Source organism: Aliivibrio fischeri (assembly GCF_009727955.1).
GTDB classification, from domain to species: Bacteria; Pseudomonadota; Gammaproteobacteria; order Enterobacterales; family Vibrionaceae; genus Aliivibrio; species Aliivibrio fischeri_A.
On sequence record NZ_WOBR01000010.1, the window covers coordinates 403700 to 461370 of the forward strand.

Sequence of the window (57671 nt, forward strand, 5' to 3'; positions counted from 1 at the left end):
GATTGCGCATAATTTTCTGAATAAAAATCTATAACTAAACCTAATTTTTTGGCCTTATAGCAAGCGATATCGACTCGCTTTAGCATTTCATCTACGCAATCAATATCGTCTGAATAAATCACATTACCTATAATTGGCTGGAGAATAAAATTCTTTCCTTTCATTTTAATAGGTTGAATTAATAATTCATACACTTCTAAAGCAATGCTATTGATCTTATCTTTATTCGTTAAATTACCAATGATTAATATTTCATTATTATCATGGAAAATTGATACATTCCGATCATTACGATGTTTCTTAATTAGCAAGGAAGCATAGGACAATATGCTATTAAACGTTTTACCAGAAGAATATTCAATCAATGTTCTATGATTCTGAATCTTAATTTTAGTTAAGTTAAATGGAATACGACTTTCAATTCTACCTTCAATGGCAGTTCTATAAATTTTTGATTTATTTGTAGCGTTATTACGTTGTTCTTGATTACTAATATTTTGTTTTATTTTATTTGTCACTAATATGAAGACAAATGCTAATTGTGTTAAAAATGTAACACTAATTAGCATTGATAAATCTATATTATTTTTTATCCCTTTTTCTAAAAGATAATTCTCAATATAAATAAAACCTATAAAATAAATAAGAAGCAATATAGATGTTAAGATCTTCTTTGAAAGAACATTATTTTTTATAATATCATAAACACCTTTAGATAATAAAACTAAAGAAACAACATTAGCAAACAATAATAATTTCAAAATAACGTCATTATCCATATAAATACAACCTCAACATATCTATGACATTAAAAAAGAATAGTACTAGCCTAAAGCTATTTCTAAATCCAATTTATTTTTCTTAAAAATAGTATTCAATTTAATGAGTGTCTCAGATTGTATTTGTCTTACTCTTTCCTTTGATAGCTCTAAATCTTTACCTAAATCTTCTAAGGTCTTAACTTTGCATCCAAATAGCCCATATCGATTAATAATGATTTCTTTCTCTCTATAGTTAAGTGAATTAATCCAAGAAGATAGATTCTTCTCTAAATTATCTTGAGATAAAGAATTATCGGGTTCCAGAGCTCTATCCTTCGAAGAAAGTTCAAGAAACTTAGGCGGAGTCTCATCGCTACTTGCCGAATGACAAGTAAGCTGACTAGGTATTAAGCTTATGATTTTACTTACTTTAATTTGTTCTTCTTCACAATAAGAGGAAATATCTTTAATTGAAGGTTCACGTTTTAAAGATTTAGATAATTCACGGGCAGCTCTAAGATAAGTATTTAACTCTTTTGTTATATGCACAGGAAGGCGAACGGTTCTAGAATGATTAAAAAGCGCGCTCTCAATAGATTCTCTGATCCACCACACTGCATAAGTTGAAAAACGATAACCTAATTCTGGATTAAATTTTTCTATCGCCTTAATAAGACCTAAATTGCCTTCTTCAATAATATCCAAAATCGCTAAATCTGTTTGATTTCTCGTTCTATATTTATTAGCAACTTTAACAACAAGCCTCAAATTAGATTCGATTAATTTATTTCTTGCTGACATATCCCCTTTTTTATAAAGTCTGCTATAAATCAGTTCCTCCTTTGCTGTAAGTAATTGATAACGATTTATTTCTTTCAAATATATTGAATATGAATCTTTTAATTCCTGCTCTGAACAGGCTTTTATATCTAATTTTGCATAAGCCATAACATGTCCTTGTACCTAGCTGTTTTATATTTATTGTTATCAACTGTTTTTTCAGTTGTAAATAAACTATGGTACAAACACTAACAAGCAGCAATACCGTAAACTATTTTTTATCGAAAAAAAGATAAATTTGTTGTGATGATCACAACTAATTAACACAAAATCTCAATATTAAGACGACAATATATTGACACCTTAATTATTTACAATATAGACAATAGAAATATCATCACAAATCGAAACGACAAAGTCACAATTACATTCAAATATCATTTAGAGTAATAACTTAAACCTTTCCCTAACCAACTTTAAAATAAATTAATAATTGATATTAAGAACAATAACCTGCACATAAAAACAAACAATAATTATCTGTTTTTCTATTTTTTATCCTATGCTTTAATCATAAGTCTTCATTTAGGCTCTTAGAACAAGGATTGTTTATGGCGCTACTGAATCATTTTTCTATTAAATCAAGGGTTTTAATCATTACTTTTACTCCCTTACTTCTTCTATGCTTATTTTCAAGTAAAGAAATCTATCATCAAATAAAAAACATCCACAACCTAAACTCTATCCAGAATAATTTAGAGTTAAATAAGCTATTATTTTCCTACACGAATTCAATGCATTTTGAACGAGAAAACTTATTGTTTAGTGGAAACAGTTCGGCAATAAAAACAAATACCGACGTTTACATAAATACCATGTTGCTCAAAACAACGAATGCAGATTCTGCAGAATTACATAATGCTATCAACAATTTAGACCGTATTTCCAGTGAAAATAACTCACTAAATGACATCATCAATCGTTCTGAATTACAAATGAGCAACCTTAGTAAGGTGTATAATATTTTAACTAAAAAAAGCACAATAACTCAGTTCGATAACATTAAGGAAAAACTAGCTTTATTACACAGAGTAGAACTAATCAACTATTGGGCCTTAAATGAAAATTGGTATACTCAATTAAGTTTCCAATCACCATCTCAACAGATTAAAAAGCAAATAGATCGCTTTTATTATCAACAACTTTTATATTCACAAGAACTAAATCAAGTTAAAAACTTCAATTTAGATCTTCAAGAATTGAAAAAAGCATTTAGTACAAAAGAAGCATCTCAAATCAACATCGATAACTATTTATCTCTTACTAAAACGGCCGTTAATACTACCTTATCTGAATTAAATCAAGAGGTTAAAAACGAATTACAACGTCATCAGATAATAGTTGCTAGCCATATCATTTTACTCATCTCTGTATTTTCGTTCATTTCTATTATTGGCGTATCTCTATCATCACGAATTCGCTCCTATTTAAAATCAATATATTCGTCAATGAGTAAGATAGAAAGAAGTCATGATTACAGTATAAAACTGCCTACAGATGGGAAAGATGAACTCTCCTTTTTTTCAAGAAAGATTAATAAATTAATTACTAAACGTAGCGAAAATGAAGAATCTCTCATTTTCGCTAAAGAAGAGGCTGAGAACTCAAACCAGGCCAAGACAACATTTCTTGCAAATATGTCACATGAAATAAGGACTCCTCTCAACGGAATCATAGGAATGTCGAGTGTTCTAGCTGAAACCAAACTCAGTCCTATTCAACTGGATTACCTCAATACAATAGAAACGTCATCACAAACTTTGTTAATTTTAATTAACGATATTTTAGATTTATCCAAAATTGAAGCTGGAAATTTTGCAATTTATACTCAACCAACCAATATACGTGAAATTATATTTGATACCCTTTCAATTGATATCGCAAAAGCAACGGAAAAAAATCTAGATTTACATATTTATATTTCTCCAAATGTACCAAATTATCTCACTCTTGATGAACATAGAATAAAACAAGTTTTAATGAACTTAACATCTAATGCGATGAAGTTTACACCAAAAGGGTTTATTTCTATTTCTATCGATTTTTCATTTTTAATGGGGAATAAGGGATGCTTAACCATCTCAGTCAAAGATTCAGGTATTGGTATCAATACAAATATTAAAGAAAATATACTTAATCCATTTACGCAAGGCGACAGCTCCATTACTCGACGATTTGGAGGTACAGGACTGGGGTTAACAATTACCAATCAACTTATAGACCTAATGGGAGGAACTCTCGATATTGAATCAGAGCCTGAAAAAGGAAGCTGTTTTTCTTTTCGCCTAAAAACCGATATTGTTAATAAAAAAATCCAAGCACCAGAAAAGCTTAAACAGCTAACGTTCATATTAATTGATGATAATTCAGGATTATCTAAGCAATTAATTCAAGAACTACATCGCTATCATATTAAAAACATAATTATAAAAAAAGCAACTGACAAAATTACTATTTTTGATAGTAGTAAAGCGATTATCTTATACTGTGTAACTAGCTGCCTAGAAGAAAACTGCCGAGATAAATTAATCAAAATTCATAACCAGCATTTAAATACGCCTTTAGTTCTTGCTCAAAAACACAAACGTCGAATCAGTGCACTGGATTCAATTATTGATGGATTAGTTACTTTCCCAATTTTAGGGCATCGTTTTATTAAAACTTTGGAAAATTCATTAAGTATCCATTTAGAAAACTTAGAATCTATCAACAATATACTCTATTCCAGTTCTTTAAGTTCGACAGAATCAAAGGGAGTAAAAAAATTAAACAAGGAACATATACTCATTGTTGAAGATAATCTTGTTAATCAAAAAGTGGCTTCTTTGTTTCTTGGTAATTCAGGATACACTTTTGATATAGCAAATAACGGACAAGAAGCTGTTGAAAAATTCACGGACAGCAAGGCATACAACATCATTCTTATGGATTGTATGATGCCTATAAAAGATGGATTTACAGCAACAAAAGAAATCCGAAAAGTAGAAAAAGCACAAAAAAGAAGGAAAATTCCTATCATCGCTTTAACTGCCAGTATCCTAGATCAAGATATATCCAAATGCTATGAATCAGGGATGGATGACTTTATTGCAAAACCTTTCAAAAAAGAGATTTTATTAGAAAAAATTATGACAATAAAATAAGGATAATGCATGACTTCGGCTTTTAACCCAACATCGGGAACTCTCAATCTGTCAAACTTCGATATACTGATCGTCGATGATTGTCAGATATCGTCCATGTATTTATTTCAATTAATCAAACAACTTGGTTTTACACAAATAGATAAAGCTTACTCATATCAAGATGCCATAAAATGCTGTGCAAAAAAAAGATACGCATTACTCTTCATCGATTTTCATCTTGAACAAGCAATTAATGGTTCAGAATTACACGATTTACTCAAAGAAAAAGGGTTTGTATCTCCCTATGCAAGAGTCATTACTGTATCTGGAGATAACACAACACAAACAGTTATTGGGACACTTTCAAAAGGACGAGGAGATTATTTATGTAAACCAATAAATAAAGCTACACTACAAAAAAAAGTACAAAATGCCTTTTCTGAATATCAACTTTTTAAAAAGCTATATAAACTTTTAGAACAACATAAACATGAAGAGCTATTGTCCACAGCAGTGTCAATCGCTGCTCATAAAAATATAGTTGAACTCGACCTGTTTCTTATTGATTTTCTCTATGAACACGATAAAAACCTTCTGTTAAAGCTGACATATGAAACAACGTTTAGTAATAGAAAAAACTACATTCTGGCGCGTTTAAAAGTACAAAACGAAAAAAAATTAATGCAGCCACTTAGCTTAATAGAGGCAACAACACAACTTTGCGAAAAGCATCCATTATTCGTTCAAGCGTTTGATTTTTTGAGTTTATTACAAACAAATATTCAACATTATGAAGAATCATTAAACTCAGCTTTAAATGCATTAGCTTTAACAACAAGATCTCCACACCGTTCACTATCCGTATTAAAGTTATCTTTAATATGTAATGACAAAAGTGAATTTCTAAAAGCAAGCCACCTACTTGCAAGTCATTTACCTATTGCTTCTCCGAGTTGGTGTTCTTATCTATCTGAATGTTTGAGTTATTTTAATAGTTACATTCAACAAACCACATCAGAAATAGATAAAAAACAATTAATTTTAGAGCAAAAAAACTTCGTACGTCGTTGTGAGTACCGTCTAACTGACAAACAAAAAGTGCAGCTAAATATTTTATACAATTACTCAATAAGTAAACGTTTAATTGAAGAGGGGCATATAGCAAAAGCGAAAAGATTAACCTTAAGAGCCACCACCTCATTTTATGATAACCTGCACCAACTCAATACTATTGTATTGATCGAATTAGTATATTTACTTTCTTTTTTTGGTGAGCTTTGGCTTATGACTAAGGTCAATGCTGTATTGAAAACAAAAACAAATTTAGATAATTATTGCCGCGATTGTCTTAATACATTAAAGAATGATGCTGAGTTAATTCAATCTATAGCTCACTTATCCGTTACAGTAGAAAAACTTTCAGGCCTTGAAATTGAACAACCAACATTTGATCAACTGTCGAGTGAATTGCAACGTCATCCCTACTCTTCTGAATTGTGTATTAGTTTTTTAGAAAAAATTATTAAATTAAGCCAAGATCTTCCTAATAATTTAAACAAAACAATAGATTTAATTAACGAAATGCCACTTTCATTAGAGCTAAATCTACGTCGAGATACGATATTAAAACAATTACATGCTCATATAGATATTAATAATGAATTACCATCGCAAGCATTTAACTCTTCTTTACCCCAGAAGATCCCTCTATTATTGCAGATAGAAAACTCAAATAATTAATATAAAGAAGCCACGTAGTACTACGTGGCTTTTGAATTGCTCACATCAATAATTTTTCTTTTATAATCAAAAGTATAAATTTCATACTTTTCACTAAAGTGTAGTGTTCAACTAATATTGGCTAAATGATTCTCCATTTGTTCTTTTATGTTATTTAATCCTTCGACAATTGTGTTTATTGTATCTTTATTTGGCCTACTTTCTGTTTTCGCTGCTGCTTCAACCTCTTGTATCGCCGATAAAATATCCATCTCACATAAATTCCCTAAAGCACCTGAAAGCGAATGTGCAGTATGAAATAATCCTGATAAGTCATTTGCTTTATATTGTTCGAGTATGGTGTCTCCCATTGCGGCATTATCGACAAGATATAATTCAAACACTTGTTGAGTTATTTCTTTATCGCCATCGAACATTTCTTCTAACATTTCTATATTAATCACTGTCACTAACCTATTAATTCAACACATATAATTATTATAGGACCGACCATCTATGCCCCAAATAGACTGCTATAAAAACCACAAAAACAAATAGTTACATAGTTTATGAGGGTGACATTACGCCACCCTTTTAACACTTTAATTAAATTGACGTATCAATATCATTGCTGTGCTCGGTTCCAGTTTGAGAATCTGAATCGAAGCTTCCAGAGTCGTCCGTGAAGTCAACACCTTGGTCTTGACCACCCGCACTTGTCCAGTCGCTGCCACCTGATTCCATACCTGCCATATCAGGTTGCTGCTCTTGGGTAGAACCTTGCATAGTGTATTGATCATCGACCTCAACTTCAATAGAACCACTAGCACCCTCTATTGAGCTACCCAACTCGTCGTAACCTTGGAATTGGATTTCGCTAGTGCCTTCATAACCTTCAGGAAGCTCTACCGATACCGACTGCTCCAAGTTACCACTGATTGTGAAGCTACCATCACCGTTATCCAGCGCGTTACTCACAGTTGAACCTTCAGGTAAGCCAGACATTTCAGCGTAATCAACCGACTCATTACCACTCACCTCATCTGGAATCGAGATAGAAATAGTATCGCCCGGTGCCGCGGTTACATCTGCAGCACTGTCTTCAGTTTCACCTTCAGTATCTTGAGCTTGGTCATCAGCTTGTTGCGCGACTTCTACTTGCTGCTCTTCTGTTGCTTGAGCAACTTGTACTTGTGGTTCATCACTCTGTGCTGAGTCATCGGTCACTTGGATGCTCAAGCTATGGCTCGATACTTCACCACCATCGTTAACATCGACATTCATCGCTAAGTTGCCATCGAAGTCTTCATTTGGCCAGTATGTCCACTCACCTTCGCCAGACTCAGCGAAGAAGCCGGCATCGTTCGCGTCTGCAACATCAACAACTTGTGCGGTATCGCTAACACCTAACTCATCCACCAGCTGAGACTCTGTGATAGTTAGTGAGCCATCTTCAGCTAGGGCATAACCTTCACTTGCTGCTTCATCGCTAGCTTGGATATCCACATTGAAGAAGCTTTCGATGCGATTCTCGCCATCGGTTGCTATAAACCCAACTTGAACATCTCCGGTGTAATCTTCAGCAGGTGTGAATTGATAGTTACCTTGGTTATCGCTCTCAATTACGCCCTGACCTTCCATCAAGCTCACTGACTCAATGCTCAAGCTATCGCCTTCTGCATCGCTCAAGTTCGCTAACATGTCTTCGTCAGTGAACGACAAGGTTGCATCCGCTGCGATTTCCGTCGTTGTGATGCTGTTAACTTCTGGTGTTGCATTCTCTTGTGAATCGCCCTCTTTCACGACCACGCCCGTTTGCTCATCATGAAGCACACCATCTTTATCGACCACGTAAGCAATGTCTGCTTCGCCAGTAAAGCCCGGTGCTGGTGTGAACGTCCAAGTTCCATCGCCATTATCGACAATCTCACCTTGGCTGCGGTCGGCAAGATGAACCAGTTTCACTTCATCATCACTGTCAGCATCCACATTCTCAGCCAACCCTATTAGGTCGTCCGCCGTTAGGATGATTGAATCACCCGCTAGGGTTTCGAAATCACCTGAATCGATGCCATCTTCAAACGCTTCTGGCTCATCTCCGTAATCAACCGTTGTTGCGCTTACGGTTACGAAGAACTCACCATGGAAGTCTTCAGGCGGCGTCATTTGAATGTTTGAGATATCCCAGTCGAACAGGTCGATGTATTGACCCGGTTCAGTGATCATCACGGTATTCACACCATCAGTTACCTCGAATCCAACAGGGAAGCCTGTCATCACCAAGTTACTTAGTGTTTCTGAATCATCGACTAGACCAACGTTCAGTCCCAAGTGACCCGTTTCATCTTCACCGAACACTAATGGACCATCATGGTCGGTTGTAATAACCGCACCATCTGCGACAGGGCGTACAAACACAGGAACATCAAGAACCGTTTCAAACTCACCGTCACTCACGATCACTTGTAGGTCAGAAACACCGGCGAAGTCGCCTGTTGGTGTAAATGTCCAAGTACCATCACCATTGTCTGTGACTTCTCCGCCATCTTCACCGTCTGCAGTGATAATGCGAGAAACAACAAGGTCAGCAGTATCAATGTCACCGAACAAGTTCATCAAGTCGCCAGCATCGAAGGTGAACGCACCATCTTCGTTTGTGGTCATCATTGCGTTACCGACATTAAACGGTGCGTCGTTAACAGGAATAACATTCACATTCAGCGAACCATCAACCACTTCTTCTCCATCAGTTGCTTGATAACCTAGTTCTACCAAGCCATTAAAGTCTTGAGTAGTCACTAAGTGATACATGCCGTCTGGCTGCTGAGTTAAGGTTGCATTGGCTGGGGCACGAACCGTGATGCTCTCAATACTGATCTCGTCACCATCTAGATCCGTCACTTGATCCGCGATATAAGCTGGGTCAATCACCATGACCACATCTTCTTCACCTTGCATCTCAATGGTTGGTGCCTCAGGCGCATCATTCACTGGCGTAACATCGATGTTGCCGTCGACTGAAATGGTGTCTTGGCCATCGCTAACGTTAAACGTCATTGGCACATCGCCATTAAAATTTTCGTTAGGTGTAAATGACCAAGTACCATCTTCGTTGTCTAGCAACTCTCCCAAGCTTGGGTCGATTTGTAGACCAGAAGCTGACAGCTCATCTGCAGTGTTATCGATATCGGTAGCTTGAGCTAACAGCATGTCTTGTGTGATAAGAATGGTGCTATCTTCAGCTGTGGTTAAGTTCACATCCTCTGATTCAGGTCCATCATTCACAGCCAGAACTTCGATACCTGCCGTAGTTGTTGCAGTAGCACCGTCATCATCGGTCACGACCACATCTAGGCTGATATCACCATTAAAGTTCTCGTTTGGCGTGAAGGTCACAGACCCATTGTCATTTTGAACCAAGGTGCCATCAGAACCCGAGTAAGACACGCTTTCAAGCGACACTTCACCATCAACATCAGAGCTATTAGCAATTAGCTGCTCTGGGCTGATTGTGATGGTGCCATCTTCATGCATTTGGTAAGACGTAGCGCCCGCAACCGGAGCGTCATTAACATCCGTTACCGTTACATCAATATTGGCATCGACTGTCTCTGTGCCATCAGTCACTGTAAAGCCAAGGTTTACATCACCATTGAAGTTCTCGTTCGGAACAAAGCTATAAGTACCGTCACCGTTGTCAGTAAACACGCCCTCTGCGCCCGTGTAGGAAACATCGACGACTGAAAGCTCATCACCATCAATATCAGAGGCAGCTGCAAGCAGTTGCTCATCTGTAAAAGTAAGTGAACCGTCCTCTTCAATGGTGTAAGCGACATCTTCAACAATCGCGATATCATTCACTGGATTCACAGTAAGATCGGCAGTTGCAATAACCGTTTCAGTACCATCAGAAAGCTCGAAGCTTAAGTCAATATCGCCATTAAAGTCAGCATCCGGTGTTATGGTAAATGAACCATCATCGTTTACCGTAACCATAGCGTTATCACCTGCGGTTAGGTTCGCAGCCGTAAGGTCATCACCATCCACATCTGATGCTTGTGCCAACAATTGATCTTGACTTAGAGTGATTGAACCGTCTTCATCCACTGAATAAGCCAAATCACCAGACACAGGTGCATCGTTTACTGCAATAACATCAATGGCCGCTGTCGTTTGAGCAGTAGCACCGTCTTCATCTGCAACGGTGACATCTAGGCTGACATTGCCATTGAAGTTTTCGTTTGGTGCGAAGCTGTAAGTACCATCACCGTTGTCGATAAAGATACCGTCTGTGCCAGAGTAAGAAACATCGCTAACGGACACATCACCTTCGATGTCTGAGCTATTCGCAAGAAGCTGAGCATCAGAAATCGTGATCACGTTATCTTCATCAACGCTGTAGGTTGTTGACCCAGCAACTGGTAGGTCATTAACGGCAATAACGTCGATGCCTGCCGTTGTTTCAGCGGTTGCGCCATCTTCATCCATAACAGACACATCAAGGCTGATGTCACCGTTAAAGTTTTCATTTGGCGAGAAGGTATAAGTACCATCACCATTATCCGTGAATACACCATCAGTGCCGCTATAGCTTACATCACTGACAAACACTTCCCCTTCAACATCTGAACTGTTCGCCAGAAGTTGTGCATTGCTTAGGGTGATACTGCCGTCTTCTTCAACGCTGTAAGTTGTAGAACCCGCTACCGGTACGTCATTGATTGGAATAACTTGAACATCAATGTTCGCCGATACAACCTCAGTACCATCACTGACAGCATAAGTTAGGTCGACATTACCATTGAAGTTCTCGTTTGGAGCAAAGGAGTAAGTACCATCACCGTTATCCGTAAACACTCCATCAGTGCCTTCGTAATTAACCGACTCGACAGAAAGGTCATCGCCGTCAATATCCGTTGCACCAGCCAATAGCTGTTCATCAGTAAAGGTCAATGACCCATCTTCGTTAATGGTATAATTATGGTCGTAAATAACAGAAAGGTCGTTGACTGCTGTTACGGTTACATCTAGTTCGGCTGGAGTAACCCCACCGTTGCCATCATCCACGTTATAGCTAATCGAGAATTCACCATTGAAGTTCTCTTCCGGTGTAATAGTATATGTACCGTCACCATTATCAGTGATAAGTGCATTCTCAATTGAGATATCTCCAACACTTGGTTCGTTACCACTCACATCATCAGAATCATCACCTTCATCGGTGGTTAACAATTCAGAGATATCAATGCCATTCTCAGCGGCTAGCGCCTCTTCTATCGTTGGTAAATCAAACGCATTCTCGCTACCTACATCTTGACTTGGAACAATAATGCCATTCACGATATCGAATACATGCCAATGTTCACCTGTTGGATTGTCAGGTAAATCTGGGGTAAAGGTCTCAACCAAAGTATTACCAACAAACACCTGAACCTGCACATCTTCAACACCATCTACATCCCAACTTCTATTGGTGTAGTTGTGCACTGAGTAGTGCATGTCAGCATCTTGATAATTTGGAATCGTGATAGTTTCAGGGCCACCGCCATTTGTGTCATCAACATCTTGCTGAACGATATTCCCTTCACCAAGATCGTGACTCATGTCGCGGTAGTAAATATGGTCTAATTCCCCTCCAGACTCCGTATCGTAAAGCCATAGGTGATTATCCATATCTCGAGGGTTTTCACCCCAAGTCACTACGATGCGCATATCCGTTTCTTCAAGTACTTCAGATATTGCGGTTACGCCACCATTAACATCTTCGCCCGCAGGAACAAGGAAGCTGCTCGTAATAGAACCTTCTTGCTCAATAGTAACGGATCCTTGGTTAACGATAGGACCACTAACAGAGTAGTTACCAGACGGATCTGTCACTGTTGTATATGAATGACCTGCGCTGTCAGTTAGTGTCACATCAGCACCTGCGACTGGATTACCAGTTTCAGCATCCAACACCGTACCGGTTACGGTTGTTTCATCCCCTTGCTCTTCGATAATTGCGGTCATGTCATCGTCTTCGATGTCAGTCGCGAATTGTAGGAGTTCTTCTTGAGTAATAGTGTATGAACCATCTTCTTCAATGGTTATCGCCACATCAGCAGAAACAATGGGCGCATCGTTAACTGGATCGACCGTTAAACCTAAGTTAGCCGCAATTGGCGTGTCACCATCACTAATGCTGTAGGCAACATCGATGTAGCCATTGAAATTCTCGCTTGGAGTGATTGAGAATGTACCATCACCATTATCGACAATCGTCGCATTGTCTCCTACTAAGGTTAAGTTGGAAGCTACAAGCTCATCACCTTCAATATCAGCAGCATTCGCAAGTAACTGCTCCTGCGTGATAGTAATGATGTTATCTTCATCAACATTAGCATAAACATCATCGCTGGTTGGTAGGTCATTGATTGGGTTAACCGTTAGATCGGCGTTTGCCACAATTGATTCAGTACCATCGGAGATGTCGAAACTTAGGTCGATGTTGCCGTTGAAATCAACATCTGGTGTGACCGTAAAGGTACCATCGCCATTATCAACAACAGTTGCGTGATCTCCTGCACTTAAGTTACTTGCCGTTAGGTCATCGCCATCTACATCCGATGCTTGAGATAACAATTGCTCTTGAGTCAGAGTAATCGAACCATCTTCATCAATACTGTAAGCTAAATTGCCCGATACCGGTGGATCGTTGATTGGCAGAACATCAAGACTTGCTGTCGTCGCAGTCGTTGCACCATCTTCATCCACAACGACGACATCAAGGCTAACTTCGCCATTAAAGTTCTCGTTTGGAGAGAAGGTGTATGTGCCATTACCGTTGATTTCAAGCACACCATCACTACCACTGTAAGTCACGCTATCAATCGCCACTTCACCTTCGATATCCGAAGTGTTAGCTAAAAGCTGCTCGTTGCTGATCGTAATAGAGTTGTCTTCATGAACGGTGTAAGACGTGCTACCAGCGACTGGTGGATCGTTCTCTGGTGTCACGCTAACATCAATGTTAGCTTGAACTGTATCTGTGCCATCTGACACATCAAAGCTGAAGTTCACATCACCATTGAAGTTTTCATTTGGTGAGAAGCTGTATGTGCCGTCACCATTATCGGTTAGAACACCATCTGTACCAGTGTAGGTCACTCCTTCAACACTTAAATCGTCTCCTTCAATATCCGTAGATCCAGTTAATAGATCTTGATCTGTGAAGGTTAATACACCATCTTCGTTGACTATGAACGCTTGGTCTTGTGCTTCTGGACCATCGTTCACTGGTGAAACCGTTAACTCAAGGTTGGTAGAGACAATATCATCACCATCAGACACATCAAACCTAAAGCTAACATCGCCATTGAAATCAGCATCTGGCGTTAATGTGTACGTACCATCACCGTTATCGGTAATAGTCACATTGTCATCATCGGTCGCTAAGTTAAGTGCTGTTAGTTGATCGCCATCTAGATCACGAGCATTAGCTAACAAGTCTTCTTGGGTAATGATGATAGAGCCATCTTCTTCTACTGTTGCAGCAACAGGCAGAGCTTCAGGTGCGTGCTCAATGTGCGCGCCTGTCGCATTAATGTAGATGGTTTGAGATACCGTTTCAGAGTCATCATTTGATAGCTCTGTTGCGGTTGCGGTTACATGAACTTCAAACTGTTCGTTAAAATCTTCTGGGAGCTGGATTTGTAGTGCATTTTCGATAGCCGTTGTTGGTAAGTTCACCGTACCATCAGAGCCAACTGTCACTTCACCGCTGTAGATTTGGCTGTTCACTTCACCCACATCGATTGTGAAGTTGAAATCTGTGTAGTCAGCATCACCGCCGCCATACAAATCTTCAAAGCCGTAAACCAGTTCACCATCTTCATTAATCGTCGTGCGAGTATGCTCAATGCCATCTTGGTTTAGCTGAGCGCTTGAACCACCATGGAAGATCGCATCACCATTTTGTCCTTGAATCACGGTTTCGGTTCCATCTGCCGCAACGAAGACAAGTTGAGGATCAACCGTATCCATGTTCGCAGGCGAGCCATCTGCAGCACGGAACTCGTACTGACCGCCTTGCATCGCATCAAAGTCGTTGTGCTGATACCCGTTTGGAATCAAAAATAGGTTAAAGCTTTCCCCTTCCGCAACTTGGAAACTGAACTGATCTTGCCCTGGAACAAGGTCCCCACCACCGCTAACTTGTGATGCATTTTCGTAAACGACTTCAACACCCGTGATATTACCGTCTTCGTCAACTTTATAATAACCCGCTGTATTTTGATAACCCGCGGTTTCGCCCTCAAACGTCACCGTAATTTCAGTATCGCTATAACTAGTGATACCGTTATCTTGGTCATTAAGCACACCTTCATTATCATAGCTAATTACGGAACCTTCTGGCACACCATCAACCGTTACTGTTAGTGTTTCTGATAGATCTTGGTCTACCAGTGCAGCCGCAATATTAAGCTCAACAATGCCGCCTGGCTCAACCAAAATAGCTTCATCATCAACGTTGATACCATCTCCATCCGTAATAACTAAGTCAGGCGAATCCGCAACTGCCTCAATGTGGATGTAAAGGTCTTGCTCCACCTCATCCGTACCGTCTGTCACAGTAAAACTGAACTGCAGATCACCACTGAAATGCTCTTCAGGAACGAAACTAAACGTACCATCACCATTGTCGGTGACTGTACCTTCATCACCAGAGTAATTAATGCTGGTCACGCTTAGGTCGTCACCATCAATATCAATCGCACCGCTCAACAGATCTTCTTGTGTGAACAGGATGCTGCCATCCTCTTCAATGTGGTAGATGCCTGGAGCAACAATTGGAGTGTCATTCACCGAATTCACGGTCAATGTCATGTCGTTAGACGTGCTCAACTCACCGTCGCTCACCTCATAAGTGAATACGATATCACCGTTGAAGTTCTCCGAAGGTGTCACCGTGTAAGTGCCATCGCCATTGTCTACGATGCTTGCATTTGGATCGTTAGTTTCAAGCGAGCTTGCAAACAACTCATCGCCATCTTGGTCACTCGCGCTCTCCAACAGCATCTCTTGTGTAACGAGGATTGAACCATCTTCGTCGACATCTGCCACCATTGGCGTCGCTTCTGGCGCATCATTAACGAACTCAACTTTTAGGTTAATGTTTGCGGCAACCACATCAGTGCCATCGCTCACATCAAACGCTAAGTCAATATTACCGAAGAAGCCCTGTTCTGGTGTTAATGTATAAGTACCATCGCCATTGTCTGTTACTTCTACCGTGTCGCTTGCGCTCGTCACATTCACAACTGACAGTTCATCGCCTTCGATGTCTGTTGCTTGTGCCAATAATTCAGCTTCGGTAATCGTAATCGCTTGACCATCTTCCGTAGTGAAAGACATATCAGGCACATCTGGTGCATCATTAATTGGATTTACAGTTAGGTTGAGGTCAGCTGCAACTGTCTCGATGGCATCAGTCACATCGTAAGTAAACTCAATCTCACCAAAGAAGTCAGCACTTGGCGTGATTGTGAAGCTTCCATCTGAGTTTTCTACGATTACCGCATTTGGATCGTTGGTTGCTAAGTTAACCGCTTCAAGGTTATCGCCATCAACATCGGTTGCATTCGCTAACAGATCCTCTTGAGTGATAGTGATTGAACCATCTTCATCAACTGCAGCTTCAATTGGACCACTAACCTCTGGACCTTCGTTGACAATTTCAACGTCAACTGTTGCAGTGCTTGGTACGCTCGCTTGACCATCACTGATATTGAAAGTCAGATTCACTTCACCATAGAAGTCTTCTGCAGGTTCGAAGGTAAAGGTATTATCACCATTATCCGTTAAGGTACCTTGCGTTTGGTCTGCAAGTAATAGGTTTTCGACATGAAGAATATCGCCATCAACATCGGTCGCACCAGACAATAAGTCTTTCGCTTCAATGATTATAGAGCCATTTTCAAGCATTTGGGTGTGTAATGGCTCACCCGGAATCGGCACATCATTGACAGGTACAACTGTTAAGTCTAAGTGCGTTGCAACTTCATCAGTACCATCAAACACCTTGTAGTCGATGTCGATTTCACCATTGAAGTTTTCATTCGGCATGAAGGTAAACGTACCATCGCCATTATCAACTAGCTCACCGTTGTCACCACCGTAAGTGATGTCAGAAATAGACAGCGTATCGCCTTCCACATCTGTGGTGTTCGCTAGCAATTCATCCGCACTGAACGTGATACCTTCATCTTCGTCTGTCGATAGAACAATCGGGCCAGAAACGATTGGCGCGTCGTTCACCGATTCGAAGTTGATATTGATGATGTTGCTGTCGGTTAGCTCACCATCGGTAACTTGGTAACCGAGCTCGATTTCACCGTGAAAGTTTTCATCCGGAGTTACCGTCCAAGTACCATCACCATTATCGGTGAGTGTTGCATGCTCTGAGTTTTCCCCCACTAGCTCTAGGTTTTGGATATCTAGATTATCACTATCAATATCAGATGCTTGCGCCAACAGTTGCTCTTCAGTGATAATTACAGAAGCAAAATCGGTTGAGCCAGCCGTATCAATCGTGATATTTGGAAGCTCTGCCGTTAATTCAATCTCACTGTCACCTTCATGAATATTTAAGTTAATCGTTTCAGTGATTTCTGAGCCGTCTACACCAATCGATGTGAACACCGCCTCATCATGACAAGTTTGTGATATCGTCATGTTTTGAACAACGTAAGTGCCATTACCTTGTACGGTACCCAGTTCAAAGTAAGACACTGGTTGGTCAACGGTTAGTGTGTAGTCTGTCTCGAAAGTACCACGATCTTCTTTGTGATAAGTCATCGAGTCAATCATGTCACCATCTTCATTGAAGGCGCGGATCTCAACTTCAGTAAAGTGGCGTGACTCTTCCATGAACCAACCACCAAGACCATCTAGGTGGAAGCTAATTTCATTGATATCTTGACCTTCAACAGAAATAGTCAGCTTCTCATCACCACTCAAACCTTGACGATCAGTATCACCAATACCGTGACCAATATGTGTATTACCGTTCCACGCACCAAGAGGATCATCGTTACTTTGAACAGTAACAGTCAAATCACCATCTGAAAATTGACGAGTATATGGATCAACTTCTGTGCCCCAATCATCTACGCTCGCATTGTCATCGAAGGTACCAATTTGTGTCGTATGCGTACCATTTGCTAAAGCATCTTCACTTGGAACAAAACGTACTTCTGTGTCGGCAGGAACTTCTTGCCCTACTTCCAAAACTACCCACTCATCATTTACATTGGCTTCGATGATGCCGTTTTCTGGCGCTTGATCTAAACGTAATGTTGGTTCTTCACGAAGTGTCACACCAACTGTTTGGTCTTCTTGTGCTTGAATGAAGATTTCATCGCCCGCTTCCGGTGCATCGTTGACAGGGTTAACTGTCAAGTCGAGTGTCGTCAGAACTTCATTTTCACCATCATTGATATTGTATGTGAAGTCCAATTCACCATTGAAGTTTTCGGTGTGCGTGATGGTGAATGAACCATCGTCATTAGCAACAATGGTCGCGTCTGGATCGTTGGTTTGTAGGTTAGTTGCTGTTAACTCATCACCTTCAACATCGGTTGCATTTGCAAGCAATTGCTCTTGAGTAATAGTAATGGCGTTATCTTCGTCTACCTCAGCCTGAATGCCCGAAGTTTCAGGTCCATCATTCACACCAATAACATCGATACCAGCAGTTGTTGTTGCGGTTACACCGTCTTCGTCAACCACAACAACGTCAAGTGAGATGTCACCGTCGAAGTTTTCATTTGGCGTAAAGGTGTAAGTACCATTACCATTATCAACAAAAGAGCCGTCATCACCGGAGTACGTTACTCCAAATAATGATACATCGCCTTCGACATCGGAAGAGTTTGCCAATAGTTGCTCACCACTGATGGTGATTTGGCCATCTTCTTGAACGGTGTAAGATGTCGACCCCGCTACCGGAGGATCATTCTCTGGTGTCACGCTAACATCAATAACAGCTGGTGTTGAATCAGTACCGTCAGAAACATCAAACGAGAATTGAACATCACCATTGAAGTTCTCGTTTGGTGCAAAGCTGTATGTGCCGTCACCATGGTCACTAAGAACACCGTCTGCGCCTGTGTAGAGCACGTTTTCAATCGTCAGTTCATCACCATCAATATCCGACGCGCCTGCAAGCAGGTCAGCATCGGTGAAGAGTAACGTTCCGTCTTCTTCAATCGTGAACTGTTGATCTTGCGCTTGTGGCAAGTCATTAACCGGATTCACGGTAATATCTAGGCCAACTTGAACCGAACCACCATCGTTATCGATGATATCGAAGTTCAGATCTAGGTCACCGTTATAGTCTGCGTTAGGTGTAATGGTATAGCTGCCATCATCATTGTGTTGGATGGTCGCATTTTCATCGGTAGATAAATTGATAGCTTCTAAGTTGTCGCTATCGATATCACCAGCTTGTGCTAGCAGTTGCTCTTGACTTAGCGTTATAGAGCTATCTTCATTGATAGTGTAAGCTAAATCACCTGATACTGGCGCATCATTGATTGGCAATACGTCAACATTGATGACAGTTTCAACTTCTTCGCCGTCTTCATCACGAATAGTGACATCAAGCTGAACTTGACCATTAAAGTTTTCATTCGGAGCGAAGCTGCAAGTGCCGTCACCATTAACTGAGAAGATGCCGTCAGGACCATCGTAGTTAATACCAACAAGCTCAACACCCCCTTCAACATCCGATGCATTAAGTAACACTTGAGACTCATTGAAAGTAAGTACTGAGTCTTCATCAATGGTGTAAGACGTTGTGCCTGCAACTGGCGGATCGTTCACTTCAAGAACATTGATACCAGCGGTCGTCGCGTCAGTCACTCCATCTTCATCAGCAACAACCACATCGAGTAGAATTTCACCGCTGAAGTTCTCATTTGGTGAGAAAGTGTAAGTGCCGTTACCATTGATTTCAAGGACACCGTCACTACCAGAGTAAGTCACGCTATCTATGGATACATCACCTTCAATATCGGAAGATGTTGCCAATAGTTGTACATTAGAGATGGTAATCGAATTATCTTCATTCACCGTGTAGGACGTTGAACCCGCAACTGGCGGATCATTCTCAGGAGTAACACTAACATCAATATTTGCTGACACCGTATCGATACCATCAGATACATCGAAGCCGAAGTTTACGTCTCCATTGAAGTTCTCATTGGGCGCAAAGGTGTACGTACCATTACCGTTATCAGTAAGGATACCGTCGCCACCATCGTAGGTCACACTTTCAACGGTTAGGTTGTCCCCTTCAATATCCGTTGCACCAGCAAGAAGATCAGCGTCGGAGAATACAAGAGTTCCGTCTTCCTCAATTTCAAACGTTTTATCTTCAGGTGCGGGGGCATCATTAATAGGACGAACTGTTAGAGCTATTGCGCTACTTATGGTTTCTTGCCCATCACTAATATCAAAAGTAAGGTCAAGTTCGCCATTAAAATCTGCTGAAGGAACAACGGTAAAAGTACCATCACCATTGTCTTGAATTGTTGCATCAACACCTACTTGAACGTTGGATGCAATAAGCTCATCCCCATCCACATCACTTGCATATTCGAGTAATTGTTCTTGAGTAAATGTTATGGATCCATCTTCATCCATGATGTAAGCAAGATCTTGTTCTGCTTCTGGAGCATCGTTTTCGTTCTCTACTTTGATTTTGAACGTTTCGCTTACCGTTTCAGAATCAAAGTCATCTTCTACTTCGCTGATGGTCTCTTCGTCAGAAGCTTGGAAATCAACAGCAAACGTTTCTTCAATAGTTTCTGAATCAAAGTCATCAATGTCTTGCTGTATCACTCTATCGGAAGCAGAAGAACCACTTTGGTCTGCGGAGGTCTGAACAGCTTGAGCTTGTGCGTCATTCCCTTCCGCATCAGTACCAGACCCGGCGCCTGATACGTCACCGCCTACCGACTGAGCTCCTACTCCAGCAGCAGATCCACTACTACCTGAGGCTGCCTCTTCACTATCCGTTTCACTTGCGCCGCCCACAACATTAGATTGTGCAACATCACCACTATCATTATCAGAGGCTCCTTCTTCCTGAACGGCTCCTCCTGTTGCTCCGGATATAGAATCATCATTTGTACCAGCTCCACTCGGATCATCAGTCATCGCCTGATTAGCTTCATCCGAGATATCTGTATTTTCTGCACCTGTAGCAATTGTGGATGCTATAGAGTTTTGCTGGTTTTGTTGATTCTGTTGCTGTGAAGATGAGCCAGCCTCATTCGTTTCCGTTTGCTCTACCGCTTCATTAAGATCTTGATTATTTTGGTTACCTTGATTCTCGCTCACCATTACAGCCTCCGATTCCATTTCCAACTGATAGTTTTATATTAATTACGTACTAGACATTTCTATTTTTATTATCCTTAATTAAAAGCAAAACTTATCCTGCTCAAAGCTATTAAAGGATATAACTTTCAAAAATCAATTTTTTAATCAATTGAATTCCTATAATGAATCTCAATCAAATTTATTAAAAATAAGCACAATAAATTCTTGTTATATTTGCTGAACTACCATAAGTTAAAAAGAAAACAGATCTAAAAAAAGATCTATAGTGATAATTAAAACCACCGTTAATTCAGAAAAATCAACTTAATATCCAACAACCTATGCTCAGAGGTTTACGTAATATTGAGATAAAAAGAATCGAACCTAAATACATCGCAATATACTGTTCACTTACTTTAATAACAGTGCGTCAATAGGCAGCAGATGAATAGAATGAATCATGAATAACAAAAAAATTGAACATCACTTAAAAAAAGCACTCGTTTCCAATAACGAATCACCTAACGTGACCGCAGATGATAATATTATCCTTGCGAGTGCGATGACGAGTGTGCATAAAACCTTGTTAATCATTTTTCTTGTTTCCATCATTTCTATTGCCGTTGCTTCACAAGCTCGTATAGATATTGTTGTCTCAGTGAGAGGCGAATTATTATTAGAATCCGATGTTGAGAAGGTTCAGCACTTAGAAGGAGGGATTTTAGATGAAATGTTAGTAAGAAAAGGAGACGTTGTTTATGAAGGGCAACCCATTGCTCGTATACGTTCACTCGACCGAAATACGCAGCTAGATACAGTAGAAACTGAAATAATTCAGCTAGAATTAGACAAACTGCGTTACGAAAGTTTGCGTGACATGAAAGAGCCTAATTTCACTTCTTACCTAGATAAATACCCAGGACTCACACAGATAAACATTAATACATGGAAACAAGAGTTTTCTAAGAACCAGTCAAACGAAGATCTCATCACTCACGATATTAAACACAAAAACTCTCTCATCAAATCTATGCTGAAACGCCGGGTAAGTTCGAAGAACCAACTGTCTTTAATCCGAAAACAACTCAATATCAAAAATACTCTGTATAAAGAAGAAATGGCCTCTTATGTTGATGTATTGAGCATGCAAGTTCAAGAATCTAACATGATACGAGAAATAGAAAACCTCGACGAATCCATCATGAATGAACGTTTTCAACTCGATAAACTTGAAAAACAACACAGAGATCTAGTCGCCAATCGTAATTCGGAGTATCAAGCGCAGATCATTCAAACAAATAAAGATCTTAAACTCAAACGCATTCTTCTTCCACAGCATTCAGATAAGGTCGATCGTCTCATTGTGTATGCTCCGATCAATGGTGTTGTTGATAAAGTTCACTTCAATTTTCGCTCAGCTGTGATCCCTCCGGGTGAAAGTATTGCTGACATAGCACCAATTAATAATACATTACACGGCGAAGCTAAGATCCCACGTAAAGATATGGGCTTTGTGGAAATAGGCCAAGCGGTCAAAGTAAAAATGGACACCTATAACTTCGCTAAATATGGCTTTTTAGACGGGCGCATTGCTTCAATAAGCCGATCGTCTTATGAAGAAGAAGATGCTGAATTCTACTTAGCCGAAATTCAAATTAATCAAAATTTTCTCGAGCGAGGAGGAACCCAATACAAGCTTTCACCCTATATGGAGTTTACTGCAGATGTAAAAACTGGATCACGTCGAGTTATCGAATACGCAGCAAAACCTGTTATGTCAGCTATCGAAGATGCGTTTGATGAGAGGTAAAGGTGAAAGATAATACATCAAATAACATCACCATTCCTGTTATTCGGATAAGTATTGCCTTTAGTATAGGGCTAGTTGCTCTCGCCATTTATTTATTTATTTCATGGTCTCGCTCCGATACCATTGAACAAGTACAAAGTGCTCCCTTATTAACTCAAGCTAAAAATCTAAACCAAACAATAGAAACCAACATCAATATACTTCAAAGATGTTTAAGGTTTCAAAATTGCAATATCAATACATTAACGCTGAGTGAACTCAAAAATGAATTATATGAATTTAAGTCTCTCGCTTCCTTAAACAAAACCGAATTTAGCTTAGTTGGCGCCACTGAATTCATACAACTTGAACTCGCTATAAATCGATTCGAAGACAGTTCAATAACAGACAAAAACATACTGGTTCTATATCTTGCTCTCACTACAAATCTAATCCAGTTAAATGAGAACTACCAAACCATGTTTAGCAAACATGCTAACGACATTACGGCAGAGCGAAACCAATACTTTATTTGGCTAACTATCATCATTATTTGCTTAACCCTTATTACGATTGTTTCTAACCTTATTGCTATTTTCAAACTTAAGAAATCAAATACCAATAAGCATGCTATTGGTCTAGAGCTTAACCACCTAGCTAATGAGTTAGAAAACCTAGATTTAGAAAGACTCAATGCACTTTTAAATGACGTCAGTACCGCACCAAAACAACGCCGAATTTATTCTAACTTACAGCAAATATTCACAAAATTAGAAGCTCAAAAACGCAATAACGATCTTTATAAACAACTATATGCATTAATCGGTTATGAAATCAGAGGTATTACCAATACCATTCAGGGAGGCGTGCAATATCTTATCCAAGAGACTGATGAAAACGGCGTTTTAATGGCGCAAGATATAATCTCTGCGGCGAATACCCTTTCAGAACTGGCTGAGAACTATAACCGGTTAATATCTCAAGGAACAGAAAGTAAATCCAAAGACTTTTCACTATTGAACTTACTGTCTGAACTCATGATTCACTTAAATACGAAAGTACAACGTAACGAAAGTCAATTAGATTGCTTCTTTGCCGATAATCTTCCTAATCGAGTAGAAGGTCAATCTACAAGTCTATTCTGGGTTTTATTTTTACAGCTTTCCAACGCGATCCAATTAAAAGCAAATCATAAGCTATTCGTTACCATCGAATCAGGAGCAGCACTTGATATCGAAAATACTCGTTTAACCATCAATCTTAACTTTCTAACTTCGTTAGATATGCCTTTAGCAAAACTAAACAAACTTCATTGGAGTAACCACAAAGAATACACCGCGAACAAAGACAACTTAGCAAAAAATCTATTAAGTGGTGACAGACATTATGAAAGCCATTGGTTCCAATCAGGTAATCAAGAACGGTTTCAAATTGAACTCGATCTCAAGGCGAAAAATTTCTACACAGAAAAAACCCGCTTCGATAACAAGCGTCTGCTTCTGTGTGCCAACTCTCAACTGCGAATTGATATTATGAAAAGTATGCTGAGCAATTTGGGACTCGATATCACCACAGTTAGCACACCAAATGAATTATTTTCATTAGCAAAGACCTTCGGTGAATATGATGCTGTGATGCTAACTGACACCTTTGAATCAAACAAACTTTCATCACTCAGCAAGACGGTTAAATCTCAGCTACGTAATCATCCTAATACCAAATTATTGTTATCTGTTACCAATAATAAGCAAGCACAAAAAAGCCACAACTTTGTCGATAAGATTATTAATTCTCCAGCCATTCCTTATGAATTTGTTCCGAATTTACTGACAATCATGGAAGCGAAAGCGACAGAAGAGCAATTGGGAAATAGCTCATTCCTCATTGTCGAAGATGATCGAGTTCAACAGTTCTTACTAAAACGAATTTTGACAAAGCAAGAATATGAACCCGATACGGTTAATGATGGTGCAGATGCCGTAGAACACTTCATGAAGCATCGTTCAGACATCATTTTTATGGACTGTATTATGCCTGGTATGGGTGGAGTAGAAGCAACCAAACGCATACGAAAATACGAACAAGAGAGTAATCAAAAGCCCTGTATTATCATAGGCGCAACCGCATTGACCAGCAGTAATGAACATCAAGCTTGCATTGAAGCTGGGATGGATTACGTGATCAGTAAACCTTACAAAAACGAAGAAATCATCAAGGTGATCAATAAGTATGTTGCAGTACAAAAACTTAACTAATGGCGTATTTATTGCCTTAGCACTCAACATTACTCCTTTAGCTTCCGCAACCACCCTGCTTGAGGCGGTTACACTCGGCCTTGAAAACAATCTATCGTTACGAGCAAGTAACAAAGGCATTGAAGAGAGCGAAAACAACATTGGAATTAGTCGTTCTAAGTTTTTACCTTCACTGAACGGTGCAGCCGATACTACATGGAATGAAAACGAAACGTTACTAATAGGGGAAACGGATAGCACATCTAGCTACAATTCAAACAGCTACAGCCTTTCTCTAGCACAAACCTTATTCAACCTTAGTGATATATTCAAATATGGTACTGCTAAACTCGATTTCAATATTGAAGAAATCAAACACCAAAATAAAATGCAAAATACCATTTCTGAAATCGCCATTCAGTACTTTGAATACCTTAAAAATAATGCCCAAATTAAAGCAACAAAGGTTGAATTTAAATCCTCAGAAACCCGAACTCGTCAAATGCAAAGGAATGTAGATTTAGGTAATACCGCAGCTAGTGAACTGTATGAAGTAATTGCTCAAAAAGAGGGCGTTGCGAATCGACTAAGAACCTTACAAAAGGATCGCCGTGTCATTCTTAATAGTCTCTCCATTCAGATTCAATACCCCATCACCCCATCACAAGACATTTATGAAAGCGTACCTTTAGTAGCAATAAGTGAATCTGAACAACGATCTATTCTCGAACAAGCTCTACGACTTAACAACGATTTATTGATCGCAAAGAAAACTGTAGAACGGAGCCGTAGATCGCTTAAAGAAAGCGGTTCTAATTTTTTACCAACCGTGTCTCTTTCAGCTAGCTATCGACATGATGACACCAATAATTATGACCGAACCGACCCAAGCGCCACCGGTGAGAGTAATTCAACAAACGTAAAGCTTAATTTAGCAGTTCCTATCCTATCCGGAGGTTCCGATTACTACAGCTATCAAAAATCATCGTCAGCTATTGATAAAAACGAACTGCTTTATCAGGATTCTCTGTTCTCAACTCGTAATGATGTTAACAACTCCATTCTTAACATTAATGACTATTCTCAGTCGATTGAGAGCTATGAAAACATTATTCGCGCTAACTACTCTTCCTATAAAGGCATACAGCGCGCCTACCAATTAGGTACTCGAACCATCACCGATTTACTGTCTGCTGAAAGTAAACTATTTAGTGCGTTGCGAGACTACGAAAATGCACGTTACGATTACATAATCGAAGTTATCAAACTTGAACAGATAAAAGGCATACTGGCAATTTCATCAATTGAAAGCATCATGACATTAATGAGCGATATTGAGGAACATAACAACCAAGATTTAGTTCCCAAACACCTGCTGATTAACGTATCCAACAAAAGCAAGGCAAAGAAGGACGGAGACTAAAATGCAAACTGAACTGTTTTCGCAAAAAATCAATCTTGCTGATAAATGCTACCTTGTATTTTCAACAGTTCTTTCTACTCTGTTGGCCTTGGTGCTGCCTTTCTCAATCCTGATCATTTTTGATCGTGTATTACCAAATCAGTCAGAAAATACCTTATTCTTATTATTTGCTATCATTTTGTTCTCTATTTTTCTTGATTATCACATTAAGAACCAAGAAGAAAAAATTTCATCCGTCATTATGAAGCAGTTTGAAACCAACCTAACTAACAAGGTGTTTCAATCCATTTGTTTAGCGGAAATATCTAAGTTTCGAAGTCTAGAGCCTGGGGAGTATCTAGAAAGAATCGCCACCATTTCGGAAATTAAATCATTCTTTGGTGGCGAGTCTGTCCGAGCACTAATTAACCTATCCGTCAGTATCATCACCATTCTTCTAATTAGCATCATCAATATATGGGCTGGTTTAACACTTCTAACAGCGTCCTTGATATTATTCGCTTTTGCCTTAGTTCTTTCTAAGCAAAAAATCGACATCCTGCAGAATAAGTCAGATATCGAAGGGTTAACCACCTCCAAAATCATCGAAATCATTTCAAGTCCACTCGATATAAAAGCTCGAAACATGGAGTATCGTATCGAAAGCTTAATGACTCAGATAATTGAAGAACGAGAAGTTGAAAGTATCAAATACGAACAAATTGAGTCGAACTTCAATTTGATTTTATCGCTCATCCAACAGCTTTCTATTGCAGGCGTAGTTGTGGTGCTCGCTATCGCGGTAATCAATATGGAATCAAGCCAAGGTATTATGGCGGCCATCATCATGCTAACCAACCGATACTTTGCGCCATACCAACAGGTAATGCGTACCATAGGCCGCTGGAAACTAAATAAACTGCATATTCAACGTATCGCAGAACTCTTAGAGCTCGCCGCATCGGTCGACCATCAGCATACAACCACAGAGGTTGATCATATCTCGATAAAATATTCAAAAAAACAACGCATCGAATTTGAGCGTGGGCAAGCATACCTGCTTACAGGTCAAAGTGGCAGCGGAAAGACGCATTTAGCCAACTGCATCACTCGTCAAACGTCAGACCAAAAACTCGATATTTTAATCAATAATATCCCACTTACTGATATTAATTATAACATTTGGCGCAACAGTGTATTGATGGTTGATAAAACAAGTTCTTTTGTCGAGGGAACCATCATTGATAATCTGACTTGTTTCCGCCCTAGTCTCAATAATACTGCTTTTGCCTTATGTGACACGATGAATATTAAAACTCAAATTGATGCACTGCCTTCTGGCTTTTACACTGAGCTAAAGGGCCATACGAGAAATCCTTTTTCACGCCAAGTTGGTTATACGCTTTTACTCGTACGCGCCCTACTTGCTAATAAACGAGTCTTAATATTCGATGATATAGATTGCGTATACGATGACGATTTTGCACGACTGGTGCTCACCAGTACCGCTTACCGCACAAACGACAAGATCTTCATTATAGTTAGCAATAAAATGAATAAGCTCAATCATCGCCTCAAACGTGTTAAATTGGCAGGAGGCAACCAATGAATATTTTAGTCGATTTCAGTAATATCACTCAGCGATTACAAGATTTTGATTCGCCAAGTTACAATGAGCGTTACGCTCAATCACCGTTGGTGCATGGTTTGGCTTATACGTTAATCGCACTAGAATGGGAAGGCACACCAGAGATCCTTAGTGATGCATTTATTTCAAAACAAAAAGACAGCGACAGTTTTATCGCCACGATTGAGCGCCTTGGTTACCGCTGTGAGGTGACTAAACTCAAAACATTAGACACTATCGAAGGTCACCCCCACCCTTGCTTTATTGAAATCGAAAACCTCAGTGCAATTTACTTAGGTACGCAAGACGGAAAACTGATCCTTTTCGACTACACCAACAACAACACCGTCGAATATCCGTTATGTCATAAATCGTGTTTATTGGTGTCTATCAGCGAATATTCAAGATTGTTCCGTGAGCCTCCACCAGAATCACAAGATAGAAGTAACTGGGTTAAATATGCCTTTTATCGATACACTAACGAGCTAAAAAGTCTAATCATACTCAGCTTTGTGATCAGTATATTAGGTGCTCTCCAACCTTTTTTCATCATGAGTGTTTACAACTTTGCCTTAACCTCTAGCTCCGAAGCAACTCTGTATTGGCTAACCTTATTTGCATTCATTATTGGTTTCTCGGAGTACTTCTTTAAAAAAATGCGAGTGAACATTATCGCCACCTCCGGTAAAGACTTAGCGGTGCACATATCCCAAAACGTAATATCCAAATTACTGTGGCTCCCCTATGCAATGACCTCCACCGCAGGAGTATCCTCACAATTAGCTCGTTTAAAAGACATTGATACTTTCCGTCGCTTAGTCACCGCTGAATCAACGCTAAGCTACTTTGATATGCCTTTTGTAATTGTATTTATCATCGCTATTGCCATAATGTCAGGCACTGCTGCATTAGTTGTGATGGGAGGATTAGTCTTGATGCTCGCTTTTTGTGTGTATTCTCGCTACATCTATTCACAAGCGACATCAAAGAGCTCACGAGCCAATGCAATGGTCTCTTATCAATGGAACGAGATCCTTCGTGGTATAAAAACCATCCAAGGTTTACCATTGTTACGCGTGGTTCAGTCTCGATTTAGTGCTTCTCACATGCAAAGCACTAATGACGCTGAAAATGTTGCAGTAACCAACAGTAAAATTCAAGCTGCGGGCGGTGGACTTATCCAAGTCATTGGTACCGCAAGTATTGTTACCGCTGTAATTGGCGTAATGGATGGCACCTCTGATGCGGGCGCTATGCTTGCCACTGTCATTCTGGTTTGGAAAGCTCTTGGTCCTATCATGGGCATCTACAATTCTATTTCGAAATTCCAATCAATCAAAGCATCTTCAGCACAGATCAACAATTTAATGTCAATGAATGACGATAAGCTCTCACTTGAAAAGAGTCCACCGATTCGTTCTTTTCAAGGCAGTATTATTGGCAGTGGAGTAACTCACCGATACACAGGAGCATCAACAGGGTTAACTAACTTAGGGTTTAAAATACCATCGGGAGCTAAAGCAGTAATTTGCGGGCCAACAGGCTGTGGCAAAACAACATTGTTTTCCATCATTGCAGGCTTAGAAGATCGTTATCAGGGCGAGATATCCATCGATGGTTACAATATCAAGCAATTCAATAATTATCGCTATAGAACATCGATTAATTACATTCCTTTCAACTTACATATTTTTGAAGGTTCATTAGAGGCTAACTTCATTCTTCATAACGGGCTAATCCCAACAGAAAAGATGAATGAAATAATCAGTTTCTTTGAGTTAGACAAGTGGCTGCCAGAAGGATTAGGCACACAACTAAGTCAAGATAAGTACAGAAGCCTACCAAATGGTATCCAACAAAAACTACGTCTTGCTCTTGGCTTAGGAGCTTGTGAGCAATCCGTTATTATTATTGATGAACCCTTTAATGGCGCAGAGCAAGAAAATGCTCAGTACTTTAACCGCCTATTTAGTGATAAATTACTCAATAAAACAGTACTATTCTCAACAAATGACCCAAGACTAATCGCAACCTCAAACATGAGCCTTGTATTAGAATCTGACGGTAATTCGAAATACTTTGGTTTAACAGACAAATATTTAAGCAGCTTAAGTTCAAAAGAGTGAAAATAGATAAATGGTAAAACAATAAAATGAGTAGAACCAACTAACTTATTATTTCATTTTTTAAACATTTTTTGTTTTAAAATATCTACAGCTCTATTTTCATCCTATGCTATAAAAAAGAAAGTTAAATGGATGTTATATGAGAATACTTAAAGTTTGGAATAACCGATCAGTCAAACACAAACTTTTTGGCTTAGTACTACTCCCTATCTCATTGCTGCTTTTTTTAGCTAGTAGGCAAGCTTATATTTTAACAACTCAATTAAATGATTTTGAGCGAACCAATCAATTAGTAATATATCTTGAAGATATTTCACTGCTGTATCGAAATACTTTAACGCATAGTCCTGAAAAATTCATAAGCCAAAGTGTGAAGGTTAATGCTGAATTAAAAGCACTCTCCCCAAGTATTTTTAAAGATACGGCTAAAGAGGTAAATCAGCTGCTCATCGACTTCAGCGAAGCAACCTTATCAACAATGGAAGCGACTGATAATTTTGACAAGCTCGATGCGATTGAATGGCAAAGTGACTTGTACCAACAACTGCTACTAGCAATAGAAAAAGTACCTTTCGATGTAACCAAACGAGAGATCCAACAACACCTAACTGCTTTACAACAATTAGAATGGTTAATGTTTTGGTCAAATGAAGAATTTAAGCTCAGTACATTCTTAATTGATATCTACCAAACAGAGCGAGAATACGATTCTGAACTTGCAGAAATGATCGAGGCACTCAGTATACGTCAACTCCTTTTCCTAGAACGTTTCGTATCATTGAATGCCAACGAACGCCAAGTTTCACTAATGATAGAAGTATTTAGAAACGATGTTTTCATGCAAAGCCAAGAGATTCGTCATGCGCTTCACAACGCTTCCACCACAAGTCAACTCACGCCTGAAAATATATCCGTTGGCTTAAATGCGATGAACTCTCGATTAAGCCTGTTGCAAAATCTTGGCGATGTTATAAAACAAGAATTTCAGGTAGAGGTTGCTCAAGCTATCTCTGATGCTCAAATACAACGAACCCTATTTATTTCAATCGTAACTCTACTTACCATGATCGTTATGGGATTAGCGCTAAGTTTAGCAAGGCAAGTAACAAATAATCTCAAGTTAGTGCTTAACTTTTTAGAAAGTGAAAACGATGACTCTCGCCCTTCTTTAGAAAAACTACTCCAAGGCAAAGATGAACTCAGTCTATTTGCTCAACAAGTTGAACGATTAACCATCGAAAGAGAGTATGCAAAAGAAAAACTGACTCAAGCAAAAGAAGATGCAGAAAAAGCCAAAGACAACGCGATACAAGCAAGCAAAGCAAAAAGCAGTTTCTTAGCAAATATGTCTCACGAAATCCGAACGCCTTTAAATGGTGTTATCGGTATTTCAGAAATTCTTTCTGATACCGCCCTTACACCAACTCAACGAGATTATGTAGATACTATTGAAACATCATCACAGCTTTTGCTTAGCCTGATTAACGACATTCTCGACTTTTCTAAAATAGAGTCAGGAATGCTATTAATTAGTCCACATTCTGCATCCATTAGAGAATCTATCTACGACATTGCCTCTGTCGTTGCACCTAAAGCAAAAGAACAAAACATATTTATCAACATAAATATTCATCCTGAGACTCCTGACCGTGTAATGATTGACGACCATCGACTCAGACAAATCTTGATGAATTTTATGTCTAACGCAGTTAAGTTCACGGAGAAAGGAGGCGTAACCTTATCGATAGATACTCAACTCAAGTCTGATTGCACCGTTAAAGTAATATTTTCTGTCCAAGATACAGGGATAGGAATCGATCAAGAACAACAAAAACAAATTTTTGAACCTTTCGCTCAAGAAGACGATTCAACAACAAGACAGTTTGGAGGAACAGGCTTAGGTTTGGCAATCAGTACGCAACTTGTAGAGCTGATGGGCGGTCAAATCCAACTTAACTCAATTAAAGGAGAAGGCAGTTGTTTCTACTTTGAATTAGACTTGATCATTAATTCAATTGCACCAAAATTAAGTAAAGCCACCGCTGACATTTATTTAATTGCTAACGATAAGAGTTTATCAAAACGCATTGAAAGCGAGCTTAATTTCTATGGTCTGAACGTTATTCAAAAAACGAATAAACCATCTACTCTCACAGAGGAAATTACAAATACCTCACATACAAAACCTATTACGGTTATCTTCGCTGAAGATGATTCATTTCAAGCGAATGACTATTCGGAACAATTAGAAAAACTGCATAACAGCCATATCACAATCTGCTTAATACGCTCCTTCCTTAGTGAAGCCAGCAATATTGGACAATATATAACGACTCAGGTATCTCAACCTCTTCTTGGGCAACGCCTAATAAAAGCGATTGAAAAATGCGATTCTCAAGGCATTGCGGAGCGATTAATCAGTGTTCAAGGAAGTACCGTCGTAACACAAAAAATACTGATCGTTGAAGATAATAAAATTAATCAGAAAATAGCAGGCCTTCATGTTAAGAAAAGTGGCTTAGAGTTTGAATTTGCCAATAATGGCCAAGAAGCCGTTGACATGTATACCGCTAACCCTAATTACGCTGCAATATTAATGGACTGTATGATGCCTGTTATGGATGGTTTCTCTGCTACCGCTAACATCCGAGATATAGAACAAAAAAACAAATCGCTCCGCCGAATCCCAATTATCGCTTTGACCGCAAGTGTGATTGATGATGACATTCAAAAATGTTTTGACATGGGAATGGACGATTACATTCCAAAACCATTTAAGTTTGAAATGCTTAAGGAGAAAGTACTAACAGCAATTGAAGCGGCATCAATAGCGACAACAATATCCACAACACATACAGCATACAAATCGCATCCAAGCATTCCAGAGCAACCAGAAGTCGAAATCCCACCAAGTAAATCTGAACGTATTTTGCTGGTTGAAGATAACCGAGTAAACCAAAAAGTAACTTCAGTTATGTTGAAAAAAGCCGGTTATGCATTCGACATTGCAGACAATGGGCAAGTTGCTGTTGATATGTACAAAAATAACAGCAGCTATGACGTCATATTAATGGATTGCATGATGCCAGTAAAAGATGGTTTCACCGCTACAAAAGAAATCAGAAAGCTTGAGAAAAGTTTAGGCTTAAACAAAACTCCAATTATCGCGCTCACAGCTAGTGTTATTGATGATGACATTCAGAAATGCTTTGACTCAGGCATGGATGGCTATGTAGCAAAGCCGGTAAGAAAAGAAAAACTCTTTCACCAAATTGAAAGCGCGACTTGTTAGGAGGCCTCTATGGATTGGAGTAAAACACGTCCTTATCTACAACAAAAAATGACTAACGCTGTACTCATAGGCATCTTCTACCTATTCGCTTCCATAAGCCCAGTACATGCTGCCGAAGATTACGTTATTTTCTCTTTAAATACAGAATTTCAAGCGATATCAATAAACAAAGCTCGCAAACTATATCGAGGAAAAACAAAACGACTAAATGGAAAACGCGTAGAACTGTCTGATTGGCCGGAAAACAGCACTGAACGAAAAGATTTTTATCAACTTTTATTAGGTAAAAATACAGCTCAAATGAACGCTCACTGGGCAGGACTATCTTTCTCAGGTAAGGCTCGATATCCAAGAGAAATAAAAACGGCATCCATAGAAAGCTTAATCAATTGGCTCAATGATAAGCCTAATCGTATTGGTTACTCTCCGCTCTCCTCTGTTCCTGAAAATGCCAATATTATCTACACTATAAGCTCGGAGAAATAACATGAAAAAAATAATTACATCAGTACTATGTGCCTCTATTTCTTCTCCTGCCTTTGCCATTATTGAGCTTACTGACAACCTCTCTTTAAGTGGTTTTGGTTCAACGTCTTGGGCCAAATCAGACAACGATAACCCTTTAATTATTAACCATGGGTTTACTGATGAAAGTTGCTATGATTGTGATACCACATTTGGCGTCCAGCTAGACTATTTCTACAACTCATTCAAAGCTTCTATACAAGTAATAAAACCACCACAATATGATTGGAGCTCCCCACAGCTAGAATGGGCTTACGTTGGTTATGAATTTAATAATCTTGATGTCAACATTGGTCGATTAAGACTCCCACTCTTTCTTGCCTCTGAGTACTATTACGTAGGTCAAGCCTACATGACAGCAAGACCTCCAACAGAGATATATAACAGTATATTAGGGATCACAGCTTTTAACGGTATCAAAGTCAGTTGGGCATATGACGTTAGCGATGAAACAACTATCGTTCTTTCTCCATTCTACGGTGTTAAAGATAATAACGAGGTCGATTACAATTCTTCTACCGAGCTAAAGTTTGAAACAAATAGAATGTTTGGAGCTAATTTACAACTAAGTGGGGAAAGTTACCGTTGGAATGTCTCTTTCCTAGATTCAAACTATGATCAAACAATCACTCGTAAAAACATTGGTACTTTACCAACAAATAAAAATCAACACATCCAACTTTGGTCGTTAGGTGCTGAATATGAACTGGGGAAAGCAATTTTGACTTCTGAAGGACAAATTAATGATTCCTCATCATCAATGTACGCAAGCTTAGGTTATCATCTAGGTTCGTTTACTCCCTATGTTGTTTATGGTGCCCAGTTTGATGAAAATGAACATTTGGAAGGCAACAGTTACTTAATTGGTATTGACTACGACGTACTACCAAATGTATCCATCAATGGTGAAATTCAATATTTTGAGGCACATAAATCTAACGGATCCTTTATCGAAAATTTCACTCCATCCAATCATTACGACAATAAAGAGGCCATTTTATACACAATAATGCTAAGTTTTGTTTTCTAAAATCATAATATGCTGTGTATCGTAGGCAACTTGATTCACCTCGCAGCGGGTGCTCCCTTTGATATGCTTATTCGTTTCAACAATAAAAAGACTTTTAATATTGCAAATAAAACCAAAGTAAAAAAGCCACGTAATACTACGTGGCTTTAAATTAATCATAGGTATTATTTTAAATTAATACCATTCCCATTGCGTACCATCTACAACAAACTTTTTCTGCTGTGGATCACTGCCATCATATAACCAAATTTCGACAACGCTTTCATTCAAGCTATCCGCAATGGAGAACTCAATATCAACAGCCCCATTAGTTAATGGAACATCTATAATTTTACTCCCATAATCAACAATATAACCACCATCATCTTTCTCACTAAAACTCGAATAAACAGATAAATGTGCACGAGATGGTAAACTACCACTCAAATCGACAATTAACCGTTGATCGTCTATTGGATTAAATGAGAACCCCTCAGGAGCGACTAGATCTTGTGTTTTTATTGGTTCAGGTTTCTCATCTGCGGCTGGAGAACTTCCACCAGCACTCCCACCAGATGATGAGCCCCCACTATCACTACATGCCATTAAGAATAATGCTGTTATTGATGCAATAGCTATCTTATCCAAAATAATATTTTTCATAATAACGTCCTTTTCTTAATAGTATTTGTTCGAAATAGCATTAGTTATGTCATACCAATCTGTATGAGTTTCACCGCCTGATGTTGTGTAATCTGCAAATTGAGGATAGGCAACAACAAGGTCAACACGCTCTCTTGGCCATTTCCACTCATCATAAATAAGCAGAGCCCACGGCATATTATTGCTAGTTTTAAAATAACGAGACGTATTAGGATCACTGGTATCTTCTGCTAACTGGTAAAAATTAGTATCAAATTTCTCAGTCGGTGCTTGGTCAGCTAAGTGAACCTCATAGCTTCGTCCTGGTGCTTGAGCAAAGCTTGGGCCATGATAGTAACCAGGAGTCGCATATAAGAATGGGTCATAAGGCATCGCTGGCATACTGCCGGTTGTAACTGGAGTAACAAGACTAAAGTGCAACTCAAATTCAACACCGACATCTTCTCGACAATCATCTTGGGTTCTAAAGAAATAGCAACTATAACTAGAGACTTCGATCGCATCATTAATTAAAATAAAGCTTGCTTCCGTCATTCCAGACTCTTGAGCATCACCATCTTGCAGTGCCGAGTTGTAATATAAACGAGTCTTATCTGAATCGATGTTAGTAGCATCAATGCCAGCTAATCGTACTGCAAAGCCACTGTGATAACTTGCACCAACAGCAACTAACTGGCCACTAATACTTACTTTAGCAACATCACCATCTTTTAATGTTTCAGTGATTCGATATCTTAAAACCATATCATTCATATCGTAATCAGCAGTTTCTGGCCAATTATCCTCATAAGCAATTGTTACGTAACCATCTGCTGATGGGAAATGACGTTGTGATGTATTTGCATCAACGATAGTAACAACATGATCCTCCACTTCACCTGAAGTTGAACCACCATAATAAGCTAATCCAGTTTGTTGACTAAAACGGAATCTTGACCAAGTTTCACCAACCGTAGCTCCAAATGGCACACTAATAACTAAATTATTACTACCAGCTTCTAGAGCTTTATCTGTAATAACTTGTTCGCCATCATCAGAGAAATCACCATCATCATTCCAGTCAAACCACGCTGATAAATAACCCGTTGTTGATGCACTCACCGTAATAACAGAATCAAGTCCCGGTTCTAAAGCGGTAACAAAACCCACGCCATCTTCATCATCACTGGTAATTGAATCATCCGAATCTGGAGACTGGGCAGCATAATAATCACCATCAACTGAAGCACCTAGCCATGTGACGCCATCCATTTCATGACGAGCACCATTAGAAGCTAATGTGGTTCCATAATTAGTATCTGGAGCATCACCAAAATCTATCGTAGCGGGTTCATCGGTATCAATAAGAGGGGCATTAGCACAACGAGCTCCATCATTTTGGTTCGAGTATGGTCCATCTGCAAATTTCACAGCAGGGACAATACCTGAATCAATGATCGCTTGAGTTGATAAATCTACTCGATAAATTTGACCATCTTGGTTACGAGACAGATATAAGTAACCATCAACATCAAAATACATAGCACCAAAAGTACCTAATTCACCAGTGTCACCAATATAAGTAGCAGCTCCTGTATTGATATCGAATTCATATAATCCACCGCTACCATTATCTACACCATATAAACGACTGTTACTTGGATGAAAAGCAAAATCCGTTAATGATATCGACGCCGTTGAAGTAATTAATTGTGCCGTTAGAGTGGAGTTCACATTCGAATCTAAAGGAGATAAATCGATCTTATATAAACCTGTCCCACTACGATATACATAGTAATGATGGTCATATACATCACCGACATAAAATGTTTTATCCGAAGGTAACCCATTTACATTTAACGTCGTTGCTTGAAAGTTTTGCCCTAACCGAACTACGTTATAATTCGTAGTATCAAAGCCATAAATATATCGGTCAGTCTCATTAAAACCCACCCCATTTATATTAGAAGATAACCCTGTATCATCTTGCAAAAGACTATTGGTCCCGGTAACTAAATTAATACCATAGACAGACACTGGTTTACCTTGAAATAAATACGCTTTACTTGGACACGAATCAAAAGCAACAGCAAACACTTTTGAGCTAGCTAATAAGAGTATTAGCATTGTTATCTTAAAAAATTGATACATAGCTTCTTCCTTATAGTTATGATGTTACTTTTTATAACCATTCAAAAGACATGCCAAATTTAAATCATTGTTTTTAAATGATTTTTATTTTGTTGATATACTATTTTTTATTCTGATAATCAGTTTGCATTTAATTAATCTCATTTTAAAAAATAAACATTCCGAATAAATCATCTTATTTATTTCAAAATAGACATATTAAAAAATCACATTATTCTTAGCATTCTATATTATCGACTTCTAAAGGTAATTCTCATTCTGCAAACTGCATTGCAAATTGAGAATATATCACCACAACACCCAAAATAAAGAATCGATAAATTTAATTAATTGATAAATAACGATTTAATTTTTGGCACGCATACTGCTCTAGTAACCTTATCAACACAACGAGGATTATTCCTAGGAGCTTATTATGGAACTACATCAATTCGAATCAAACGCAGATATTTTGGTGCTATCCGTTCAAGGTGATATGGACGCTATCGGTTGTAGAGATATTCAACCATCCATTGATAGCGTGATTGAACAAGAACACCATCAAGTTCAAATCGATTTAGCACACGTAGCCTTTTTAGATTCATCAGGTATTGGTGCCATTGTTTATCTATATAAACGACTTATTGAAAAAGACCGTACCATGCAAATTAAAAATGCACATGGTCAGCCACTAGAGTTACTAAAACTTCTACGTATTGAAAACGCAATTCCTGTTAATAAAACAACGCATTAATTAGTACACACCATTTAAACTGTATGGCACATGGAGAGTTATAAAATGAAAAAAATATTAGGATTAGTTTTTGGATTGCTTTCTGTGTCTGGTTGTACATCTTTCGCTGAACCCGGCAAAGGTGGAGAAGCTGAAAATTACCCACAAGCGGCTTTTAGCCCTGTCATGCCAGACCAACCTCTTGGACCAGAGCATGGACTTAGATTTGATTGGGAATTAGCAGCTCGTCACCTAGATATTCTCATTCTAGAAAAAGCAGAATGGTGTTTTCCTGCGACCGTGCATCAAGCAAAACAAAATGAAGCTCGTATTGCACGAGAATTAGAAGGAGGCTTACAGCTGGATGCGGCAAATGACTTGGTTATTCAACGTAACTTGCTAAAACGATTAGAGCGTCAGTTAGATTACGTGAAACGTCAAGAAACCTGTCAGCCACCAACAGATTCAAACAATGGAAACTCAGACATTGAGTTAGCTCAAAAGATCCATGATCTTCTAAATAGAGACAATCAATTTGCTTTTAATTCCGCGGAATTAAACCCTAAATACATTGTTAACTTATCAGAAGCGTCACAATTACTAAATCAACATAAAGATTTTAAATTGCTTATTACAGGCCATGCGGATGCGTTAGGTGAAGAAGATGCGAATCAGAACCTAGCTCTTGAGAGAGCCAAACAAGTAAAACGTTACTTAAGCATTTTTGGTCTTTCACAACAAAGAATTCATGTTGATTCAGTAGGCTCAAATGATCCTTACCTAAGCGGTACTGAGCCTCATGTACGCCTAACCAATCGCCGGGTAACTATCGAGTTATTACAACTCGATCAACCACTAATGCTTGAAAACCCATCACACAATGAGGGCTAAGAACATGCGTATTATTCAAGTTCTACTTATCATAGTAATGCTGTCTCCCCTTTCTGTTTCTCAAGCGAAAGAGAAGAAGGATGTAGTTCGAGTTGGTGATATTATTTCAATCATGCTACCAGGTGAAGACTCATTAAATAAAGGTTTTCAGGTAGATAAGCAAGGGCGTTTAATTTTACCAGAAATTGGACCAATCTCAGTAGTAGGCAAAACCGAAGCACAAATGGTTTCAACCGTAACATTAAACTTAAAGACCATTTTACAAGACTTAACTAACCTACAAGTGTTTATCAGCAAGCGTCAGTTGATTGTCAATATTCAAGGGTATGTGAAGCAACCCGGTGAATATACACTATCTGATGGCGACTCGGTACAACTGGCGCTTTATGCTGCTGGAGGGTTACGCTCAGGAGCTCAACTTAATCGCCTGCAATTACGTCGTTCAAATAAAGTAACCACCTTTAATTACAAAGCATTTTTAGATTCTGGTAATCAATCACTTCTACCAACACTTCAATCACTAGACACCTTATTTATTCCTGCCTCTCCTATGGTGGGTAATATCGAACAAGAGTTTGACCCAGCTAAATTATCACAAGCAGGTGATGCTGCTGATGGAAAAAAAGCCATCAAAGTATTTGGTGAGGTGAATTCTCCGGGGACGTTTTCTTATAAAGACGGCAGTAACCTTGTTGATGTTCTAATGAGAGCCGGAGGGGTTACTCGCTATGCAGGTGTTGAACAAATCCGAGTAATTTCTAAAAACCAACCTGCTTTATTTAATCTTAAGCGTTATTTAGATACAGGGGATTCTAGCCTATTGCCGCCATTAGAGGTTGGCTCAACCATTTTCGTACCTAAACAAGAAGAAGAAATTAAATCAGGTTCTAATATGGTGTACGTCATGGGGGAAGTAGCAAAACCCGGTGCTTTTGAAGGGAAAAAAGGGGCAACGTTTATGGATATCTTAGCCAATGCAGGTGGTCCAACTCGTTTTGCTGAATCTCGTCAGATCCGAGTAATTAAAGCTAACGGTGCGGTGATTAATTTTGATTTATCTGGTTATACCGAAGGAACTAACTACCAACGACCTCCAGCGATTGCGGCAGGTGATGCGATTTTTGTTCCTGAAAAAACCGATATGAACGAAAAATCATGGTTGAAAATTGCCCCTAGCCGTGCGGTTAGAGTGCTAGGTGAGGTACAACACCCAGGCCGCATTGAGTGGTCAGATGAAATGTCATTTCTTGATTTATTAGCTCATGTGGGTGGACCAACACTACGTGGTGATACCACTCGAATTGAAATTGTAACTCCAGACGCAAGCGGTAAAAATCATGTTTATACCTTTAACTTAGATTCATTTATATCAAAAGGTAAACCAGACTCAGCCCTACCGACAATCCGTGCAGGAGCCACTATTCGAGTACATGACTTACCTCAAGACCCATCAGACAATAAATCACAATGGGTACGTCAAAGCTCTGATAGTTCAATTTATGTTTTTGGTCAGGTAAACGCTGCGGGACGCTACCGCTTTACGAATGACATGCACTTTTTAGATATCTTATCTGCGGCAGATGGACCAACCATGGACGCTGATATCCATAATATTCGTATTACCCACAGAGATAAAAGTTATGCACGAGTAAGTAAGCTAAACCTAGCTCTGTATTTTGAAACCGGTGACGAATCCCTACTGCCAAAAGTAAAAACAGGTGACACGATTTATATCCCAGAAAAGAATCGTATTTGGGTAGATGAAAGTAAAGAAACAACCATACGTGTATTAGGAGCAATCAATAAACCCGGCCGTTATCGCTTTAATGATTCAATGACCTTACTTGACCTATTAGCAGAAGCAGGAGGCCCTAGTGATGTGGCTTATCTTGAAAAAATCAGCGTAGTAAATCATTCATTAAATGAAGGGCAAGCTAGAACCTTTGACCTTGTTGAGTTTAGTCGCACTGCTGATTTTAGAAGTATTCCCGTACTAAGAGCCGGTGATACTGTATATATTCCAAACAAAGACGAAAGCACAATGGAGCAAGTACGTGTTGTAATGAAAGATGTTTTCCAAGTTGTCGCAACCATTGCTTTGATAGGAGCATTATAATGAGAATTCCTTCATGCCATATGGAAATTGAACAAATCTTTTTGCAATTAGAGCAACAAGACAGCCGTTCATTATGCGTTACATCAACCAATTCAGGTGAAGGAGTAAGCTCATTAGCTCAAGCTCTAACAGAGCGACACCTACTGGCTGGTTACCGGACCTTATTGGTTGATCTTAATCTTCAAAACCCAAGTTTGGTACCGTTATCATTTACACCTAATACTAATGATATGACAAAAGCACCCTCTCACTATCTGACTTTCTCTCAACATAATAGTGTGGTGCTTTCAGGTCTAGCAGTACCAACAAATAAAGCGGAAATCGTCGAATTACGTCAACCCAAAAACTTGAAGAAACGAATTGAAGCTTGGTTAAACGAATTCGACAAAGTCATTATTGATGCATCAGCTGTTTCACAACTTAATACCAACAATATACCAGCTCAAACTATTGCAGGTTGTTGCGAAAGTACCCTTATGGTTATTTTGTCTGGTCAAACGCTACAAACCGAATTTAAAGACGCATTAGAGAAGCTAGAAAACCACAATGCCAATATTATCGGGCATGTCTTTAATGACAAATACCAACCAAGTCTAAAAAATGAAATTTGTAGAGAAATCGAGCGCTTATCTTTTTTACCCAAAAAAATATCAACTAAACTTATAGCAATCGTCCAAAAAAACCGATTTTTATCAACTGTGGTGTAATCATGAACTCTATCCTTCTTTTTTCAGATACAAAACCCACATCACTAGAATCGGTGAGAGTGTTACGTCAATCTTTATCTAAAATCCTTAAAAATCTTGAAATAGACTCAACCACATCAAATCAATGCTTATTGTGTTTTTCTGAGTGGAGCACCAACCTAGTTCTGCACCCTATTCAGCCTAGTAAAACCATCAGTTTAGTTCTACGTAAAAGCAGTAATCAATGGCAAATGGACATTATTGATGACGGAATACCTTGGGATCCCACAGAGCAACATCAAGACTCGGAGATCAGTGAGTTTTCATTGAAATGTGGCGGACGAGGTATTGATATTATTCGAAGCCAAAGTGACGATATTCGCTATCATTCCACAAAAAATAACAACACATTGAGCCTATTCTGGGAGCGTTCTCCTTCTCAAAAACAACCTCATATTCTGATCGTAGAAGACGATGCCGTTCAATCAAAAATACTTCAAGCCTATCTTAATTCTGATTTTTCTATTACAACAAAACCAAATGGTAAAGAAGCCCTATTATTTCTAAAAAATAACAGTGTTGATTTGATAATCTCTGACATTCAAATGCCTGAAATGGGGGGATTAGAATTAAGATCGCAATTAGAAAAAGAACATAACTTCTCAATTCCATTTATTTTTCTTTCTAGATTACAAGATACAAACACAGTCAACTACGCAGCAGAGCTTGGCATTGATGATTTTCTGCAAAAACCAGTACAAAAGAAACAACTTATCCACTCTATCACACGTGTTTTAGCGCGTTTTCATCAGGTATATCACGCACTATCAGAACAACTTAACCAGAAGATCACCCATACCTTATTACCACGAGTTGAAACACATTCAAAAAAATGGAAATTAGCAACACAACAGAGAACTGCTGGCCAAGGTGGAGGCGATTTTACCTTATCTAGAGTGAATAACGATAATACGTTATTACTTCTAGCTGATGTCATGGGACACGATGAAAGTGCAACTTTTTTCTCTTATGCCTACGCTGGTTATGTATGTGGTTTAATGCAACATGCAGATCTCACACAACCGTCGCAACTTTTAACACAACTTTCAAATAATGCATTTAAAGACCAACTTCTATCACAAACTATGTTAACTGCATGTTGCTTAAGTTTTATTGGTGATGATACGATAAAAATAAGTAGCGCTGGGCACCCTAAACCTCTTCACATCACCCCAGAAAGAATTGATGTCATTGATACAGAAGGAACACTTCCAGGGTTATTACCCAATACTCATTATCAAGAAACCACTATATCTATCAAACATGGAGAGCGTTTGGCCTTATTCACTGATGGTTTATTTGAGTCAGGAGACACCAGTTCAGAGCGCGAAACCTTAGAAAAAGCCATAAAAGAGCAGCTAATAAATACGCTGCATTTACCACTAGAGCAAGCTATCAATCAAGTAATAAAAACCTTTGATACTTTGGCAGGAACACCACCCAATGACGATGCATTATTGCTGTTAATTGAGAACCAATAAAAGAGCAAATCTTGCAAGGAGCTAACTATGACATTTCGACTTAAAACGATCATTGGCATTTCTATTATTCAATGCATCATGTTATTGATTTTAGTGTTTAGCTCTGTGAAATTCATTTCAGACTCAAATGAACAAAGACTAATAGCAAGAGCCAATGCATCTGTGCATATGTTCTCCAATGCAATAAAAGATTCCATACTCAATAATCAATACGACAAAGTAGTTTCCTTAATGGATGATTTTATCGCGTTAGAAAAAATTTGTTATATTCGCATTTTTCGTGAAGATGGAAGCTTAATTGTTGAAGGTGGACCAAAATTACATGAAGTCGCTAATCCCGACTCTTCAATCCTTCATAATGCATCTGATGGGACTTATGACGTCATTTTACCAATAATCACCGATGATAAAACATTAGGAAAAGTGGAAATAGGATTTGGTACTCACGGTGAAAACACTTTCCTTTCTCAAGCTAAATCATGGATATATGCCATTGCTTCTATTGAGCTTATCTTTGTTATTGGACTTTCATTTTTGCTTGGAAATGCCTTAACTCGCAACCTCCATAAACTGAAAAAAGCGGTCAATACCGTAGCCAATAAAGGCCCGGGGGCACAAGTTGATATATCATCTATCGGAGATTTAGGTGATGTAGCACAAGCATTTAATACCATGTCTTTAAAGCTTGAGCAAAACTATCAAGATCTACAACAAGCCAGAAATGAAGCAGAAGCTGCCAATAAAAGTAAAAGCCGCTTTTTAGCTTCTATGAGTCACGAAATACGCACTCCTATGAATGCGGTTCTAGGTTTACTCGCTATTTTAAAAGACACAAGCCTAAAGCCAAATCAGAAAGAACTCGTAAATACAGCGACAGACTCAAGTGAATTACTGCTTTCAATCATTAATGATATTCTCGATTTTTCTCGTATGGAGGCCAATACTTTTTATCTTGAAAATCATACCTTCAATATGCATGAAAGTTTAAATAGTGTGCTCAAAACTTTTCATCCACAAGCCCAAAATAAGCAATTAGAATTGTCACTGGTTATTGCTGACAATGTTCCGACCTATGTTCAGGGCGATGCTCACCGATTACGTCAAATATTGTTAAATTTAGTTGGCAACAGCTTAAAGTTCACTGATGACGGACAGGTTCAAATATTAGTTAATGCCAAAGAGCATGAAGGACGAATCCAATTACACTGCTCAGTCCAAGATTCAGGTATTGGAATACAACAAGAACAATTAGAATATTTATTTGATGAATTTACCATGGCGGATAACAGCTTTTCTCAAACTCATGAAGGATCCGGTTTAGGGTTAGCTATCTGTCAACGCTTAGTTCACATGATGGATGGTACCATTACAGTGAACAGCCAATATGGCTTGGGCAGTGAATTCTCTTTCAATATTCAATTAGACAAAGCCACAACAAAAGAGATTAATCGTCTATTATCAAATGAAAAAATAGAGCAACAAAGAGATGCTGAGCAACAAAAAGCCTGTGTATTCTCTGATGCTAATATTCTTGTAGTTGAAGATAATCACGCCAATCAAATTGTCATTAAAAACACCCTAAATTATGCCGGTTACTCAATTGATATTGCTCAGAATGGTAAAGAAGCAATAACAAAAGCAATTAACACTCAATACGATCTTATCTTTATGGATATATCCATGCCTGAAATGGATGGTATGACAGCAACAAAAAAAATACGCTCGCTCTCAGATACGCATAAAAATATGCCGATCATCGCTCTTACTGCTCACGCTCTATCTGGCGATAAAGAGCGATTTATAGAAGCCGGAATGACCGATTATCTTTCCAAGCCATTTAATCGGAGTAATTTATTAGAGTGTCTTGCTAAGTATTTGTTTAAAGAAGGCAAACAAGATACTTCATTTTGCCAAGAATGTGACCTATGTGAGTTTAATGAATCAACCGAAGAACCTAAAAATATGGATAATGAGCTATTATTAGTAGATGAACAGATAATTCAGCAAATCATTACTGATACAGATGCGAGTGTCATGCCTGAACTAATCCGTTTTTATATTATTGAATCAAAAGAGCGCGTAGAAACCATCTCCAATGCAGCAAAAAATAAAGATTTATATGCGTTAGAGTTTGAAGCACATACATTAGGAAGCAGTGCATTAACGCTTGGAAACGTAGCCTTATCTACGCTTGCAAGAGAAATTGAAATTCATTGTATCAATCAACAATTTGATGATGCGTTAAAAAAAGCAGCACAACTACCTAATTTAGCAACGCTTTCACTCGATGCGCTTGAACAAAGAAATAAACAAGGCTTTTCAAAATAAAAGAATAAAATTTGCTAGGTAAAACAGGATGTTACTTATGCTACAAAAAGTATTATTAGTCGAAGACTCCACTTCTCTGGCTATCCTCTACAAACAATATGTGAAAGATGAACCCTATGAATTCTTTCATGTTACTACAGGGGAGCAAGCGAAGGCATTTATGGAAAAGAATCCGCCACATTTGGTGATTCTCGATTTAAAGCTGCCAGATATGTCTGGGCAGGACGTACTTGCATGGATGAAAGAAAAACAATTACCCACTGCGGTTATCATTGCAACCGCTCACGGAACGATCAATATTGCGGTAAACCTCCTACAAAATGGAGCAGATGATTTTATCGAAAAACCAATCCAAGCAGAACGATTAAAAACATCCATAGCTAACCATTTAAAACGCAACAAACTAGAAGGTCTGGTTGAAGATTTGCAAAACACATTCAACCGAAAACAATACCAAGGCTTTATTGGCTCAAGTTTACCTATGCAAGCCGTCTATAAAATCATTGATGCCGTAGCACCAACCACTGCCAGTGTGTTCATCTATGGTGAAAGTGGTACAGGTAAAGAAGTATGCGCAGAAGCGATTCATTATCAAAGTAAACGTAGTAATAAACCTTTTGTTGCCATCAATTGTGGCGCGATACCAAGAGATTTAATGGAAAGTGAAATTTTCGGTCATATAAAAGGCGCTTTTACAGGTGCAACGACTGATCGCAAAGGCGCTGCTATGTTAGCGAATGGCGGTACACTCTTTTTGGATGAGTTGTGCGAAATGGAACTAGAGATGCAGAAAAAATTACTGCGTTTCTTACAGACAGGTCGATTCACCCCATTAGGTGGAAGTAAAGAACTTAGCACCGATATACGCATTATTTGTGCAACCAATCGCGATCCCCTTACTGAAGTCAACGAAGGACGCTTCAGAGAAGATTTATACTACCGAGTTCATGTTGTACCTATTCATATGCCACCACTGCGTGAACGTGGAACTGATATTATTGATATCGCGACTTTCTTCCTAAAAAAATACGCAAAAGAAGATCATAAAAAATTCAAAGCATTAAAACGTAATGTTGAATTAAGACTGTGTAATTACTCATGGCCAGGCAACGTACGTCAGCTTCAAAATATCATCCGAAATGTAGTGGTATTACATAACGATACGCATGTGGCAATAGAGCACCTTCCACCACCACTAAATCAACCCGTAACCAATAAAACAACACCGGTTGCTTCTAAGCCATTTTTTGCAGCACCGTCTCAGTTATCAAAAAATACAGAAATCACTGAAGTTCAGCATAATCAGACAGAGCAACAGCAAATCTCACCACCAGAGGAACAAGCTTTAGAGACCAGTGCGACAGATGCTATTAATACTAGCGTAATTCGCCCAATGGCAGATATAGAACGTGAAGTCATTCAAAATGCAATCGACCATTGCGATGGAAATGTCCTTAATGCCGCTGTTCTATTGGAATTAAGCCCATCGACACTCTATCGTAAAAAGCAGGCGTGGGAAGCCTATGAAGAATCAGAATGATGAAATATGGTTGCTACTTGATAGCCGTGATTTTGGAGGTATCGAATCACACGTACTACAACTCGCGAAAGGACTAAAATCTTTTCAACACTCTGTGCGTGTGATTTTTCTTTGCCGTTATAGTACAACTCATCCACTAATCGCTCTACTTAACGAGGCGAATATCTCTTATCGTTTTTTAGACGGTTCGTTTATCTCTCTATTAACCTATACACGCCACCATGCTCCAAAAGTCATCCATTCACATGGTTACAAAGCGGCTTTATATTCTCGACTACTGCGTATATCTCAATGCAGTTCCCATCAAAAAATCCGCTTTATCAACACTTATCATGCTGGCGAAGTTTCACAAGGAAAATTAGCTATATATGATTTTTTTGATCGCTGGAGTGCGCCGTTCAGTCATTGCAACTTTGCTGTGAGTGAATTAATTAAAAAAAGGATCCCAAGTAAAGCAACAGTATTAAATAATTTTGTAAATACACAAAACTTAACTCAATCAGAAGGCACCCAAATAGCATTTGTTGGACGCCTAAGTCATGAAAAAGCCCCTGATCGTTTCCTTGAATTAGCCAATCAACTACCTAAAGCACAGTTTCATTTTTATGGTTCAGGTCCAATGGAAAAAGACTTACAAAGCCGTTCACCTTCCAACCTCCATTTTCACGGACATCAAAACTCAATGGATTCCATTTGGCCACACATCGGGTTACTTGTTATTTGCTCTCGTTATGAAGGATTACCTATGGTTGCATTAGAAGCCATGGGACGAGGTATTCCTGTTATCTCAACACCAGTAGGAAATATGTCAACACTCATTTGTAATAATGAAAATGGATGGATAGTTAACCCTGATGCTCTTTCCACTGCAGTGCATAATTGGGTGAACCTACCCCTGTTCCAAGTCCAAACCATTCAAAAAAATGCACAACAAACCATTCAAAATACGTTCTCTTCTCAGGCTGTCATACCCTCTTTATTATCTACTTATCAAATCTAATTTTGTTTCTCATATTGATAAAAATGCATTCTCAATTTGAGAAAAACCACCACCCCAAAAAATTAACTATTTAAATTCAATAGGATAGATTCAACCTTAAGATGGCACACCATTTGCCCTATCTCTTATATCAATAAGAAACTGCAAGGATGGTCAGCCGATGTCTAAAACAACAAAAACAACCTTACTGTTTGTACATTACGGTGATAATTGGATCCGAGGCAGCGAAGTTTGTCTTATTAATCTAATTAAAAGTATCAATCATCAAAAATACCGTTGCATTTTATGGTGTAACCAACAATGCCTTGCTGATGAAGTAAATAAACAGGTTGAAGTAGCCTATGTCACGCCTTTTACCTTATTACTTGGTTGGAGCGCTCCACGATTCTCACTCTCAAATTGGTATCACTTTTATCAACAAGGTAAGCAAATTATTGAATCGCACAATGTTGACTTGATCCATTGTAATAGTGCTGCACCTTGTCAATGGATGAATCTTGCTGCTCGTCATACAAAAACACCATTAATCACTCACCTACATACCCAATATCCACTAAGAGACAGACTGAGCTTAGGTATTCATTTGAGCCCTAAGTTAGTTACGGTAAGTGATGCGATTAGTCAAAATGTGTTAACCGATGGGTACAAAAAAGAACAACTAACAACTGTTCCAAATGGAATAAATACAACAAAATTAAATACTCAACAAAAAATCGCTCTAAGAAGCCAATTAGGTATTGATAAAAGTGCTTATGTTCTAGCAACATCTGGATCATTAATTCATCGAAAAGGCATCGACCTACTCATTGATAGTTTGGTTCTGGTTGACGCTGTAATGCTGAATATCCATTTAGTTATTATTGGCGAAGGTGAAGAAAGAACAAACCTTGAAGCACAGGTTCACCGATTAAAGCTAACCAATAACGTCCATTTTTTAGGAGAGCAGTGTAACGTTGTCGGTTTACTAAAAAGCGATATTAATGCTTACATCAGTGGCGCAAGAGACGAGGCCTTTGGCTTAGCACTCATTGAGGCATCATTAGCTCAATTACCTGTTATTGCACCTATGGTTGGTGGTATTCCAGAGGTGATCACACATTACGAAACAGGCTTTCTTACACAACCCAATGACAGCGAATCTTTTGCGAAAGCCATTATGGTGTTTATCCAAAATCCACACTTAGCTTCTCGCTTAGGCAAAAAAGGAAAAGAAACCGTTTATCGTTATTTCACCTTATCTCAATACGCACAACAATTTGAAAATATCTATGAAGAACAACTCATTAATAATCAATCACATAGTCAACCTCTATGGGCGGCAATTAAACCTGTTTTCAATAACCTAACGTATATGTCGAAATTATTTGTACGTAACCATATTGTCTCCCACTTTCGCTCAAACGACGATCTAAGCAAGGAGGCTCATCATGAATAATATCAATCATATCTTAGTTTTCGACCCAATCACTTACGCAGGTGGTTCAAAAGTTGCCACTCGTGAAATGCTGGATTTAATTAACAGGAAAAAACACCACATTACGATTCTTACTGCAAACCCAAGCTCTTGGTTATTACGTAATGTTGAAATGATTAACATGTCACACCCTAAATGGCTTCCAATATCAGAGCATGGTAAAGGCTACTGGTTAAGACAACTCTATTTTTGCTTTTGGTTAATTTACACCCGCATTTTCTATGGAAAAATAAACATGGCAGTTGGAGCTTCAGGCCCAGGGATTGATATGCCTCTTTATCTAATGAAATGGTTATTTGGTTATCAAATCACTCAACTGATTCATGGACCAGTCGGCTTATCTCGATCTATTGGCCTCTGTTTATGTAAAGCTCAACACATCTTCTATTTAAAAAGCGCTTATCCTTCTTTAATCGCTGCAATAAAACAAGTATGGAGAAAAAAAGCGGAACATATTCAAACAGAGAATACTGAGCATCTATTGCGAACTCACCATTTTGAAGCATTTGTGAATGGTATTAGTGAAAAGAACCTACCTTCTCCTTGTCAGTATCACTCACCTTCGCTTTTTTGGGCTGCATCATTGCTAAAATGGAAAGGATTAGATTTATTACTAGAGGTGATTAATTCGACTCCAGAATCTAGTCGAGTGCCTACACGAATTTGCTACTTATTACCTGAGAATAATGCGCTTCCAACAACAGAAGCACCACAAAATATAAAAAGCATTGAATGGCATCATCAACCAGCTCAGCTTGATCGCCTTCGTTCACAGTCCAATATTTTTATATCAACAAGCCATCAAGAACCATTTGGTTTATCAATTCTTGAAGCTCTTGTTGCTGGTATGTGTGTGATTATCCCTTCTGATGGCGCATTTTGGGATCTTGTTCTAACGCACAATAAAAACTGTTTAAAATATAAACCTAACGATATTAGCTCATTACAGCAGCAAATCAGCAATGCGACCTCTGACACTCAATTGATAAAAAACCTAGGAAAAGCAGGAGCTCATTTATCACAAGGTTACCGCTCAGAACAATGCTATCTAAATATTAAATTAGCAATGGAAAAACGTTCTGTTTCAGCTCTATCATTAAATGAGGTGAAACAATGAGTCTATTTCCTTTATCTCCGGTACTCAAAAATATGGCTCTATATGGCATAAGTATTGTGCTAATGAAAGGCGTATCTTTGTTCATGCTGCCATATATTGCTAATCATATTCCACAATATGAATTAGGACGTTTAGAACTATTAGCCACTTTTGCAATGATTTTAAGTGTAGTTCTTGGATTTTCATTACATGAAGCTCTTTATCGTTTTGCCGGTGCAGAGCAAGATCCTCATAAAAAAAGAAAAATAACTGCGCAGATATTCACATTAACCATGATTGTGGGAGCGGTGTCTCTTCCTATTATTTGGATTGTGAGCCCTTTCTTTAATGAATTTAAACCTGAGTATGCCAGTACAATTGAACTAGAATTATTACTCATGCCTTTAGCGTTTGAAGGAATGATTGCCGTTGTTTTAGCCTCTTTAAGGATGCAAGATAAAGCACAATTATTCTTTTATTTAACGACAGGCAGAGCCTTACTTCAGGCAATATTAACCGTTATTGTTTTACAGCAAGGTTATGGTGTTACCGCTATTTTACTTGCTGGTTTTATCAGTGCAGTAATACAAATAATTGCTTTGATTTACATACAAATGAATGAAAATCTGAGAGTAGAAAATACAAGCTATGTATTTAGCAGAGACACAGCTCAACTGTGTTTACCTTATTGCCTTCCACTAATGCTAAGTGGGCTAATCGCTTTTGGTTTAAACGGCTTTGAACGTTGGGTGCTTGCTGAAAACACCAGCTTTAATGACATTGCTTTATATGCTGTAGCACTTAAATTCTCTCTTGCTCTCACACTACTAATGCAGCCATTTTGTATGTGGTGGATGCCTAAACGGTTTGATTACTTACATGCAAAAGGAAATAAACTAACAGCGCAGATAACAGAAAGCAGCCTTGTACTACTGTGCTCATTAACAATCCTAGTCAGCTACTTAGCTCCTGTATTAATAGATTGGTTAATGCCAACAGACTATCAATCAGCAAAACATATTGCAGTTGCCTTGATCATCGTTTCAGCAATTAAAGAATTAAACGAGTTAATTAATATTGGCGTACTTGCCACGAAAAAAACAAACGCATTACTTTGGATTAATGGTATAGCCACAACCATAGGGGTTGTATTAATCGTTATTTTAACGCCAATTCATGGAGTTTCAGGAGTATTAATCTCACTGATAATTGCTCAATCATTAAGGGTAATTGCTACATTTTATTTATCTCAACGCTATCATAACCTTCCATACTCAATGGGAAGATTAGCGGTTATATTCTTGCTCACAGCAATCGCGATTACACTCAGCTTGTCAGGATACTCAACACTATTACACCTTGTCACCGCAGCAGCTTCTACGATCACTTTAATTGTCTTTGCTTTTCAATTACGTCTAATTACTTTTCCTAAAAAAGAACACACAGGAAAAACACTATGATAGATAATAATGTGCCACTTCAATCTCAACCACTACAATGGTTTACTGCTATTGTATGTTCACTGTTAGCCGGTGTGCTGTGGCACTTATTTCCTCATCCAGCATTAGTTGTTGTGTTAGGTATCATCCCTCTTGCTGTTTTATATACATTAAATCGTCCATTTTTAATGGTACTATTTTTTGTTATTTTTTCTTTTTTTCGTATTCATGAGGTTTTTCCTCAGCTTTACTCTTTAAAAATTCCACTATTATTGTCTTTAGGCTCACTTGCAGCTCTAGCTTGGCAAGTTGGGATTACTCGTCAAATTAAATTATTCTGGTGTAAAGAATTTACCCTACTTGCTTGTTTTTTATTTTTAATTCTCATTGGTATTGCACTGGCTGGTAACCGTCCAATAGCTATTGAATACTTTAAAAACATTTATTGGAAAATTATTTTAATGACTTTCGCTATTGCAGTGTTAGTTAGAACACCACAACAACTGGCTTTCACTTTAAGAGCCATTACCATTGCAGGCGTATTGGTCGGAATTGTAGCCATTCAAAATAAGTTAGGAGGTATTGGATTAGTTGAAGAAACCCGTGTAACCATAGGACGTGAACTTGGCTCTATGCTTGGAGATCCTAATGATTTAGCGTTAGTGCTTATGTTTCCAACCTCTTTTGCTGTTGGTTTACTGGTGACCCATCAATTACCTTGGCATCAACGCCTTATTGGTTTTATCGCTATCCCAATTCTTTTCTGGGCAGTAATTGCCACACAAAGTCGAGGCGGACTACTAGGAATGATTGCCGTCTTTGGTATTTATGGTCTACAACGTATCAAATCAAAAGTTTTATTACTGTCCATCGCTATTATTGCTGGCGGGATATTATTTGTTGTTGCAGGCATTTCAGATAGAGCTTCCGGAGGCTCAGCAGAAGCAGGGGTTGATGCTTCTGCAATGGGTCGTCTATACGCATGGGAAGCTGCATTTAAAATGGCATTAAGTAACCCATTAACAGGAGTTGGATTAGATAATTTCTACTCTAATTATTTCTACTATAGTCCCCATTGGGATGGGTTAAATCATGCCGTTCATAGTACTTGGTTTGGCGTACTTGCTGAAACAGGTTTTCTTGGATTAGGTATTTTTATTGCATTAATTGTCGCACTCATTAAAAACGCAAATCGTACTTTGCAAGCAGTGAAAGCCGTTCAAAACCAAATAAACCCCGCTATTTACACCAGTGCTCAAGCCGTATTTGCCGGATTAATAGGGACCATTGTATCTGGCACATTCTTAACTCAAGGTTTTAATTGGCCAATCTATATTTTAGCGGCACTTGTTGTAGCCGTAAGTAAAACAGCTCAGATAGCATTAAGCGAAATTGAGGATAAACCATCACTTTCAAATCGATTCTCAAAATGAGAAATTCACATCCAAATCGAACAGCCCTAAATATCCCATTGATATGTAAGTAAAAAAATATTGGCACATTCCATGATTGATCTAGATAAAGAGGAATCAAAAAAGGAATGCCAATATGAGTACATTATCAATTTATCGTTTTAAACAGTGGCTAAAAGAAGGGGAAAGCCCGTTAGCACTAACACTATTTCGTGTTGCTAAATCTATTCGACACTTTGAACTACCTACGCCCCGCCTACTGAATAAATTGCTTTATGCTCTGCATAGAACCCTATGTACCCAATGGCAAGCGTTTACTCACCTCATCTTCTATGTTCCAGCGTTCAAAGGCCGCTTAGCAAGTTATGGCAAGCGAACACTGCTTTATGGTGGTTTACCATTCTTTAGTGGTCCTCTAACCATGCGTATTGGTAATGATTGTCGTATTTCAGGACAAACCACTTTTAGCGGCCGAACCAATTCAGATAATCCAATCTTAGAGGTGGGAGATAATGTCGATATTTGTTGGCAAACCACCATTGCTGTCGGTGGTAAAGTCATTATTGGTGACAATGTTCGAATTGCAGGACAAGGATTTTTATGTGGGTACCCAGGACATCCGATAAATCCAACAGAGCGAGCTTTAGGTAAGCCAGATCTAGACAGTCAAGTCGGCGATATTATTTTAGAACAAGACGTATGGCTTGGTTCTCGAGTTAGTATTATCGGCAATGTTACGGTTGGCGAAGGAACTATTGTTGCATCGGGTAGCGTGGTGACAAAAAGCCTTCCTCCTTTTGTACTTGCTGCCGGAAACCCTGCAAAAGTAATCAAAAAACTGAACATTAATACCTCAAACACAATCAAAGAGGAAATCCGTTATGAAGTCTGATTTGATTGTATTTGGAGAGGATTGGGGAGGTCTTCCCTCAAGCACTCAACACTTGATAAAACAACTGTCATTTACTCGAAAAGTAGTTTGGGTTAACTCTATTGGTTTGCGCCAGCCCCGTTTTTCAATTCATGACATGAAACGAGTGTGGAAGAAGCTAACAACGAAAAGTGCCATTCAAACTCATAATGAAAATGAGGCACCATTTACAACAGTAAACATCAAAACCATTCCAGCACCAAAAGGAAGATTCGCTCGATGGATTGCAAAAAAACTGATCATTAAACAACTTAAGCCTATCTTATATAAAGAAAAGCTAAACCAGCCCATTTTATGGACATCATTACCTACGGTTGCTGATGTTTGTGGCGAACTAGGTGAAAAAAGCGTTGTTTATTATTGTGGTGACGATTTTGGTGCGTTAGCCGGTGTTGATCACAACACGGTAATACAGCATGAGAAAAAACTCATTAATAAAGCAGATCTTATCCTCGCAGCCAGCAAAGAGTTACAGATAAAATTCCCTAAAGGGAAAACACATTTATTAACTCATGGTGTTGATTTTACTCTATTTAATCAACCAGTACCCAGAGCAAAAGATTTACCTAATGATGGGCGTCCAATTGCTGGTTTTTATGGCAGCTTATCTGATTGGCTTGACTACGACTTACTGAATCAAGTTATAGCAGAGAACCCTCTTTGGCATTTCGTTTTTATCGGAAAAAACGAATTAACGTATAACCCATTTAAAAACCATGCAAACTTACATTTACTTGGTCCTAGATTACATCACCAGCTACCAAGATACAGTCAACATTGGCAGGTCAACTTACTTCCATTTGTTGATAATGAACAAATAAAAGCCTGTAATCCATTAAAATTATTGGAATATTTAGCAACAGGAACTCCAATTATCAGCACGTCATTTCCTGCGCTAGCGCCTTATATTGCTGAAATTCACACTGTAAATTCAGTTCAAGATTTTACAATTCATTTAAACAATATTCATGCTAACAAGCCCAATTCACTATCGAATTACAAAAACACTCAGCAAGCTGCATTAACAAAAAACCATACGTGGCAAGCAAAAGCCCAGCAGCTTGATGCGTGGTTGGAGGCATTATGATCACCTTAAGCCAACGTATTTTTATTATTTTAGAATCAGCATGGCGTCGCCGCTATTTGATTGTTTTACCAATCATCTTGATGCCTTTTATTGGGCTAACCATTGCGAAGTTAGCACCAAAGCATTATGACTCTCATACCAGTATGTTGATTCAAGAAACCGCTAAAATGAACCCATTCTTGGAAGATTTAGCCGTATCTACCATGTTAAAAGAGCGATTAAGTGCTCTACAAACTCTTCTACATAGTCGACATATCTTAGGTTTAGTAGCAGAAGAACGAGGTTATATTCATGAATCGATGTCTCCCCAAGCCATTGATCATGCAGTAAACCAATTATCCGCAAACTTATCTGTCAGCATGGCTGGTAAAGATTTAATTCGTATCGATTATCGCGCTAATAACCCAGAGGGAATGAAAGACACATTAGAAGCAGTAAGTCGCCACTTTACTGAACAACTTTTAGCACCTGAACGTTCATCGATGAAGGATTCAAGTCAATTCCTTGCGGATAATATTGAATTTCGTCGACAAGAATTAGATATCGCGGAAGAAAAACTGGCCGAGTTCAAAAGCCAAGAAAATACCGTATTACCTGAAATGCAACTCACCAGTTTAGATAGATTAACCAAATTAAAACAACGCCTATACGAGCGACAAGCGGAGTTAGCTGGCGCCAAAAAGCGTTTGGGGTCAATAGACCTACAGCTTTCAAAAACCAATCCTGTTATAGGAAAAATAGAAGAGCAAATCATCCGAATTCGCGGAGAGCTAACCTTATTGCAAGCGAAATACACCCCTCAGCACAGCAAAGTTCAAGGTAAATTACGTAACTTAAACCGACTTGAAGAAGAACGCTCACGCCTACTTTCGCAAACTCAACCAGGCTTAAGCAGCGAGCAATTATGGGACATAGCAAGTAGTAACAGCGTTGAAGATTTAGCAAAAGCACCACCAATACTTCTATCACAGTTAGAAGAACTACAACAAGCAACCAGTAAAGTTGATGCATTAACAGAAGAAACCCGAGTTCTCGAAAGCATGATCAAGGATATTGAACTACAAGCATCTTCATTTGGGCAAAACGAAAAAGTACTTTATCAATTACAACGAGACTTAACGCTTAAGCGCCAGCTTTACAATGACTTAGTAGAGCGTTTTGAAATGGCAAAACTAACTCGCTCACTGGGGGTTTTTGAGCAAGAAAAACGAGTGAAAATCATTGATAGACCTTATACACCAAGTGGGCCTTCAAACTTACCCACCATTCTATATGCCATTGCAGGTATTGTAGGAGGGATCGGATTAGGTGTAGGTATGGCTGTGATTGCTGAATTATGCGACACCAGTATTCGAAGAAAAGATGAGATTAAAACTCTAAGCCCTGCACCTGTTCTTAGTCGCATACCGCCACAACCTGTGAAATGTTTTCATCTAACTGAAGATAATCCCAAGATAACGAACAACTTACTGACAAATATATCTAAAGCAAATTAAAACGAATCACTTTCATTATGAAATTTCAAATTACGAAATTCATTCTCAATTTGAGAAAAATAAAAACTCAACAACTAATTCATTGAATAATAATGAAATTTTAATTGGCACAATCTCTGCAATTTGTATATTAGAATCACAAATAGGAGTGCGATATGAAAACCATTATTCACGTTGTCCAACATCTTTCGCCTGGCGGGCTAGAAAGTATGGTATTAGATATGTTGGAGTTTACAAGCCAAGAACATCGCATCGTTATTGTGAGCTTAGATGGCACCTATGATAAAACATTAGAGAATTGGCCAAGGTTACA

The 57671-nt window shown here is 38.6% G+C and carries 31 protein-coding genes and 1 pseudogene (2 of these 32 running past the window's edge); 26 read left to right on the forward strand and 6 right to left on the reverse strand.

Features of this window, described 5'->3' with window-relative positions; translation table 11 throughout:
- Both GNP81_RS14985 and GNP81_RS14990 read right to left on the reverse strand, forming a co-directional pair.
- Nucleotides 1-779: the start of a putative bifunctional diguanylate cyclase/phosphodiesterase gene (locus tag GNP81_RS14985; RefSeq protein ID WP_155673918.1), read on the reverse strand. It extends 802 nt beyond the left edge of the window; the window shows 779 of its 1581 coding nt (coding positions 1-779); its start codon is at nt 777-779; its stop codon lies off the left edge, out of view.
- A gap of 45 nt (nt 780-824) precedes the next feature.
- Entirely contained in the window at nt 825-1709 is an 885-nt protein-coding gene (locus GNP81_RS14990; protein WP_155673919.1) for a sigma-70 family RNA polymerase sigma factor, read from the reverse strand.
- 443 nt (nt 1710-2152) lie between these two features.
- On the opposite strand from GNP81_RS14990, the gene GNP81_RS14995 reads away from it, so the two are divergent.
- Nucleotides 2153-4744 (forward strand): ATP-binding protein, encoded by a 2592-nt coding sequence (locus tag GNP81_RS14995; RefSeq protein ID WP_155673920.1) that lies wholly within the window; start codon nt 2153-2155, stop codon nt 4742-4744.
- A gap of 96 nt (nt 4745-4840) precedes the next feature.
- Nucleotides 4841-6466 carry a response regulator gene (locus GNP81_RS15000; protein ID WP_236798244.1) on the forward strand — a complete coding sequence of 542 codons (1626 nt, stop codon included), beginning with the start codon at nt 4841-4843 and terminating at the stop codon, nt 6464-6466.
- Nucleotides 6467-6573: 107 nt separating this feature from the next.
- Here the strand turns inward: GNP81_RS15000 and GNP81_RS15005 are convergent, their stop codons facing one another.
- Nucleotides 6574-6909: an Hpt domain-containing protein gene (locus GNP81_RS15005; protein ID WP_336495481.1), complete on the reverse strand. Its 336-nt coding sequence runs from the start codon at nt 6907-6909 to the stop codon at nt 6574-6576.
- A gap of 142 nt (nt 6910-7051) precedes the next feature.
- Nucleotides 7052-20176, reverse strand: a pseudogene (locus tag GNP81_RS15010) (tandem-95 repeat protein); the annotation flags it as partial.
- A 1096-nt stretch (nt 20177-21272) separates the two neighbouring features.
- Here GNP81_RS15010 and GNP81_RS15015 point away from each other — a divergent pair.
- From GNP81_RS15015 to GNP81_RS15050, 8 genes are all read left to right on the forward strand, one after another.
- Nucleotides 21273-22622 carry an HlyD family type I secretion periplasmic adaptor subunit gene (locus GNP81_RS15015; protein WP_155673922.1) on the forward strand — a complete coding sequence of 450 codons (1350 nt, stop codon included), beginning with the start codon at nt 21273-21275 and terminating at the stop codon, nt 22620-22622.
- Nucleotides 22623-22624: 2 nt separating this feature from the next.
- Entirely contained in the window at nt 22625-24856 is a 2232-nt protein-coding gene (locus GNP81_RS15020) for an ATP-binding response regulator (RefSeq protein WP_336495480.1), read from the forward strand.
- The gene (locus tag GNP81_RS15025; protein ID WP_155669726.1) at nt 24831-26258 is read left to right on the forward strand and encodes a TolC family protein; all 1428 of its coding nucleotides are present in this window, start codon (nt 24831-24833) and stop codon (nt 26256-26258) included. Before GNP81_RS15020 ends, GNP81_RS15025 begins: the two co-directional genes overlap by 26 nt.
- Before the next feature lies 1 nt (nt 26259).
- Nucleotides 26260-27846, forward strand: coding sequence for an ATP-binding cassette domain-containing protein (locus tag GNP81_RS15030; protein WP_155673923.1), 1587 nt, complete (start codon nt 26260-26262; stop codon nt 27844-27846).
- Nucleotides 27843-29990 (forward strand): ATP-binding cassette domain-containing protein, encoded by a 2148-nt coding sequence (locus tag GNP81_RS15035; RefSeq protein WP_155669722.1) that lies wholly within the window; start codon nt 27843-27845, stop codon nt 29988-29990. Before GNP81_RS15030 ends, GNP81_RS15035 begins: the two co-directional genes overlap by 4 nt.
- 139 nt (nt 29991-30129) lie before the next feature.
- The gene (locus GNP81_RS15040; protein ID WP_155673924.1) at nt 30130-33282 is read left to right on the forward strand and encodes a response regulator; all 3153 of its coding nucleotides are present in this window, start codon (nt 30130-30132) and stop codon (nt 33280-33282) included.
- A 48-nt stretch (nt 33283-33330) separates the two neighbouring features.
- Nucleotides 33331-33768: a hypothetical protein gene (locus tag GNP81_RS15045; protein ID WP_236798246.1), complete on the forward strand. Its 438-nt coding sequence runs from the start codon at nt 33331-33333 to the stop codon at nt 33766-33768.
- A gap of 1 nt (nt 33769) precedes the next feature.
- A complete protein-coding gene (locus tag GNP81_RS15050; RefSeq protein ID WP_155673926.1) occupies nt 33770-34837 on the forward strand; it encodes a porin in 1068 nt (355 codons plus the stop codon).
- Nucleotides 34838-35011: 174 nt separating this feature from the next.
- On the opposite strand, the gene GNP81_RS15055 is transcribed toward GNP81_RS15050, so the two are convergent.
- Together GNP81_RS15055 and GNP81_RS15060 are read right to left on the reverse strand one after the other, a co-directional pair.
- Nucleotides 35012-35479: a hypothetical protein gene (locus GNP81_RS15055; protein ID WP_155669710.1), complete on the reverse strand. Its 468-nt coding sequence runs from the start codon at nt 35477-35479 to the stop codon at nt 35012-35014.
- Nucleotides 35480-35494: 15 nt separating this feature from the next.
- The gene (locus GNP81_RS15060; RefSeq protein WP_155669708.1) at nt 35495-37609 is read right to left on the reverse strand and encodes an LruC domain-containing protein; all 2115 of its coding nucleotides are present in this window, start codon (nt 37607-37609) and stop codon (nt 35495-35497) included.
- A gap of 415 nt (nt 37610-38024) precedes the next feature.
- On the opposite strand from GNP81_RS15060, the gene GNP81_RS15065 reads away from it, so the two are divergent.
- From GNP81_RS15065 to GNP81_RS15140, 16 genes are all read left to right on the forward strand, one after another.
- Nucleotides 38025-38342, forward strand: a complete 318-nt coding sequence (locus GNP81_RS15065; protein WP_155669706.1) for an STAS domain-containing protein — start codon at nt 38025-38027, stop codon at nt 38340-38342.
- A 45-nt stretch (nt 38343-38387) separates the two neighbouring features.
- The gene (locus GNP81_RS15070; RefSeq protein WP_012534757.1) at nt 38388-39212 is read left to right on the forward strand and encodes an OmpA family protein; all 825 of its coding nucleotides are present in this window, start codon (nt 38388-38390) and stop codon (nt 39210-39212) included.
- Nucleotides 39213-39216: 4 nt separating this feature from the next.
- Complete coding sequence (locus tag GNP81_RS15075; protein WP_155669704.1) at nt 39217-41328, forward strand: SLBB domain-containing protein; 2112 nt, start codon at nt 39217-39219, stop codon at nt 41326-41328.
- Complete coding sequence (locus tag GNP81_RS15080; RefSeq protein WP_155673927.1) at nt 41328-42035, forward strand: CpsD/CapB family tyrosine-protein kinase; 708 nt, start codon at nt 41328-41330, stop codon at nt 42033-42035. The genes GNP81_RS15075 and GNP81_RS15080 overlap by 1 nt, the downstream gene beginning before the upstream one ends.
- Before the next feature lie 2 nt (nt 42036-42037).
- Nucleotides 42038-43555, forward strand: coding sequence for a SpoIIE family protein phosphatase (locus GNP81_RS15085; protein WP_155673928.1), 1518 nt, complete (start codon nt 42038-42040; stop codon nt 43553-43555).
- A 27-nt stretch (nt 43556-43582) separates the two neighbouring features.
- Nucleotides 43583-45883, forward strand: a complete 2301-nt coding sequence (locus GNP81_RS15090) for a response regulator (protein WP_155673929.1) — start codon at nt 43583-43585, stop codon at nt 45881-45883.
- Between the two features lie 37 nt (nt 45884-45920).
- The gene (locus tag GNP81_RS15095; protein ID WP_155673930.1) at nt 45921-47423 is read left to right on the forward strand and encodes a sigma-54-dependent transcriptional regulator; all 1503 of its coding nucleotides are present in this window, start codon (nt 45921-45923) and stop codon (nt 47421-47423) included.
- The gene (locus GNP81_RS15100; RefSeq protein WP_155673931.1) at nt 47407-48423 is read left to right on the forward strand and encodes a glycosyltransferase family 4 protein; all 1017 of its coding nucleotides are present in this window, start codon (nt 47407-47409) and stop codon (nt 48421-48423) included. The genes GNP81_RS15095 and GNP81_RS15100 overlap by 17 nt, the downstream gene beginning before the upstream one ends.
- 160 nt (nt 48424-48583) lie before the next feature.
- Nucleotides 48584-49858: a glycosyltransferase family 4 protein gene (locus GNP81_RS15105; protein ID WP_155673932.1), complete on the forward strand. Its 1275-nt coding sequence runs from the start codon at nt 48584-48586 to the stop codon at nt 49856-49858.
- On the forward strand, nt 49851-51014 hold the full coding sequence (locus tag GNP81_RS15110; protein WP_155669690.1) for a glycosyltransferase family 4 protein: 1164 nt from the start codon (nt 49851-49853) through the stop codon (nt 51012-51014). The genes GNP81_RS15105 and GNP81_RS15110 overlap by 8 nt, the downstream gene beginning before the upstream one ends.
- Complete coding sequence (locus GNP81_RS15115) at nt 51011-52453, forward strand: lipopolysaccharide biosynthesis protein (protein ID WP_155669688.1); 1443 nt, start codon at nt 51011-51013, stop codon at nt 52451-52453. The genes GNP81_RS15110 and GNP81_RS15115 overlap by 4 nt, the downstream gene beginning before the upstream one ends.
- The gene (locus tag GNP81_RS15120; protein ID WP_155673933.1) at nt 52450-53865 is read left to right on the forward strand and encodes an O-antigen ligase family protein; all 1416 of its coding nucleotides are present in this window, start codon (nt 52450-52452) and stop codon (nt 53863-53865) included. The genes GNP81_RS15115 and GNP81_RS15120 overlap by 4 nt, the downstream gene beginning before the upstream one ends.
- A gap of 115 nt (nt 53866-53980) precedes the next feature.
- A complete protein-coding gene (locus GNP81_RS15125) occupies nt 53981-54736 on the forward strand; it encodes an acyltransferase (RefSeq protein ID WP_155673934.1) in 756 nt (251 codons plus the stop codon).
- A complete protein-coding gene (locus GNP81_RS15130; RefSeq protein WP_155669682.1) occupies nt 54726-55862 on the forward strand; it encodes a glycosyltransferase in 1137 nt (378 codons plus the stop codon). Before GNP81_RS15125 ends, GNP81_RS15130 begins: the two co-directional genes overlap by 11 nt.
- A complete protein-coding gene (locus tag GNP81_RS15135; RefSeq protein ID WP_155673935.1) occupies nt 55859-57358 on the forward strand; it encodes a GumC family protein in 1500 nt (499 codons plus the stop codon). Before GNP81_RS15130 ends, GNP81_RS15135 begins: the two co-directional genes overlap by 4 nt.
- A 155-nt stretch (nt 57359-57513) precedes the next feature.
- Nucleotides 57514-57671, forward strand: the start of a protein-coding gene (locus GNP81_RS15140; protein WP_155673936.1) for a glycosyltransferase family 4 protein. The gene runs 931 nt beyond the window's last position; only the first 158 of its 1089 coding nucleotides appear in the window; its start codon is at nt 57514-57516; the stop codon falls past the right edge of the window.

What these genes read in the sequence shown, in the direction of transcription:
- GNP81_RS15120 (WP_155673933.1), top strand. Translation starts at nt 52,450, where the DNA reads ATGATAGATAATAATGTGCCACTTCAATCTCAACCACTACAATGGTTT.
- GNP81_RS15055 (WP_155669710.1), bottom strand. Translation starts at nt 35,479, where the DNA reads ATGAAAAATATTATTTTGGATAAGATAGCTATTGCATCAATAACAGCA.
- GNP81_RS15135 (WP_155673935.1), top strand. Translation starts at nt 55,859, where the DNA reads ATGATCACCTTAAGCCAACGTATTTTTATTATTTTAGAATCAGCATGG.
- GNP81_RS15115 (WP_155669688.1), top strand. Translation starts at nt 51,011, where the DNA reads ATGAGTCTATTTCCTTTATCTCCGGTACTCAAAAATATGGCTCTATAT.
- GNP81_RS15015 (WP_155673922.1), top strand. Translation starts at nt 21,273, where the DNA reads ATGAATAACAAAAAAATTGAACATCACTTAAAAAAAGCACTCGTTTCC.
- GNP81_RS15050 (WP_155673926.1), top strand. Translation starts at nt 33,770, where the DNA reads ATGAAAAAAATAATTACATCAGTACTATGTGCCTCTATTTCTTCTCCT.
- GNP81_RS15000 (WP_236798244.1), top strand. Translation starts at nt 4,841, where the DNA reads ATGTATTTATTTCAATTAATCAAACAACTTGGTTTTACACAAATAGAT.
- GNP81_RS15075 (WP_155669704.1), top strand. Translation starts at nt 39,217, where the DNA reads ATGCGTATTATTCAAGTTCTACTTATCATAGTAATGCTGTCTCCCCTT.
- GNP81_RS15025 (WP_155669726.1), top strand. Translation starts at nt 24,831, where the DNA reads ATGTTGCAGTACAAAAACTTAACTAATGGCGTATTTATTGCCTTAGCA.
- GNP81_RS15110 (WP_155669690.1), top strand. Translation starts at nt 49,851, where the DNA reads ATGAATAATATCAATCATATCTTAGTTTTCGACCCAATCACTTACGCA.
- GNP81_RS15090 (WP_155673929.1), top strand. Translation starts at nt 43,583, where the DNA reads ATGACATTTCGACTTAAAACGATCATTGGCATTTCTATTATTCAATGC.
- GNP81_RS15085 (WP_155673928.1), top strand. Translation starts at nt 42,038, where the DNA reads ATGAACTCTATCCTTCTTTTTTCAGATACAAAACCCACATCACTAGAA.
- GNP81_RS15045 (WP_236798246.1), top strand. Translation starts at nt 33,331, where the DNA reads ATGACTAACGCTGTACTCATAGGCATCTTCTACCTATTCGCTTCCATA.
- GNP81_RS14990 (WP_155673919.1), bottom strand. Translation starts at nt 1,709, where the DNA reads ATGGCTTATGCAAAATTAGATATAAAAGCCTGTTCAGAGCAGGAATTA.
- GNP81_RS15100 (WP_155673931.1), top strand. Translation starts at nt 47,407, where the DNA reads ATGAAGAATCAGAATGATGAAATATGGTTGCTACTTGATAGCCGTGAT.
- GNP81_RS14995 (WP_155673920.1), top strand. Translation starts at nt 2,153, where the DNA reads ATGGCGCTACTGAATCATTTTTCTATTAAATCAAGGGTTTTAATCATT.
- GNP81_RS15060 (WP_155669708.1), bottom strand. Translation starts at nt 37,609, where the DNA reads ATGTATCAATTTTTTAAGATAACAATGCTAATACTCTTATTAGCTAGC.
- GNP81_RS15065 (WP_155669706.1), top strand. Translation starts at nt 38,025, where the DNA reads ATGGAACTACATCAATTCGAATCAAACGCAGATATTTTGGTGCTATCC.
- GNP81_RS15080 (WP_155673927.1), top strand. Translation starts at nt 41,328, where the DNA reads ATGAGAATTCCTTCATGCCATATGGAAATTGAACAAATCTTTTTGCAA.
- GNP81_RS15130 (WP_155669682.1), top strand. Translation starts at nt 54,726, where the DNA reads ATGAAGTCTGATTTGATTGTATTTGGAGAGGATTGGGGAGGTCTTCCC.
- GNP81_RS15030 (WP_155673923.1), top strand. Translation starts at nt 26,260, where the DNA reads ATGCAAACTGAACTGTTTTCGCAAAAAATCAATCTTGCTGATAAATGC.
- GNP81_RS15070 (WP_012534757.1), top strand. Translation starts at nt 38,388, where the DNA reads ATGAAAAAAATATTAGGATTAGTTTTTGGATTGCTTTCTGTGTCTGGT.
- GNP81_RS15035 (WP_155669722.1), top strand. Translation starts at nt 27,843, where the DNA reads ATGAATATTTTAGTCGATTTCAGTAATATCACTCAGCGATTACAAGAT.
- GNP81_RS15040 (WP_155673924.1), top strand. Translation starts at nt 30,130, where the DNA reads ATGAGAATACTTAAAGTTTGGAATAACCGATCAGTCAAACACAAACTT.
- GNP81_RS15095 (WP_155673930.1), top strand. Translation starts at nt 45,921, where the DNA reads ATGCTACAAAAAGTATTATTAGTCGAAGACTCCACTTCTCTGGCTATC.
- GNP81_RS15105 (WP_155673932.1), top strand. Translation starts at nt 48,584, where the DNA reads ATGTCTAAAACAACAAAAACAACCTTACTGTTTGTACATTACGGTGAT.
- GNP81_RS15125 (WP_155673934.1), top strand. Translation starts at nt 53,981, where the DNA reads ATGAGTACATTATCAATTTATCGTTTTAAACAGTGGCTAAAAGAAGGG.